Here is a 57,671-nt window from a genome sequence, read left to right as displayed (position 1 = left end):
GTTCGATCATATGATCTGTAGCGCTGGCTCCCTGTCTGGCGATAGCAGCGGCAAAGGCCGTGCGAAAATCATGCCAGCGATTCATTTTAACGGTGCCGCCACCGGCACCGGCATGCCCGCCGAATCCTTCCAGAAAATCACTGCACTGATTTAACAGCTCCCCAATATGAAAGCCCGAACGACCACGCAGGGAAACCCGGATATCACCCTCTGGCGTCACAAATCCGACAGCCGCCGGACGCCCGTGCTTGCGGGCCAGACGACCTGCTGCCAGACCGACCACGCCGGCATGCCAGCCTTCATCATAGATGGCCAGCACATCACTATCTTCAAGCTTTGCTTCCGCCTGCCTGAATACCTCCATCTCCACCTGCCGACGCTGCTTGTTGGTCGCATCCAGCTCTGCGGCCAACGCTGCGGCCTCCGCTGTATCTTCCGTCGACAGCATACGCATGGCAGCCTCACCATGCTGCATCCGCCCGGCTGCATTGATGCGGGGAGCAAGGTAAAATCCGATCGTTTCGACGGTGACGGCCTTCTTCACCCGGGCAACCTCCATCAGCGCGGCCATACCGACCGAAGGATGACTGTTCAATCGCTGCAAACCATGGAAGACCAGAATCCGGTTCACCCCGGTCAGATCCATCACATCAGCAACCGTGGCCACTGCCACCCGATCCAGCAAGGCGCGCAGATCAAAATCGGGCCGCCGTCCGCAATCGGCCAGTCGCTTCCATACCGCCATCAACAGAAAAAATGCCACACCGGTTCCACACAATACACGCCCGGCAAATCCGCAGTCGTGACGGGCCGGATTCAACAGGGCAAACGCCACCGGTAATGTCTCATCCGGCAGGTGGTGATCGGTGATAATCAGATCAAAACCGAGGCGGGTTGCTGCATCGCAGGCATCAAAACAGGTGGTGCCGGTATCCACACTGATACCCAGCCGGCAACCGGATTCGGCCACTCTGCAGACTGGTTCAACCCCGATACCATGACCATCATCAGCCCGGTGGGGAATGGAGAAGGTGACGTGCGCACCGGCTGCGCACAGTGCCGAAACAAGAATGGCCGTACCATTGACACCATCCGCATCAAAATCGCCGAATATGTGAATCGGCTCACCATCGATCAGCGCCGTCACCACCCGCCCGGCAGCACGCTTCATATCCTGCATGGCAAACGGATCAGGCAGATCGGCCAGTCGGGGGGAGAAAAAAGAATCGGACTCTGTCAGCCCGCGAGCATCAAGAAGGCCATACCAGGCATCGGCCGGGTCATTTGCATGCAGCGGTTTATTCCGCCATGCCAGTTGTCGCCCTTTTACCGTAAGCCTGTCGGCAGAAAAACTCATCGGCAGTGCAGGATCAGCGCATCATCGCAAGGAGTGAGCAGCCCCACTCCTACAGTAACCCGGCAATATGATTAAACAGCATCACCTCATCCTGCTCAAGGTCAGGCAACCAGGCATCATGGCCCCATGATGCCTTGCCAAATGCAGGCCACCACGATTTGGTCAAAAGCACCGCCTTGTTATCTCCTGCCAGCAGCAGATTGGCAGGCATTGATGCACCAGGCTGCAACAGCAAATCCAGCAGCGATGCCTCACTGATCATCAGCTTTGCATTCCGTCCATCCACCACCGACTGCAGGAACGGATTACGCGTCGCCACAGGCAACTGCCTGTGGGCAGGCGTCTGGGGTAACGATGAGCCACCCCACAACCATATACCGTTGATATCAGGCTCGTTACGCGCATGGCGCTCAAGCGAGGGGTGTTGAAACAGTAACATTTGAAGTTCGGAGAGCAGACGATCAAGCCTGCCACCATCCTCACCCTCGATCGGGGAGTTGGGGAGCTGATCACCGGATATCGCACCAAATCCGACAGGCCATGCATCCAGCGGATCGCGGCATGTCAGCAACATCGCAGCACCGATCGCATGCAGCTGCATATGCTCCTCGGCCAGTAGCGGGTTAAGCACGGCGGCAATGCGGCTGGCATCTTCAGCCGACCAGAGCAACTGCCCTTCCGGCAGCACCCGGACGGCATCACGCATCAACTGCGCATGATAGGGCGATGCCACCCAGCACTGGCGGGCCTCCGGTGCAATAGCTGTTGTACATCCTGCCAGCAACTGGGATGGCGGCACATCGAGTATGCTCGCATACCATGAGAGCGGATTTCGGTTGCTGCAACTGAACCACTGACGCCGGCGACCGGCGAACTTGTCCTGCCACGGCAGGACGGCGGGATGGCAGCGTACACCATCCCGCTCCTTCAGCAGCGCATCCGTGACGATCAGCAGTTCAGTAGCCACTCGAAAATCAGGACTCCAGTACCCTGCGTACCGATGACTCGTTGGCATCAATGGTGACAGGAGCCGGTACGTTCTGCATTGCTGTATCCGGATCCTTCAGCCCGTTACCGGTCAGGGTACAGACAATCTTCGCCCCCGGCGGGAAATAGCCAGCCTTGTTGAGCTTGATCACACCGGCAACAGAAGCTGCAGAGGCAGGCTCACAGAACACGCCCTCAAGACAGGCCAGCATATTATAGGCCTCGAGAATCTCCTCGTCGGTCACCGCATCAATACGCCCGCCGGACTCATCCCTCGCCGCTTCCGCCTGTTTCCAGGACGCCGGCTTGCCAATGCGAATCGCAGTGGCAATGGTCTCAGGGTTATCAATCGGGTGCCCCATCACGATAGGTGCCGAGCCGGCAGCCTGAAATCCGAGCATTTTTGGCAACGATTTGGAGATACGCTTGTCGTAATACTCCTTGTAGCCCATCCAGTAAGCGGTAATGTTACCGGCATTGCCGACTGGCAACGCATGAAAATCAGGTGCAAAGCCAAGCTCGTCGATAATCTCGAACGATGCAGTCTTCTGTCCCTGAATCCGGTAAGGGTTGACCGAGTTCACCAGAGAGATGGAGCCATCAGCCGAGATGGTCCGAACCAGTTCCAGCGCATCATCAAAGTTACCGCGAATCTGGATCACCTTGGCACCATAACGCATGCCCTGACTCAGCTTGCCCAGTGCAATCTTGCCATCCGGGATCAGCACAAACGCTTCCATGCCGCAGTTTGCTGCATAGGCGGCCGCAGAGGCGGAGGTATTACCGGTAGAGGCGCAAATCACCTTGCGTGAACCGGTATTATAGGCCTGGGTCACAGCCATGGTCATGCCGCGATCCTTGAATGATCCGGTCGGATTCAGTCCCTCGAACTTGAGAAAGATATTAAGTTCCGGATTAATGGCATTTCTCAGGTTCATCGACTCATGCAACGGCGTATCACCTTCGTAAAGCGTGATCACGGCGTCGTCCTTGCCGATGGGCAGGAAAGCCCGGTAGCGGTTTATAATCCCTTCATATCTTGGCATGTCTATTCCTTATACAACCGCTGATTCTTTACGCAGGATCAGGGCATCTTCTTGCACGGCATCAAGCGCGGTAATCCGACTGATAGCCGCCTGCATGTTTCCTTCTGTTGTTTCGTGGGTCAGCATCACAATCGGCACATTATGGCTGGCATGGCGCTCTTTTTGAATCAGCGCTTCCAGACTGATACGGTGATCGGCAAGAATGGATGTCACCGCTGCAATCACGCCCGGCTGATCCTGAACCATCAAACGGATATAATACTCACACAATGCATCCGCCATCGGCATCGTCGGCATTTCACGGCGGGAGGATTCTACAAAGCCCATCGGCGGTGCGAGATGGGTAATACCACCCGGGAAACCACTGGTGATATCCATAATATCGGCCACCACAGCAGAGGCCGTTGGCCGCTCACCCGCACCACGACCGAAGTACATGGTATGCTCAACAAAATCACCCGAAATCTGTACGGCATTGTACGAATCGGACACCTGAGCCATCTGCGATGAGAGTGATACCAGTGTCGGATGGACGCGCATTTCGACTGCATCAACCTGGCCATTTGCTCCGTGAGGCTTGGCGATACCGAGCAGTTTGATGCGGTAACCCATTTCATGGGCAGCCTGGATATCAGCAGCGGTAATACGGCTGATTCCCTCGGTAAAGACTTCTTCAAACCTGATCTTGGAACCAAACGCCATGGCCGCAAGGATCGACAGCTTCTGGGCTGTATCGATACCTTCGACATCGAAGGTCGGGTCGGCTTCGGCATAACCAAGTGCCTGTGCCTCTTTCAGCACATCCGCGTAATTGGCGCCCTCATTCTCCATCTTGGTCAGAATGAAGTTGCAGGTACCATTGAGAATGCCGTAAACAGAATCGATGGCGTTGGCAGCCAGCCCCTCACGCAAGGCTTTCATGCACGGGATACCGCCACCGACAGCAGCCTCAAAGCCTATCTGCAGCCCCTTTTCAGCTGCCAGCGGGAAAAGCTCCTCACCATGTTTGGCAATCAGCGCCTTGTTGGCGGTGACCACATGCTTGCCGCTCGCGAGTGCGGCAGCGACGAATGTACGCGCCGGCTCATATCCACCAATCAGCTCAACCACCAGATCAATATCATCTGCAGTGACAATCGCATTGGCATCATCGCAAAGACGGACACCGGTAAAATCAAGCCCGCGATCACGTGTCAGATCACGATCAGCCGCGGCAACCAGTGTCACCCGCTTGCCGAGTCGACGGCTGATCAACTCTTTCTGTTCAATCAGTATGCGCGCCACACCGGTGCCGATCGTACCAAGCCCGAGCAGCCCTACTCGCAATTCAACCATGTATAAACTCCAATTCTGTTAACCACAACGCGTCAAAAAAACGGTTAAGCGTTATACCGGTACCGGCACATGCGACTCAGGAGCCTGCATGCAGGAACTGACGCATGCCTCTCAAGGCCTGTCTGGTGCGGTGTTCATTTTCAATCAGGGCGATACGCACAAAGTGATCGCCGTAATCACCAAAGCCGATTCCAGGTGAAACTGCCACTCCCGCTTCAGAGAGCATCTTCTTGGAGAACTCCAGTGATCCCATATGTTTGAATTCATCCGGAATCTCTGCCCAGACAAACATCGTCGCTTTCGGCTTCTCGGCCATCCAGCCCATTTTATGCATGCCGTCGATCAGTACGTCACGGCGCTGCTGGTACATCATGCGGATTTCATCGACACAATCCTGCGGGCCGTTCAGAGCTGCGCAGGCAGCAATCTGCAGCGGCTGGAAGGTGCCGTAATCCAGGTATGATTTAATCTTGCCGAGTGCCGCAACAATCTCGCGATTACCGACCATGAAACCGATACGCCAGCCGGGCATATTATAGGTCTTGGACAACGAGTAGAATTCAACCGCCACATCTTTTGCACCGGGCACCTGCATAATCGACGGGCACTTGTAGCCGTCAAATGCGATCTCGGCATAGGCAATATCAGAAATCACAATCAGGTCATTCTCGCGGGCGAAATCGACCAGTTTGACATAAAAGTCGAGATCAACCACCTGCGCGGTCGGATTCGATGGAAAATTCACCACCAGAATCTTCGGACGTGGCCAGGAATCCTTCACTGCCTTTTCAACATCAGCAAAATAATCGCGATCCGGCCCCATCGGCACATGACGGATATCAGCACCGGCGATAATGAAACCATACGGGTGAATCGGATAGGCCGGATTCGGCGTCAGAATCAGATCGCCGGGTGAAGTGATGGCAACAGCAAGGTGAGCCAACCCCTCTTTGGAGCCGATGGTGGCAATAGCCTCGGTTTCAGGATCCAGATCAACATCAAACTTGGTTTTGTACCAGGCACAAATGGCACGGCGCAGACCCGGAATACCACGGGAAACCGAGTAACGGTGATTTCTCCCGTCCTGAACGGCCTCACACAGCTTATCCACAATATGCTGTGGTGTCGGCTGGTCTGGATTTCCCATGCCAAGATCGATGATGTCGTGACCCTGATGACGCAGGTCCATCTTCAGCTTGTTTACGACAGCAAACACATAGGGTGGCAATCGTTTGATCTTCTCAAATTCGCGCATGAATAAGGCATTTTCTCCGCTGGAAGCTAACCCGTTACAGGGTCGGTGAGACTACGAAGCAGGCTGATTCCGGTCAAGGAAGGCTTCATTCACCGGACTTTCAACCTCATAAAAAAAGGCCCGCCAGAGGCGGACCTTTTTTCTTCAGCCTGATCGTTAGGATCAGTGTTTTACATCTTTCCAGACTTCCACCTTCAGACGCCAGAGAACCAGCGACAGCAGGATCAGGAAGCCGACTACCCAGCAACCGATCACTCGGCGCTCGTTCTGGTGCGGATCAGAGATGAAGGCAAGGAATGCAGATACATCCTGCGCCTGTTTCTCAAGCTCTGCAGTCTCCGACTCATCATGACCAAGCCATGACAGCGGATCAGGCATCGCAATACGGTTACCCGGGAAATACTCGTTAAAGTTTCCGTCCGGTACCTTGCCAGCAGGATCATGCTCAAAGCCGGTCAGGATAGAGTAAACATAGTTTGCTCCACCACGACGGGCATTGGTGATAATGGACAGATCAGGTGGCACCTTGCCGTAGGAGACCTTGGCATCTTCAGGATTCAGATCACTGATCAGACCGTCGGTCAATGGATGCGAACCACGCAGCTCATCGACCTGTTCACGAGTCAGACCAATCTCCGGATAATCCATCAGACCTTTATATGTCACATACTTGGCTGAGTGGCAACCCATGCAGATGTTGGTGAATACGTCCAGACCACGACGAATCTGCGCCTGATCCGTGACATTAACCTCGGCGTGCTTAAGCGCAGGACCGTGGCCTTCATTGGCCACTGCCGCACCGGATGCGAGCAGAGAGACGGTGGCGGTGGCCGCCAGTACTAATTGCTTCAACTTCATTCGTCTTCTCCCTTAAATATGATCAGGCACAGGCTTGGTCTTTTCGAATTTCGGCAAGATCAAGAGTGCGAAGAAGAACAGGAAGTAGTAGGTCGTAGCAATCTGGCCAACCAGCTTCAGGGTAGGTGTCGGTGCGGAGTGGCCGCAATAGCCAAGTACGATGACACACACGAAGAAGAGGATCACCATCTGTTTGAAGACCGGGCGATAGCGGGCTGAACGCACCTTGCTGCGATCCAGGAACGGCAGCAGGAACAGAATAGCCAGCGAGGCACCCATCATCAGCACACCAAGCAGCTTGCTCTCAAATGAACGCAGAATGGTATACCATGGTGTCAGATACCAAACCGGAGCAATATGCGGAGGTGTCTGCAGATTGTTTGCAGGCACATAGTTATCCACTTCGATGAAGTAGCCACCCATCTGCGGGTTGAAGAAGATCACATAGCAGTAGAGGGTCAGGAAGATACCGACGCCGAACGCATCCTTGACGGTGTAGTACGGATGGAAGTTGATCCGCTCTGCATCGCTGTGTACATCGATACCTTCAGGGTTGTTGGAGTGAACCACATGCAGCGCATGTACGTGACCGCCAACAATGGCTGCCAGCAACAGCGGGAACAGGTAGTGCAGTGAGAAGAAGCGGTTCAGTGTCGGATCACCCACAGCAAAGCCACCACGCAGCAGCTGCTGCAGATACTCACCCAGTACCGGCAGCGCGCCGAACAGGTTGGTAATTACGGTTGCACCCCAGAAGGACATCTGTCCCCATGGCAGCAGATAACCGAAGAATGCCGCACCCTGCATAATCAGCAGAATGACCACACCGATAATCCACAGCAGCTCACGTGGCCCCTTGTAGGAACCGTAGTAGAGACCGCGGCCGATATGCATATAGACCACAACAAAGAATGCCGATGCACCCACTGCATGCATGTAGCGGATCAGCCAGCCGAAATTCACATCGCGCATGATGCGCTCCACCGAGTCAAACGCGACAGTGTAGCCGCCCATCGTCAATGCAGCACTTGGCTTGTAGTACATGGCAAGGAATACACCGGTCAGGATCTGCAGGACCAGCACAAGCAGAGCCAGTGAACCGAAGTTCCACATGTAGTTGAGATTCTTCGGAACCGGATACTCAGTCAGCTGTGATTTGATAATCGCTTCTGCACCGGTGCGCTCGTCTATCCAGGCGAACAGACGTGTTTTCATGATTTTATCTAACACTTTCCCCTCCCTGTGAATTAACCGATAACCACTTTGGTATCGGTGAGATATTTGTAAGGCATGACATGCAGATTATGTGGTGCAGGTGAACCATTGATCACGCGTGCCGAGATATCGTACAGCGAACCATGGCACGGGCAGTGCCAGCCACCTGGCCAATCTTCAGGAACGGACTCACCCCACTCCTTACGGCCTGCGGTTGGCTTGAACAGCGGAATACAGCCAAGATGGGTGCAGCTTGCCACCACAATCAGATACTCCGGCTTGATTGAACGATACTTGCGATTCTCCGGGGTCATCCATTCGGCAGTCACTGCCTCAATCGCCTCGGAATTAGGATCCTTGAGCATGGCATCATGGCCATCCACTTCTTTCAGGTATTCCTCTGTGCGGTTCACCACGAATACCGGTTTGCCCTGCCACTGGATTACTACCAGCTGCCCAGCTTCAACCGTCGCGACATCGAACTCAGTCTTGGCTGCCGCCAGCGTATCCGCCGCCGGAAACATACTTCCGATAAACGGAACCACTGTCGCACCTGCCGCAACTGCCCCCATGCCGCCAGCAGCGACATAGAGAAAATTACGACGGGACTGATCAGCTTGATCTGTCATGATTTCTCCTCCCTCAGTTTGAAAATAACAAGTGGCGATGACTAGCAGCAGCTTTACTGCTAGTCAAACGCCACTTGACCCTATTAATTCTGCGCGTTTACACCCAGTGCCCGCAACTCTGCGATCGCTGCCGCATAATCAGGTGTGTTGTAAACAGCAGAACCTGCCACCAGTGCATCTGCACCGGCACCAGCCACCTCTGCAATGGTCTTGACGTTCACGCCACCGTCAACTTCAAGCCACGCATCGCAACCGGCATCATCAAGCATCTTGCGCGCTTCACGAATCTTCGGAGTCACAGCATGGATATATGACTGCCCGCCGTATCCCGGGTTGACGCTCATCAGCAATACCAGATCGACACAGTGCAACACATGCTGAATGGTCGACACAGGGGTAGCAGGATTAAGACTGACACCCGCCTTCTTACCCAGCGAACGAATCAGCTGCAGGGTGCGCTCCAGATGGATGCATGCTTCCTGGTGTACCGTGATAATATCGGCACCGGCCCTGGCAAAAGCCTCAACCTGCGTATCCGGGTGATTCACCATCAGGTGCACGTCAATCGGCTTGTTGGTATAGCTGCGGATGGCTTTGCAGATGTTATCTCCGATGGTGATCGGAGGAACGAATGAACCATCCATCACATCAAAGTGAACCCAGTCGCATCCACCTTCATCAATCGCACGGATTTCCTCACCCAAACGGGCAAAATCCGCTGACAGAATGGATGGAGCAATGACAAGATCTTTCTTCATAGAGTAGTTACCCCTTATAATTTGGACTCGCATTTATAGCGGCGCCCCCCTCATTCGTCCAGCGTTGCAAGCCAGCGACTGAGCGCATCAATCTGGTCCGCCGTCAGCGGCCCTCCCTGTGCACGGGCAAATCCGGGCATATGACGACTACCCGTTCCGGCAGCAATCAGTGCAGCAAGCGCCCCGACATCCCTGAGACCAGCCAGCTTCGGAGCATAGGCCCCCTCTCCGCCCGCGCCATGACACATCAAGCAAACAGCCTGATAGATTGCCTGCCCATCCGATTTACCTGCAGCCGGGGCAAAATGGCAGGAGCCGCACTGGCCATCAAAGATCGAGCGCTTTGTGGCATCAAGATGCGGATTTGCCGTCACATTCAGCGTCACCCACGCGCGGCTGCGCCGTCCCTGGTCATCGGTCAGTTCAACCCATTTTTGCACATCGTCCTGCTTGGCAAAGGTATCGATCGTCAGCCGGATGCGGGTAAACCCTCCCGGCATCAGCAAGCGCTCCTCAGGCTCCGCCACCGTACAGCCGCACGAGGTCGTCACATCAACAATACTGGCCATCTGATCGCCGGCATTTCTGACACGCAGAAAGACCGTGGCCGAATCCCCTTCACGCGCCTCACCCGCATTCACATGATCCGGCTCGAACACCAGCTGCGATGCCGGCCGCACCGTTTCGCCAGCCGATGAACCTCCCGCATGGGCAGCCACCGGCTGATTGCCGACAGCAGGCGTACAGGCCGTCAGCAACAACATCAACATGACAATCAGCGGCATGCCAGCCACCCGGCCAGAGCTTCCGGCACCCTGACATCACCTTGCATCATCGCCTGCAAATGCGGTGGCTCACACTCGAGCAGCGACTCAATCGCCCCCACCGTATCGGCATCGTTAAAATCCGCCTGCAGCAACCGTGCAAGCCATGCATCCAGCTCCAGCATCCCCTGTCTGTTCAAACGGTAGCGAAGCCTGCGCACCCTGAGTTCCGATTCATTCATGCCCTACAGCCTACGAGACAGCCACAAAGCCTCAAGCACTTTCACCCTGCGTCTCCCGGTGCGCCGCCACCACCCGTCAATGCAACACACACGGACAGGACCGTTATGATTTACGGGCCAGAATCTTTCGCTTGATATTGTCGATGGCAGCCGTCGGATTCAGCTCCTTCGGACAGGCCTCCATGCAGTTCATAATCTGATGACAGCGATATAACCGGAACGCATCTTCGAGCTGATCCAGGCGCTCTCCCATCGCCTCATCACGGGAGTCGACAATCCAGCGGTTTGCCTGCAACAGGGCCGCAGGCCCCAGAAAGCGATCCCCGTTCCACCACCATGAAGGACATGCCGTGGTACAGCAGCCACACAGAATACACTCATACTGACCATCCAGAGCGGCGCGATCCTCAGGACTCTGCAAGCGCTCATGCTCAGGCAGCGGCGTAGTCGCCTTCATCCATGGCTGTATCTGCCGGTACTGATCAAAGAAGTGGTCCATATCCACCACCAGATCACGGATCACATGCATTCCCGGCAGCGGCCGCACATGCACCGGCTGTTTGAGCCCGGCAATGGGAGTGATACAGGCCAGTCCATTGACACCATTGATATTCAGCCCGTCGGAACCACAAACCCCTTCAGCACACGAACGACGATAGGTCAGCGTACCATCAAGCTCCCACTTGATGTAATTCAGTGCATCAAGCAACTTCATACCGGGCCTGAGGAACGGCACCTCATAGCTTTGCATCGAGGGCTTGCTGCCTGTCTCCGGATCGTAACGGAATACGGAAAGCCTGATCACATCTACCATCTCAATAGACCCTCTTCTTCGGCGGAAACGACTCGACCGTCATCGGCTGCAAACGCACCGGTTTGTAATCCAGTCCCACCCTGCCATCATGGATGGAGCCCAGCGTATGCTTCAGCCATAACACATCATCCCGCTCCGGATAATCATCACGGGCATGCGCCCCCCGCGACTCCCGGCGCGCCAGCGCACCGGCTGCGGTAATACGGGCAAGTGCCATCAGGTTTTCCAGTTCCAGCGCCTCAACCAGCTCGGTATTGAAAATGCGACAAGCATCGGAGAGTACTGCATGAGGCAATTCGGCGGCCAGCGCCTCCAGCAGCTGAATCCCCTCTTCCATCACCGCCTCTGTACGATAAACACTGAAATGATCCTGCATCACCGTCTGCATGCGGGTACGCAATTCAGCCACTCGCGGACCATCCTGACTGCCGGCCCGCTCCAGCCAGTGCTCAACCCGCTGCACACCACCCTGCCAGCACTCTCTGGCCAGTGGCGCATGGTACGGCTGCTGTTTCAGCTGTTTGATGATCTGATTTCCGCACGCCCGCCCGAATACGACAATCTCAAGCAGGGAGTTTCCACCCAGCCGGTTCGCCCCGTGCACGGACACACAGGCTCCCTCACCAATCGCATAGAGGCCGCCAAACGACTGCTCCTGGCCACCGGCACCTTTGACAACCACTTCACCGAAACGGTTGGTCGGCACCCCGCCCATCGTGTAGTGCATGGTGGGCTGCACAGGAATCGGCTCGTGAATACAGTCCACACCGGCAAAACGCAGTGCGAGCTCATGAATATTGGGCAGCTTCGAGAGGATCAGCTCCTCACCGAGGTGATCGAGCTTGAGCAGCACATGGTCCCGCTTCGGTCCACACCCCCGGCCTTCACGAATCTCCATGGCAATCGCACGGGAAACCACATCACGACTGGCGAGATCACGGGCCGTCGGGGCATAGCGCTCCATAAAGCGCTCTCCTTCACTATTGAGGAGATAGCCACCCTCCCCCCTGACACCCTCGGTAATCAGCGGTCCCACATCGGCAATACCGGTCGGGTGAAACTGGAAAAACTCCATATCCTCGATCGGCAGACCGGCCCTTACAGCCAGCGCACCGCCATCACCGGTACAGATATGGGCATTGGTCGTCACCTTGAATATACGACCGGCACCACCTGTAGCCAGCACCACAGCCTTGGCCTGAAACAGATGATAGGCTCCGGCAGCAATATCCCAGGCCATCACCCCCTGACACCCGCCACTGTCGGTGATCAGATCAAGGGCAAAATACTCCTGAAAGAACTGCGTCCCCGCTCTGAGATTCTGCTGGTAGAGGGTGTGAAGAATCGCATGCCCCGTCCGATCGGCAGCAGCACAGGTACGCGATGCCTGACCACCCTCACCCAGCTCGCGCGACTGCCCGCCAAAAGGACGCTGATAAATGGTACCATCATCGAGACGCGAAAAGGGAACCCCCTGATGCTCAAGCTCACGCACCAGCAGAGGCGCAGCCCGACACATGTATTCAATCGCATCCTGATCACCCAGATAATCGGAGCCCTTGACCGTATCATACATATGCCAGAGCCAGTGATCGGAGGTCACATTACCGAGCGCCGCATTTATACCACCCTGCGCAGCCACCGTATGCGACCGGGTTGGCAACACCTTGGTCACAACAGCAACCCGGAATCCGGCATCCGCCAACTGCAGAGCACAGCGCATACCGGCACCGCCAGAGCCGATAATCACCACATCATGAAAGTGGTGCTTCACCTTGTCGGTGGAGAGATATCCCATTACTGCACTCCCGTCATCAGCCGCCCCAGGCCCAGATGATTGCCAGCCACCAGATACCGAAGCCGGACATCAACACCAGCATGCCGCCAATCAGACTGACCCGCCAGCCGATTACCGGCACATAATCCTCAATCATTACTTTCAAACCCATATAGGCATGAACAATCAGCGCAATGATCAGAATGGTATGAAGCAGGCGGGAAACAAAGTTATCGACAATATCCAGCAATCCGAACTGATCCAGGTGGCCCGTATAAACCAGAATCAGCACCACAAACGACAGTGGCAACAACACCGCCAGCACCACTGCGGATAACCGCTGCAGATACCAGTCCCGAAATCCGCTACGGGCAGAGCCCGGCTCCTTGATCAGCTTCATAACGGCATATCCTGCACCCTCATCCCAGCAGCAACACGGCCAGCAGCAGTGCCGCCACACCGGCCATGGCGATCACCACACGTGCACTCAGCCGCATCATCATTCTGCTTTCACACCAGCCGGCATCAATCGAGAGAAAACGAAGACCATTACAAAAGTGATAAAAGAGCGCCACCCCCACAAACCACAACGATAGCCGCCCCAGTCCCGAGTGCAGCCACTGCTGCATCCGTTCAAAATCGTCGGTGCTGCCGGTCATGCCATGGAGAATCCACAGATAAAGAGGAACAAACAGAACAAGAATCAGGCCACTGACCCGATGTGCCAGACTGGCAATCATGGCCGGCTGCCAGCGATAGACTGACAGGCGAGGGGATAAAGACCTGCGGGTTAATCTGCCCGGATCATTCACAGCGTCACCTCTTCAGCTTGCCCCGGCAACAATAACACAGCATCGCCGCACAGCGGGCAAAGTCGAGGCCAGACTACGCCCTCCCTGTCACAACTGCCACCGTTTCTGTTCAATGCCTTTTCTCAATAGATTGCCGCATCGACGCCACCACTCCGGCAAGCTCACTGGCCAGATACCAGCCCGACCGCTCACCTGCTGATCCATGCAATGCCACGGCAGCAGCAATCATCGATCCGATATCCCCGCCCTGGCGCCGCCAGAATGCCAGTTGACGACCAAGCATGCCGGCCAGCACATCTCCGGATCCTGCGACCGCCAGTTGCGGAGAGCCAAACGGATTCAGCGTCAGATCCCCTGCCGGCGAGGAAATCAGCGTCTCATGCCCTTTCAGAACCACCCAGCTTGCATAGCAGCGTGCCAGCTTAAGCACGGATCGTTTGCGATCGGCCTGAACCTCATCCACGCTGCACCCCAGCATACGGGCAGCCTCGCCCGGATGCGGCGTCAATACGGTTACACCACTGCGCTCCCTGACAGACGCCTGCAAGCGGGCATCTGCGGCGATCATATTCAGTGCATCGGCATCAAGCAGAAGAGGACGCGAAGTGGCCAACAGGCCGGTCAACAACGACTGCTGACCAATTCCCCAACCGGGCCCCGCCACTACGGCGTCAGCCTGAGCCACCACCTCTTCCGCTTCATCACTCTGCCAGCATCGGGAGGAGTGACTGTGAACCATGGCTTCAAGACTGCCCGCAGCTACGACCGGCCACACCTCATCCGGACACACCACGCTGACCAGACCTGCACCGGAGGCAAGCGCCCCCAGAGCCGCAAGCTTCGGTGCCCCGGTAAAACCGGGAGAACCGCCAAAGACCCATACATGACCAAAACTGCCTTTATGCGACAGGCGCGAGCGTCTCGGCCAGCCACGCTCCATCGCCTCCACATCGATAAAATTTGCACTGTTTAGCGGCACCGTATATTCACAGGCGGAGGGATCAGCCACAGCAGACCAGGCTCTGCACAGCAGAGCATCTTCAATACCGATACAGGCAACAGGCAGCAGGGTGCCGGAGTACTCGGGACCATGCCCCATCCAGTATCCCCATTTACAGGCAGCAACCGGAAGTGTGTAGCCGGCATGGATCGCATCACCCATCACCTGACCGGTATCTGCATTAAGGCCACTGGCAATATCAATACTCAACACCGGACGACCGGAAAGATTGATCTGCGCAACAGCCTCTGCCACGCGCCCGGCAAGCACTCTGTTCACACCACTGCCAAGAATGGCATCCACCACAATAACAGCTCTTGCCAGCCAACGATTAAGTTCGGTAAAACTGACATCGCATACGGCCTCCCGAAGCTTGGCTCCGACATCTCTTGCAAGCTGTGCATGCAAGCGCACATTTTCAGGCAACTGGTCAAGCGGGGTCAGCATCACCAGCGTAACCGGCACCCCCCGCTGTCGCAAATAGCGGGCGGCAGCAAAACCATCGCCACCATTATTGCCCGAACCGGTCACAATCACGACCCGACCGAAGTCGGGCATATGTTCCAGCACAGCATCCGTCACGGCTTTGCCGGCACGATCCATCAGGTCAAACCCGGTCATACCGGCCGCCATGGCTGCTGCATCCGCCCAGCGCATCTGAGCCGCGCTTAATATGCGTACACTCATACACTCTCCCTCCCGTTCACGAAACCTTGCTTACATTAAGCTGCTTTCCCCTTTACCACCGCCCGGCTGTCAATCTATAAACAGAGAGTGCCCCCATCCCGAGCCGCGCCCCGAATAACCGGATACCCGGCCAGCATGGCACATATATGGGCCGGTATCAACGGGCCTGATACCGGAACGTCATCCGAAAAACTCTGAAATCCAACACAACGATCACATCCCCTGCCAGTATTCACGATCACCAGTCCGACACCGGCGCCTTTGATCTGTGAGCAATCAAGCGTCATACAGATTCCTATAAAGCCTTGCAGGGACAGCACTAAGAGAGATACCGCCCCGACCGCTGACACTAAAAATATACCTGGCATACATGATCATGGCAATGAAAGCCCTTACCGTTCGACCATTCTGATGCTACTCTGTGGCACGACTCTTGATACTTGTACGGGTGGTTACCTGAACCGGCGCAAACAGGGATAACCTGATACCGGCAGCAGCCGGTAACCAAATGAATCAATGCACGGACAGTCTGGTCCGCCCGTGCTACTGGATTGGATTGTATGAACGGAAACTCCCATCGCATTCTGGTCATCGAAGATCAAACCTCTATCCGTGAGGTCGTTGCAGACCTGCTGCGTGAGTTTGAACTTGCCGGACAGATTGAGCAGGCCAACTCCATTGAGGAGGCGCGGCAGGCGCTCAACCGCATGAGCTGGGATGCCATCATCACCGACATGAGTCTTTGTGATGGCAATATCCTCGACCTGATCGAGGTGATGCAACAGCAGGAACAATACAGGTTCCCCCCTATTCTGCTGATGAGCGGATTTCTGTTCGGTGAATCGGAAAAGCGCGCCAGGGCCCTTGGTATCAATCATATTCTCAGCAAACCTTTCGTCCCTCTGATTCTGATTGATTCAGTTCAGCACATGCTGACTACTGCGGCGAAATAATGACCCTGCTGTTCCGCTACAGCTGGTTGCTTGTGCTGATCGCCGGCCTGACGGTCAACATGGTGACCTACCATTATCAGCAAGGTATCAATGAACAACTGATCAACAATGAAATCAATCTGAGCAGCCAGGAGAAGCTGGGCGCCATACGCAACATGCTGCAGCGCCAGAGTGATGTATCAGGCACCCTTATCGCCTTCATGCACAGCCCGATACACCCGATAAGTGACGACGAGGCGCGCAGATTCATGCGCAGCCTGCTGGATCTTCACACCGACACCCTGGATGAAATCAGCATCATTTCTCCGGCCCTGACCGGCAACATCATCACTCTGCGACAGCACGACAGCACCACAACCTCCGCACTGCCCGACCCGGGCACCCTTTCACAGCTGCATGCGGGAAGTTATCACTGGCAACGGATTGATCGCGACCACGGCGACAGCGCATTGCGCATTACCCTTGCCGATGGAGAGGGCGATCAACGCATCTATGCAATATGTACCTGGAATGCCAGCATCATGGTTGAGCAGGCCATTGCTTCTGTTGGCGTAGCAGGACTGGATATCGATGTGGATATCCGCGCGGATGACCGCATCGAGCGCCTGTTCAGCCACTCATCCCGCCTGCGCAAGGATCACAGCCTGGTCACACCACAACAGCATTACAGCTGGCAGGCCCCCTTCGACGTTGCCGGTTCTCACTTCATGATCCACACACGGGCACTGCCCGAGCTGCACAGCCAGGCATTTGTGCATCACACCTACTGGATGCTGCTGACCGGATTGGTCATCACAGCACTGTTATCACTGCTGCTGTTCACCCGTACCCGCCTTAACACACGCCTGCAAAGCGAGGTGGAAATCCGCACCAGCGAACTGTCGGGAGAACGTCAAAAACTTGCTGCCGTCATCGATCATGCCCATGACTGTATTCTGGTCATTGATGAAGAGGGTAAAATTTTGCGGGCCAACCCTGCCGCCATCGCCCTGTTCGGCTATCCCGTCACCGAGTGGCAATACCTGACCATTCACGATCTTTTGCCGAACGATATCAGGGAGGCACACCGGCGCTGGTTCAAGGCTGAAATAGACGGTGAAAGCAACTGTGCCATTGGCAAGATCAGGGAGATACGCGGACAGCGACAGGATGGCTCCCAGTTCACCGGCGAAATTGCCATCCATGCCTTCACCAGCGGCAATGCCAGGCAGTTCTCCATCGTACTCGGCGATATCAGCCAGCAGAAAATCCATGCCTGGGTCCAGAGCACCCTGCTCAACCTGCGCGCAACCAGCCAGGCCCCCATCGCCCTGCACACACGACTGAAGGAGATGCTGGTCGCCATCCTCTCCAGCCCCTGGTCCATCACATCCGCCGCCATCTACACACTGCAGGGCGATCAGCTCTGGCTGTCGGCCAGCCATGGCTGGCAGCGTGATGTAAAAATGCGTCATCTCACCATCGCTGCCGACCAGTGCCTGTGCGGCCAGTCCATGGATACCGGCGATGCCGTCAGCTGTGACCATATGCAGTCGGTCACCGGCGAGGATATGTACTGTCTGCCGGTGATCCATGATGGCAAACGCACCGGCCTGCTACACCTGAGATTCTCCCATGGCACAGAGAGACCGCCCGAATTTCTGAACTTCTGCCAGCAGGTACAGGAAATTGTCTCGGAGCTGCTGCTGCGCGAGCAGGTACGGCAAACGCTGGAGGATAGTGAAACCAAGCACCGCCAACTGGTTGAAACCACACCGATGGGCATTGTGATCCAATGTGGCGACAAGGTACGTTTTGTCAATCCGGCCGCCTTGAAAATGCTGGCAGCATCAACCGCCGATGAACTGTACCCATACTCCATAGCCGACTGCGTTTATCCGGATGATCGTCCCCATGTTTCGGCACTGATGACCACCCTGCAGCAAGGGGGGCATATTGATCCGACCGAGCAGCGGATACAGCGGCTTGACGGCACCTATTTCTGGGCCGATTTGCGCGGCGTTCCGATTGTGTATGACGGCACGCCTGCCGTGCAGGTGCTGATACAGGATATCAGTGATCGCAAGCGGGCCGAGGAGCAGCTGACACTGCTCTCCTACTCGGATGAACTCACCGGGCTTCCCAACCGCCGTCTGTTTATCGATCGACTGGAACAGGCATGCAACCAGGCGCGCCGGAGAGACCGGCAACTGTGCATGCTGTTTCTTGATCTTGATCGATTCAAGGCCATTAACGACACCCAGGGACATGCGTGTGGCGATATGGTGCTGCAGGCGGTGGGAGAGCGCATCCGGCTCAACCTGCGATCATCCGACACAGCAGCCCGCATGGGAGGCGATGAGTTTGCCGTACTGCTTCCGGAAACCGACCAGACCAGCGCCCTGCATGTGGCCGGCAAACTGACCCAGGCGTTGCAACTGCCGATTATGCAGGGGGGGCACACCTTTAATATCGGCGTCAGTATCGGTCTCGCCTGCTTCCCGGACGATGCAAAAGAGAGCGATACGCTGCTCAAGTATGCCGACAATGCCATGTATTATGCCAAACAGAATCATCTGGATACCTACTGCTTCTCCAGCGAGCTGGCCCAGACAGCCAATCGTCGCATCCGGCTTGAGCAGGAACTCAAACTGGCCGCAGAACGCGGTCAGCTGCAACTTCATTACCAGAGCCAGTTCAGCCTGACACCACAGGGCAATATCATCACAGGCGTCGAGAGCCTGATTCGCTGGCACCATCCGGAGCTGGGTATGGTATCGCCGGCAGAGTTTATTCCCCTGGCCGAAGAAACGGGTCTGATCCGCCCGGTGACCGAGTGGGTCATCAGCGAAGCATCCAGGCAGGCCATCATCTGGGAACAGGAGTCCATCCGGCCGGCCAGGATCAGCATCAATATCTCTGCTGTCGAGTTGATGCAACAGGGGCTTGCCGAGCAGATTGTCACACATATTGTGAACGCCGGAGCCTCACCCGACTGGTTTGAGATCGAGGTCACCGAAACGGCTGCCATGAATCAGCCGGACACCGCCATTGACATTATGACCAGCCTGGCCGCTCAGGGTATTTATATCGCCATCGATGACTTCGGCACCGGCTACTCTTCGCTGGCCTACCTCAAGCGGTTACCCGCACAGCATCTGAAGATTGATATTGCCTTTATTCGCGACCTGCCCAACAACGCTGAAGACGCCGTCATTGTTCGAACCATTATTGCCATGGCCCACTCACTGGGGCTGAAGGTGGTCGCCGAAGGCGTTGAAACACATGAACAGCTGCAATTCCTGCGGCAGGAGGGCTGTGATATGATCCAGGGTTATCTGCTTGGCAAACCGCTGACTGCAGAGGCGACCAGCGCATTGCTGCGCTCCCGCACTACAGCCCCTTCACTTCTCTGATCAGGCCCGCTCAGCCACGGCAAATGCCATCGCCACACCATCATCATCGGTCAGTGATACGTGTACCGAAACAATCCCGGCCCGGGCAGCAGCAGCTTCGGCACCGGCATGCAAAATCACCTCCGGCTTTCCACTCGGCTGATGCACAATCTCGATAAAACGGGCGGCTACGCCCTGGTGAAAACCGGTTCCCAGCGCTTTTGATACCGCCTCCTTGGCGGCAAACAGCATGGCAAGACGCCTGGCCGGATTACCTTTGGCCTGAGCCTGAGCCACCTCGGTAGCGGTATAGACACGCTGGTGAAAACGCTCGCCGAAACGATCACGTGTATGGGCAATGCGAGAGATCACCACACGATCCACGCCAATGCCTGCGATCGCCATCAGCGGACCATCACTGCCTTAAAGTCGGCAACGGCCTGATGCAGACCCTTGAAAATAGCATCGGCAACAATGGCATGGCCGATATTCAGCTCTTCAATTTCAGGTATCGCACAAATGGCCGGCGTATTCTCAACCGTCAAACCATGCCCGGCATGCACAATCAGACCAAGATCACCGGCAAGACTGGCCCCGTCACGCAGTGCCGCCAGCTCATTTGATTGCATCTGACCACGATAGTTGGCGTAGTGACCGGTATGCAGCTCAATCACCGGCGCACCAATCGCCCGGCTGGCCCGAATCTGTTCAGGGACAGGATCAATAAACATCGATACGCGCACCCCGACTGCTGTCAGTCGCTCCACCACTGCTGCCAACCGGCTCTGGTGCGCCACCACATCCAGCCCGCCCTCGGTGGTCAGCTCTTCACGTTTCTCAGGCACCAGACAACAGGCGAATGGCCTGAGCCGCTCGCATATTGCCACCATCTCATCGGTCGCTCCCATCTCCATATTCAGATGCAGGCCGGGATAGGCCGCCAGCCGCTCAATATCGTGATCCTGAATATGGCGACGATCCTCGCGCAGATGGGCGGTAATGCTGCCTGCACCCGCAGCCAGACAGACCGGCACCGCCGCAAGCGGATCCGGATAAGGTGTGCCACGCGCCTGTCGCAATGTGGCAATATGATCAATATTCACACCCAGATTCATCTTTTCCCCTCTAATACTCTGTCATTATTTGGGTTGCGGGCTTAACTGCCGGAACCCCTCCGGCAATTTCATGCCATGCTCCCGCATCACCTGCCCGATCATCATACGCCAGTGCTGAAGGTCTCTGGCGGAAAGGCGAACATTGCCCTGTCTCATGACACCGGCAATCCCTTTTCGCATACCGGGAGAAACCGCCCCCCCCTCTCCACAGTCAGAACAGATCAGCTGCGCGCCTTTCCAGGCCATCAGCGCCGCATCAGCCACGGCCTCACCGCACTGCCAGCAGTGCAGAAGATCACCAAGCAATCCCGCCCGATCCAGCAGCAGCCAGAATGCGGCGCATAATCCCTCATCCTGATGGCGACTGGCAAGCAAGGTCATGGCATCTGACAACTCGGAAAATCCGTGCGGATCTCCTTCCTGAAACAGCTGACTGGCGATAGCCAGCAGCTGCAACCCATCGAGCATATATGCCTCATCCACCAGCATGCCCGCTCTCCCTGCATCCAGCAGCGTTCCCATGCCACTGCGCCCGGGGCGCCAGCGAATATGCAAACGATACAGCGGCGCCAGCGTGGCACGAAATGGACTTTTAGCCCCTCTCGCCCCTCTCGCCATCAATGTCACCCGACCATGAGCGGGAGTAAGAAAGTGGCAAATCAGGGATGTTTCGCTATAAGGTATGCGGCGAAGCAGTAACGCCTGATCCATGAGTTCAGCCATTGCGGTGAATCAGGCTACTCTGCACCCAGCCCCAGATCAGCCAGCTTGCCGGGGTGATTAAACCAGTCGGGATCCACTTTCACCCAAAGGTTCAGATGAATCCGGCAATCCAGCAGCTTTTCCAGACCGAGCCTGGCACGTGTACCGATCTCCTTCATACGGAAACCACCCTTACCAATCAGCATCGGCTTATGGCGCTCACTGCCCACCAGAATCACGGCATCAATCTCAACCGTACCGTCAGCACACTCATCGAATCGCTCCACTTCGACCGCCGTCTGGAACGGAATTTCCTGCTGCATGCCCAGAAACACCTGTTCACGCACATACTCTGCCGCCAGCTGCCTCTGACTCTGATCGGTAAACCAGTCCGGCTCATACATGGGTGGCTGCTCAGGTAACAGCCTGGCAATTTCATCCAGCAGCATATGAAGCTGCACCCCTTTACGGGCCGATACCGGGATAAATGCCGATGCCCCCGGATCCAGCTGTTGCATCTGTGCCAGTCGCGGCAGCAGCGCCTCCTTGTTGACCGCATCGACCTTGTTCAGCACATGAATGCGCGGCTGCTTCAGGCGTCCGTCAGCAAAGCGTTCAATCAGGGCACGCGTGGCGCTGTCCAGTGGCTGCGTCACATCCTGCATAATCGCCAGCACATCGGCCTCTTCGGCCGCAGCATAGGCAACGCGCACCATATTGCGGTTAAGCTGCTTGTCGCCCTTATGAATGCCCGGGGTATCAACAAATACAATCTGGCGATCATCATCGCTGTATATGCCGAGAATACGATGACGGGTTGTCTGCGGTTTCGGCGTCACAATCGCCACCTTGGCCCCGATCACATGGTTCATTAATGTCGATTTGCCGACGTTCGGCCGCCCCAGCAGGGCCACCGTGCCGCAATGAAAAGTAGTTTCACTCATAGATTCAGTTTGCTCCATGCCTGTTCGGCTGCGGCGATTTCCGCCAGTTTCTTGCGTTCGCCCTGTCCCTTTCCGGCCACTTGCCCCTGCACACTGCACACCGCATCAAAACGGGGATGGGCGTCAACACCCCGATCTGTCAGGGTATAAACAGGCAAGCCCCAGCCTTTCGCCTGAGTCAGCTCCTGCAAACGACTTTTGGCATCACGTGTATCGACCCGATCAATATCGGCCAGCAACTGTTTCCATGAACGCAGCACCACCTTGCGTGCCTGCTCCCAGCCACCATCCTCAAATACGGCTCCGATCACCGCTTCAACAGCATTGGCCGCAATGGATGGAGACTTGATACCATGCACACTGCGCTCGCCCTCACCAACGATCAGACAACGCTGCAATCGCCACTCTGCCTCAACATGCAGCAATCGCTCCCGGCATACCAGGTTGGCACGCATACGGGAAAGTTTGCCTTCCGCCTTGTCGGGGAAACAGTGATGCAGATGCTCGGCGATGACGAGACCAAGTACGGCATCCCCAAGAAATTCAAGACGCTCCATATGGCCGGCAGCACCACTGGCAAGGTCGGAACGATGGGTCACCGCCCGCTTCAGCAGTGCAATATCACTAAATGTATATGCAATGGTCTTCTGTAGCCGGAGCAACTCTTTTTCCAGACTCATGAAACCTCCGCATGCAGTAAAGAACAGAAGACCCGCCATGGCCGTCTGGCTGCATCTACGCAGCTTTGTCTCCCGACATGAAGTGCGCCCCGACCTTCACTCACAGTCCGGAACTGCAACGACGGGGTCGGATGCCAGCGGGCGGAAAGCAAATCAGTCAATCATCTTGCCCAGACGCTCCCAGCGTGGTGCGTTCTTCTCATGATCCCACGACCACCAGATTACGGCCGCACGACCGACCATGTAGGACTGCGGGATAAATCCCCAGAAACGGGAATCACGGGAGTTATTGCGATTATCGCCGAGTGCGAAATACATATCGGCCGGCACCGTCCACTCACCATCCCTGATGGAAAAGTGTTTGCGCAGCACATCATGCTTCACACCATCAAGATTCTCTTCATACAGCCCCGACACATCGGCACTGCCATCACCGAGAAAATAGGTGCGCATCCCCTTCTCTTCCAGGGGCATCTCCTTGCCATTGATAAACAGACGATTCTCGCGATAGGTAATCACATCACCGGGCAGACCGACAATACGTTTGATATAATCCTTGCTCTTGTCTTCGGGGAAAACAAAGACAGCCACATCGCCGCGATGCGCCTGACGGGGAAGCAGCTGGGTATCGGTAAACGGAATGCGGAAGCCGTAGGTATAACGCAGTACAAACAGGTAATCGCCCACCTCGAGCGTCGGCACCATACTGGAAGACGGAATCTTGAACGGGGCCACGATAAAGCTGCGAATCACCATAGCCAGCAGGGCAATGACAATCAGACTTTCCAGCCATTCACGCCATACCGGCTTGTTTGATACCTGACTCATGAGCCCTCTCCCAGCTTAAGCACTGCAAGGAACGCCTCCTGGGGCACCTCCACACTACCAATGGATTTCATCCGTTTTTTACCGGCCTTCTGCTTTTCGAGCAGCTTGCGCTTACGGGTTATATCGCCGCCATAACATTTGGCGGTCACGTTTTTACGAACGGCCTTCACCGTTTCACGTGCCAGAATGCGTCCGCCGATCGCAGCCTGCAGTGGCACATCAAACTGCTGGCGCGGGATCAGCTCACGCAGCTTTTTGACCAGATCACGCCCGCGGGACTCGGCAATGGAGCGGTGGACAATCAGTGACAACGCATCCACAGGCTCGCCATGCACAAGCACATCAAGCTTGACCACATCATCGGCAGAAAAGTCTGACAACTCGTAATCCATCGAGGCATAACCGCGTGACAGTGATTTCAGCTTGTCATAGAAATCAATCACCATTTCTGCCAGTGGCAGACGATAGGTGATCATCACCCTGCCCTGCCCGATGAACTTCATATCCTGCTGGGCACCGCGCCGCTCCTGACACAGCCGCATCATCGCACCGACAAACTCTTCCGGCATAAAAATATGGGCCAGTACGGTCGGCTCTTCCACACGATCAATCTCCTGCGGATCCGGAAACTCGCTCGGATTGGAGATTTCGATCATGCTGCCATCATTACTGAAAATGCGGTACACCACACTCGGCGCTGTAGTGATCAGATCCAGATCATACTCACGTTCAAGTCGCTCCTGCACAATTTCCATATGCAGCATACCGAGGTAGCCGCAGCGGAAACCAAGACCCAGGGCGGATGAAGTTTCCGGCTCAAAGGTAAAGGCCGGATCGTTCATATGCAGCTTCTCGAGCGAATCACGCAACTCATTGTAGTCGGCAGAATCCACCGGATAGAGGCCGGAGAATACCATGGGCTTCGGCTCCCGGTATCCGGGCAGCGGCTCGGTCGCACCATTCTTCAGGGTCGTGACGGTATCTCCAACCTTGAGGTCGGCGAGCTTTTTGATGCCTCCGATCAGAAATCCTACCGAACCGGAGGAGAGCTGCGGGGTTGAAAACGGGGTGGGAACGAAATAACCGACATCCTGCACCTCATAAGAGGCTGCCGTCGGCATCGACATCAGACGGAAGCGATCGCCCTTTTTAATCGTGCCATCGAATACACGAATCAGAGCCACCGCTCCCACATAGGAGTCAAACCACGAATCCACCACCAGCGCCCGCAACGGCTTGTCATCATTATTCTGAGGCGGGGGAACATGCTGCACGATCGCTTCAAGCACATCGGTAATACCCTGCCCTGTTTTGGCAGAAACAGGAATCGCATAAGAGGCATCCAGACCGATGACATCTTCAATCTGCCGTTTGGCCTCATCGATATCGGCACTGGGCAGATCAATCTTGTTAATGATCGGGATGATTTCGAGGTTATTTTCCATGGCCAGATAGACGTTGGCCAGCGTCTGGGCTTCCACGCCCTGTGCCGCATCGACAATCAGCAACGCCCCTTCACAGGCCTGCAGCGAGCGGGATACCTCATAGGTAAAATCGACATGGCCGGGGGTATCGATCAGATTCAACTGATAGACCTGCCCGTCACGGGCTGTATAGCTCAGCGTCGCCGTCTGAGCCTTGATGGTAATGCCGCGCTCCTGCTCCAGTTCCATGGAGTCGAGCACCTGCTTTTTCATCTCGCGCTCGGAGAGCGCACCTGTCACCTCAATCAAACGATCGGCGAGTGTGGACTTGCCGTGATCGATATGGGCGATAATAGAAAAGTTGCGTATAAACCGCTGATGGTTATGAGTCTGGGTCATGGGGGCGGCAGTGTATCGACGCAATCGCCCCGGCGCTAGGAGTCTTCTGCCATGACCTCACCCCCCATTCGTCTTCTTCCCCGCCGGCCTGCTGCGTGCAAAAGCACTGAATTACTTGCAAATTCGATACTGCGGCCGTAATTTGTGGGTTGCAATGCCCGTGACTGACGATCTGAACAGGCTGGATGCACCTTCGCTTTTCCACTTTGTTAATTCGTTCAGAAATCAGCCATGGCATCGGGGGATGAGGATTGCACATGGGCAAACATAAAGGCAGATCGTCAGGTCAGATTGAAACTGACCTGTTTGAAGCACAACAACCATCAAACAGTAATGATCCAATGATTGATGAGCTGCAGCGGCAGTATGATGAATTACTGGGCAATCCCGAGCATCAGGTGCGCCCACAGGTGAGCCTTGATGAGATGATGTTTCACCTTGACGGGCCGGAAGATGCATTTCAACATCTAAACGCCCACGATGGTGGTCCTGATCCTTTTCAATCTGAACCATTGCAGCCTGAGCCCCTGCAGCCTGAGCCCCTGCAGCCTGAGCCCCTGCAGCCTGAGCCCCTGCAACCTGAGTCCCTGCAGCAGTCCGAGCCGCTGCAATCCGGGCCGTTGCTGGCTGACAGTGAACAAACGGTCGTCCACACAACTGAAACCCCACCGCCGTTATCCGACAGCAACAGTAAAGCATCCGATTTTTCCGACACGACTTCCGGCACAACCGATCATAAAGACGCTCCTCTCCCCTCTCAATCTGACGAAGTTGATGGTTTTTTTGCCAGCTTCAGCGAGATGTCCAACAGTTCCGCCCCATCCGACGCTGCCGCCCCCTTTACCGGTCATGATGAAACACCGATCGAGCAGCGGACTGCCAGTCGCAGCAGTGAAAGACGGCGTGCCGGGCTGACCAGCAACATCGCACAACCCCAGTCCGATGCCGACTGGAGCGAATACAGCTTTGATGACGAATCACAGACACCTCACGAACACCTCGATACGATGGAGGAAACGTATACCGACCCGCCTGTACGCAATCGGGGCAATGGTCTGATTATCGCCGCGACAGCGCTTTCACTGATCGCCGCCATCAGCGGCACGATTTACTGGGCAACCAGCGGGCCGGCAACCCCATCCCCGACTGACCCGGCGGCACGTGCCGCAGCCAAGGAAAAATTACTGGCCGATGCCCGTGCCAGCCTGGCACAGCAAGGCACCATCACCCCTGCAACCACCGTGCCGGCTGTATCGACCGCTTTAGAAACGCCACCGCCAGCCGCTGCCAGCACGGCTGAACAGTTGCAACTGGCACAGGCTCAACTCGCTGAGGAGAAACAGCGGCTTGCTCAAGCCAAATCAGCCAGTGAGCAACAACGGCTGGCAGCTGAGAAAGCTGCTGCAGAGAAGGCACGGGCAGCGGCCGCTGCACAACAACTGGCTGCTGAAAAAGCCAGAGCAGAGGCTGAGCAACAGCGCCTGATTGCCGAAAAAGCTGCAGCAGAAAAAGCCAGGGCAGCGGCCGCCGCACAACAACTGGCCGCTGAAAAGGCCCGGGCGGAAGCCGAACAACAACGCCTGATTGCAGCAAAGGCCGCTGCTGAAAAGGCTCGGGCAATGGCCGCAGCACAAAAAACGACCACTGAAAAGACTACGACCAGGGCTGCATCCGGCCAGCAAGTGACTGTTGCCGCAACTCAACGTCCCCATACACAGAAGAGAGTCACCAGATCCGGTCCAACAGCCATACGTACCCACCGCCAGCAACAGGAGATCATCATTAACGATGATATTTTTGCTGCGGATGAACCCGTTCAGGCCGTACCGCCAGCCACCCCGACCCCGGCAGCCCCCACCATCATTGCAGCGGCTCCTGCTGCCGCTGAGCCAGCCAAATCCACGATCAACGTCAGCAACATGAAACAGGCCCCGGCAGCCAGGCCACACACCACCACTGGCTGGGCCATTATTCTCAGCTCGACCTCCTCCGCCAAATCAGCCAGGCAGTATATTGCCCGGATGAAAGCACTGGGCGTAGAAACCGAGGCGACCTCCGATATCGACCACGGAAGAGTTTATCATCGCATCCGCATGACCGGTTTCACGACACGCCAGCAGGCAGAGCAACAGCTGCAAAGCATCACCCGCAAGCTTGGAATTCAGGGCGCCAAAATCGAAAAAATCTGATGATTTTATCGCCGTCCCGAAACAGCGCCTTTGATTGACAGAATCGCGGGTGATTCCTAACGTCGCCCGAATTTTTTATAACCCAGGATATTTCATGTCAGATATTACCCGTTCCCAGAATGATTTTGACCAGGCCAGAAAACTGCTGCCGGGTGGTGTGAACTCGCCCGTACGTGCGTTTAAATCTGTAGGTGGAACACCCCGCTTTTTTGCCAGTGCCAATGGAGCTTATGTACACGACGTCGACGGCAACCGGTACATTGATTATGTCGGATCATGGGGACCCATGATTCTCGGACATGCCCATCCGGATGTCGTCAAAGGTGTACAGGAAACAGCTGCACTCGGCATGAGCTTCGGTGCCCCTTGCGAACTGGAGATCGAGCTGGCAAAACTTGTGATCGACATGGTACCATCGATTGATGTCATCCGCTTCGTCAACTCCGGCACCGAAGCCACCATGAGTGCCCTGCGCCTTGCACGCGGCTTTACCGGCCGTGATAAATTCATCAAGTTCGATGGTGGCTATCACGGTCACGCTGACGGATTTCTGGTCAAGGCCGGCTCGGGTGCTGCCACCTTCGGCGAACCGGATTCGGCCGGCGTACCGGTTGATTATGCCAAACTGACACTGACCGCTCCGTTTAATGATATCGAAGCCGTCAAAACCCTGTTTGCTGAAAACAAAGGTGAAATCGCCTGCATTATCGTTGAGCCGGTCCCGGGCAATACCGGTGTCATGCTGCTTCACGACAACGGCTTCCTGCAGGCACTGCGCGACATCTGTGATGCAGAGGGCGCACTGCTTATTTTTGATGAAGTCATGTGCGGCTTCCGCGTCGCTGCCGGTGGTGCACAGGAGCGCTTCGGCATTATGCCGGATCTGACCTGCCTGGGTAAAATTATCGGTGGCGGACTGCCGGTCGGCGCCTATGGCGGCCGTGAAGAAATTATGCGCAAAATATCTCCGGATGGACCGGTTTATCAGGCCGGCACCCTTTCAGGCAACCCGCTGGCCATGCGCGCCGGCCTTGAGACCCTCTCACGTCTGCGCACACCGGGCTTCTACGAAGAGCTGGAGCGCAAAACCAGCCGCCTTGTCGAAGGCCTGCTCGATGGCTGCAAGGCGGCTGGCATCCCTGCCGTCGCCAATCAGGTAGGAGGAATGTTCACCGTGTTTTTCACCGACCTTGCTGCCGTCACCTGCTGCTCCGATGTCAGCAGCCACTGCGACCTGGCATTTTTCGGACGCTTCTTCAACGCCATGCTCGAGGAAGGGGTCTACCTTGCCCCGTCACAGTATGAGGCCGCCTTTATGTCAGCAGCCCACACCGACGAGGATGTGGAAAACACCATTGCCGCAGCAAACCGTGCCCTGGCCAAGCTGACAGCATGAGTCTGTTAAACAGCATCACCTTCAACGAGGCGGGCCTTGTGCCCGCCATCGCACAGGATCAGACCACCGGTCGCGTACTGATGATGGCCTGGATGAATGCAGAAGCAGTTGAGCAGACACTGGCAACCGGCTATGCCCATTACTACTCCCGCTCACGCCAGAAGCAGTGGATGAAGGGGGAGTCTTCCGGTCATGTGCAAAAGGTCCTGGAGATCTACCTCGACTGCGATGGCGACACATTACTGTTGAAGATCGAGCAGACAGGCCCTGCCTGCCATACCAATCGCGCCTCCTGCTTCTATAAACAGCAGATCGAAAACGACTGGATTACTATTGAGGAGCCTCTGCAATGAACGGAACCAGTGATATTCTTAATCAGCTGGCGGCAGTGCTGGAGGCACGCAAAAGCCAGTCACCCGATGAGTCCTATGTTGCCGCTCTGTATGCAAAGCCTGACAAGATGCTCGAAAAGATCGGCGAAGAGGCTGTAGAGACCATTATTGCCGCCAAAAATGAGGATCGGGAACAGATCATTTACGAAACGGCCGACCTCTGGTTTCACTCGATGGTCATGCTGGCCCAGAAAGGGCTCTCGCCTGATGACGTTCTCAATGAGCTGGCCCGTCGTTTTGGCATTTCAGGGCACGATGAAAAAGCATCGCGAACAAGCTCAGCTGCCGGTCAATGAATAAACCAGGGCAGCAGCCTGCTGCTGCCCTGCAACCGGACACCGACATCCCCGCTGCATCTCCGGCACCATGGTTCATCTACCTGATCCGCTGCCGTGATGGTCAGCTCTACACAGGTATTACGACCGATGTGGAGCGGCGGCTATCGGAGCACAGGGCGGGAAAAGGGGCCAAATATCTGCGCGGCCGGACACCACTGTCACTCGCATTCAGCCAAAAGGTCGGCTCACACTCAGATGCCCTCAAAATGGAGCGCACCATAAAAAAACTGAGCAAAACAGAGAAGGAAAAACTTATCTGCAGCAGCGACTGCATTTCCGGCGGAGAGACATAGAACGACCGCCAGCAAACAACGCCGCCAGCAGTAAGCACGTGCTCCGGCAACCTTCAGGGAGCGGCAGTATACCGCCCCCTCACAGGATCATTCTGCTGCTTCCATGAGTTCAGACTGGCCTGACCGATTCGCGGCGAAGCCAATATTGCGTGCAGTGTGAACGCGCCCTAATGCAGCAAACGGGGATCAATCAATTTGACCCGATTTGAATCAGCATCGATCCTCATAATTGAGCACTGCTCTGCCAGCTTTGGATATTTTTTCGCGAACAGATAACGGGCAAAACGAGCATGCTTTTCGGATAAATAAGGGCCATAAAGTTCCATTTCAAAGTTCAGAGCATATTCAGACATGACACACCATCCTTGGCAACAAGCCTGCTGTTCATCAGCAGGTAACTGGTTTTATATATCGGCTGACACAAGCGCATGTTTAGGGAGATACTGATTTGGCGAGCCGTCCATGGCTCGCTCGGAAGCGCCGAATGAATCAGCGCTTCTTTAGGGAGATGCTGATTTCAATGCACCATCCACTCCCTTATTCCCCCATTCGCTATAAGAGCGCTCTTCCGCTAGCATTGCCATTCCTGCGCGGTGCAGCTGAGCTACCCGCATACATATGCGTGGGCCGATTCAACAGGATACCCATGCCCCCATTACGCGTTCGTTACCAGACCATGGAGTTTGGTGATACGGACATTCACATTCGAACCCTGCGCGACAATCAGGAATATTGCGATACCGATGGTGTTGCCGAGTCACTCGGCATCTCTTCTGCGACATGGCCACTATTCGGCATCATCTGGCCATCCGGGGAGGTGCTCGCCCACCTGATGCAGCACTATCAGGTCGAAGGCAAGCGTATTCTGGAGGTTGGCTGCGGCATCGCTCTCTCAAGCCTGATATTGAACCGGCGCATGGCAAATATTACAGCCACCGATTATCACCCTGAAGCCGGTACATTCCTGCGTCACAACACCGACCTGAACGATGACCGGGCTATTCCTTTTTTCCGTACCGGCTGGGGAGATCATGATAGCAGACTGGGCCGGTTCGATCTGATCATAGGCAGCGACCTTCTGTACGAAAGGGGGCACGCTGCAGAGCTATCCGCCTTTATTGATGAACATGCCAACCATCAGTGTGAAGTGATTATTGTCGACCCCGGTCGCGGCCACCTCAACGGGTTCAGCAGAATGATGGCTGTACTTGGCTATACACACAGCCAGAGCATACCGGCCAACACCGATTTTCTTGATACACCGTTTCATCGTGGTCGCATCATTCACTACCGCCGCTGAGTATCCATCACAGACCATCATCACGCCTTTGCCATGCTTCACAATTGACTTCAATGCAGAGTCACTCAAGCATATCCGCACTGATATCCCATTTTCAGCCACCGTTGCGGCGGCTGTATCCGAAGGAATAAATGATGAGCACAGAAAAAGAATTACATGCACGCAGTGAATCCAGATGCGAACTCTGCGGTGCCACCGACAGCCTGACCGTATATGAGATTCCGCCTGCATCCGATGGCAGTGCCGATCAGTGCGTGCTGACTTGCTCTACCTGTCGCGGACAGATTGAAAATCCCGACATAGTCGATGCAAACCACTGGCGCTGCCTGAACGACTCGATGTGGAGCCAGGTGCCTGCCGTCCAGATCATGGCCTGGCGCATGCTCAACCGTCTGCGTGCAGAAGGCTGGCCACAGGACCTGCTGGACATGATGTACCTCGATGAAGAGACACTTCACCGGGCTGAAGCCGAGCAGCGGGCGACTGCCAATGCCATTCAGCATATCGACAGCAACGGTGCCGTGCTGCAGGCTGGTGATACCGTCACCCTGATCAAGGACCTCGATGTCAAAGGATCCAGCCTGACAGCCAAACGTGGTACGGCTGTACGCAATATCCGTCTGGTACAGGATAACCCTGAACAGATCGAGGGACGTGTAGATGGCCAGCTGATCGTCATCCTTACCAAGTTTGTGAAAAAATAATCACCCGATTGTCTGAAACCGAGGAGTGGCATATGAGTAGCTGTCTGTTCTGTAAAATTGCAGCCGGAGATATTCCGTCCGGGAAGGTTTATGAGGATGATGATGTCTACGCATTCCGGGATATTCATCCAAAAGCACCGACCCATGTACTGGTGATTCCGAAAACACATATTGCCACTCTCTCGGAGGCAAATGATGCAGCCCTGCTCGGCACCCTGATGGAGCGGGTCCGTTTTATTGCGGATCAGGTGCTGGAACTTGCCGATGGCTACAGGGTTGTCATCAATGTACGTGAAGGAGGCGGGCAGGAAGTCTTCCATCTGCATGTGCATATTCTTGGTGGTAAAAAACTGCCATTTTGAGTCGCCATGGCCACCGCCCGCGCTCTGAGCTGACCGGACTGCAAAACAGCCTTGCTTCCATTTTTAGTGAGGCATCGCTGGAGCAGCTGGTCAGCATTGCCAGGCTCAGGCGCTCCTGGGCAAATATTGTCGGACCGATGATGGCAACCCGGACAGAGCCTGCAAACATTGAAACACTGGCCGACAGTGGCATCTGCCTGTGGATTGCAGTTGATCACCCCATCATGGCACAGCAGATTCGTTTCTTACGTGACGATATTCGCAAAGCCTGTTTTCGCCACGCCGGCATCACCAACCTGTTTCATATACGCACCAAAATTCAGGCAGGTGCAGGCATCAGGGCTGCTACCCCCCGAAAAGCCGTTGCAAAAAAAATCACCTTAAGTAGAAAGAAGGCTATCGCTCTCGAACTGACTGCCATCAGGGATAAGAACCTCAGAAAGGCAGCATTCAAGGCGAGAGTGGCTCAGCTTGCTTATGAAATGATACCCACCAAAGGAGTAAATGAATGAGAAAGTTTTTCATGCTGACCGTCCTGGCGATTTTCGGGCTCTCCATGCTCGGCCTGGCCGATGATGCAGACGCACGCCGCCTGGGTGGCGGAGCAAATATGGGGCAGCAACGCACGATGCATAATACCGCTCCGGCCAGCTCGCTATCGCAACAGAAAGCCATGCCACAAAATGGTCAGAAAGGCAGTGCACGCACCGGGCTGATGGGCATGCTCGGCGGACTCGCACTCGGTGGCCTGCTCGGCGCTCTCTTCTTCGGTGGTGCATTTGAAGGCATCAACTTCCTCGATATTGTGATCATCGGTGCCATTGCCGCGGCTCTGTTCTTCTTCCTGCGCAAACGTGCCGCACCTGCGGTTTCGCAACCGGCCTATGCCGGCGCCGGCGGATCAGCCATGCCAGGCTATGATGAACCATTCGGCCAGGAAAACAGCGGCACGCCGCTTGCCACTGCTGCCGGATCAGCCCTGCGCCCGGATATCGATGCCAAATTCTTTATTCCTGCTGCAAAAGAGATCTATGTACGCCTGCAGCATGCATGGGATCATGGTGACAGCGAAGATATTCGCACATTCTGTACCGCCGAAATGGCTGACCGCATTGCTCAGGACATGAAGCAGGGAACAAAAAATCAGACCGAGGTTGCCACGCTTCAGGCTGAAATTGCTGACAGCTGGATTGAATCCGACCTTGAGTGGGCGGCCGTCAATTTCACCGCCATGCTGCGCGAAAAAACGCTGGATAGCAGCGGCGTCACCATCGAAGATCAGACCTCAGAGGTCAATGAGATCTGGATTTTCCAGCACACACCGGACTCGGACGATCCGACCTGGTACCTGGCAGGTATTCAGCAGGTCGGCTGAAAATCACAGCCTGATGATTCGAGGCCGGCAGATCTATTCTGCCGGCCTTTCTTTTTACTATCGCCCGCCGCCAGAGTCCGGTGGCAACCATTTTACCTGCCTATGCCCCCGCCACTTCCATCCGACAGGCAGGCCGATTAATATTCACACACTTTTGATACTGAATAAGGCTATGCCTTGAATTATATAGCGCCTGCTGCGATAGTTGCTTTCTATTCGTTGAAACGGGGCTGGAGATAAATTATGAAGTTAAGCGATAAACTTGAGAGCCTGAGGCAGCAGCATGGCATGGAGTGCATCATCGTCATCAATGGCGAAGGTCAGCTGATTTCTCAGGTTGGTAATGCTCCGGAAGGTGAGGAGTTTGCCCTCTACTCACCTATGGTTATGGAAACAACCCGTCGAATGGCATTGTGTGGCGGTTTTGGCGAACCCATCTGTAACGGCGTTATCCTGCATCACGGCCGCATCCTGATCACCCATGAAACCGCAATTGGCGAGGAAGTCATTTATACAGCACTTCTTTGCCGCAACAAGGTTCCGAGCGGCCTGCTTTCCCTGTTGAACACCATCACCGCCTATCTGAAAGAAGAGATGTAAACCGTTTTTCAGGGCACTGGTTCAGGCTTCAAACAAGTCCTGCCAGTGCCCTGGCCACGCCTTCATGGCAAACAGATCCACCTCTGGTATTGACCCCCTGTGCAAGCGCACTGTCGCCGGCACACGCTGAAGCCACCCCTGCCGCCAGCTTGAGAACATACAATTGCGTAGCACTGGTCAGTGCCCGCGTACTGGTTCTGGGCACAGCCCCCGGCATATTGGGAAGACAGCAGTGCAGTACCCCCTCCTCGACATAGACAGGATCATCGTAGGTCGTAACACGACTGGTTTCAGCCATCCCCCCCTGATCAATCGCCACATCGACAAAAACCGACCCCGCCTCCATCAGACGCAGGTCTTCCCGGCCAAGCAACTCCGGCGCATGCTCACCCGGTACAAGCGCGGCTCCAACCAGCAGATCACAAGCAGGCAGCAACCGGCGCATTGCATCACGGGTAAACTCCAGCAAATGGATGCGCTCAAAAGAGCGTTGGGCAAGATGATCAATCAGCGTCCGGTTACTCTCCAGCACAGTAACCTCCACCCCCAGCCCGGCCAGTGCCATGGCTGCATTGAGACCCACATTGCCTGCTCCCAGTATCACCGCCCGGGCTGCTTCGCCACCTTCAATCGCACCGGCAAGAATTCCTTTACCCGGATAGCAGGTACCATTCTCCCGCTGCAGGAATCGCGCGCCCAGCTGCACCGCAACGCGACCGGCGACGCGACTCATCGGTGCCAGCAATGGCAATGAGCCATCCGGCAGTTGCACCGTTTCATAGCCAATCGCACATACCTGATGCGCAATCAGCTGGCGGGCCAGCGCCGGATCTGCGGCCAGATGCAGATAGGTAAAGAGCGTCAGTGACGGCCGCAAATAACGATATTCACAAGCGAGCGGCTCCTTGACCTTGACGACCAGATCAGCCGCCCATGCCTGCGCTGCTGTATCCACCACGGTGGCACCGGCGGAGGTGTAAGCGACATCATCAAAACCACTGTCCACACCAGCCGAGCACTGAACCCATACCTCGTGCCCCTCTTTTACCAGGCAGCCGGCGCCTTCAGGCGTCAGTGCAACTCTGTGTTCATGATTTTTAATCTCTTTGGGGACCCCGACTCTCATGACACCACCTCCTGCCGCGTCACAGGCCCCCTGAATGATTCAGAGAGCCTGAGACAGCATAGCACAAAGTGCATCTCCGGACATCACCGATCATAGCCGCCACGTCCGCTGGCAAATCGGGCATCACAGGGTTATTCGGATGCTGGCTGCCAGTGCCCCGGCACCAGTTCCCCCTGCGCATCGACATGCGCAGGTATATATTGACGCTTGTCAGTGGCGGTGGACTGCAGTGCCATAAAACCGGCCGCTGCAGCAATCAGGCCGAGTACAATGGCAAGGGCATAAAACCAGCGCGGAGCGGCAGTTTGCCGGACAGGCGTGACATCGATAATTTCCGGCTGCTGACGCCTGCTGCGCGCAGCCAGCCACAGGCGCAACAATATCAGGCCATTACGCAACATAAACATCACCAGTGCCGGCCCGAAGAAAAAGACAACAATAAGGAAAATATTTCGAATCACGATGCAAGCAGCTCTTTCAACCGGTATGCATAAGCAGCGACATCGGGTTCCCCACCAGCCCGCTGGGCATAAAAAACCGTTTCAGCAAGAATCTCGAGAATTTTATGTAAGGCGTCATGGCGCTCCATACGCTTGATCGTGATCAGATAATCAAGCGCACGCGCCATCTCCGGCGGGTGCTTTGTGGCCGCCTGCTCTTCCAGTGCCAGATGCAGGGAAAGGTGCAGGTATGGATTCATACCATCATCTACCTGAAAGTCCCGATCCAGAAATGACTCCATATCATCAAAGTAGTGGTGCATGTCCGGGTGCATTTCTATCACCCGCGCGATGCGCACTTCCAGCGCATTGAGCGGCAGCTTCGCCTGTGCCTTGTGCCATGCATCCCAGAATACCTGACGATGCGCCCGCAACTGTTCACGACTCGGCCTGTTTGATTCGTTCATTCAACCTCCATCTATGCCGACATAACGATCCGCTTATGCCAAATACAGCCAGGTGCAGCTGCCGGCAACTGCAATCATGGCCCTGAGATGGTTACAAATAAAGCATCTGGACTGGCTGCGGTGCAATATTTATATTCTACCGATGCAAACTCATGAGATAAAAGATGATAAACTCAGTCTCGATGCCACGATCGAAGCTGTCATCACCACACTGAAACAGAAGCACCCGAACATCACTGGTCATCACCTCGATATTGGCAGCGGCACTGGCAACCTGATTCGACGAGTCAGCCAGGAGTTCCGGGTTGAAAGCCGGGCCCTGGATTATACCGATGAGTTTATGGAGCTGCCCGATATCCAGGTCGATGTGGTCGACCTCAATGATGGTCGCCTGCCATACCCCGACCACAGCTTTGACCTGGTGACATTCACTGAAGTGGCAGAGCATCTTGAAAACTATCGGGCCATCGTGCGGGAGATTCACCGTATCCTGAAACCGGGTGGAGTGGTGGTGATCACCACCCCCAATGTACTGAATATGAAGTCACGCATGCGGTTTCTCACCACCGGTTTCTGGAGCATGTTCGGCCCGCTGCATGTGGGGGAAACATCCATTGAAAGTACCGGTGGCCATATCACCCCCATCCCTTACCCCTATCTTGCGCATGCGCTGATGAACAGCGGCTTTTCCCTGCCTGAACTGAGCACGGACAAGATGCAGTTTCCATCACTGTACTGGTTTATCCTGCTATTCATCCCGATCCGGATCATCGCCGCCATGACATGGAAAAAAGAGAGAAACAAATATAAAACGATCGATCAGTTCAATGCGCCCATCGTCCGGGAAATCAATACTCCGGCCATGCTGCTGGGCAGAAGCATTGTCGTCACCGCCATGAAACCGGCAGAGGAATGATCAACGGGCAGCGCATTGCCAGGGCCTCCGGACCAGTTGTTGCCCTGCTTTGCTTTATACTGGCTGATATACCGGATGCGCCGGCTGCAGGTGCGATGCTTGGCATTTCCCTGTGGATGGCCATCTGGTGGATTGGCGAGTGTGTGCCGCTTGCGCTGACGGCTCTGCTGCCGCTGGTCTGCTTTCCCTTTTTCGGCATCGCAACCGGCAAGCAGATTTCAGCCCAATACTTCAACAGCATCATTTTCCTGTTTATCGGCGGCTTTATGATTGCACAGGCCATGGAGAACAGTGGCCTGCATAAACGGATTGCCCTGAATATGCTGGCAAGACTGCACGCATCCCCGCTACAGCTTGCGCTCGGCTTTTCCATTGCAACAGCATTTCTTTCGATGTGGATCTCCAATACCGCAACCACGATGCTGATGGTCACCATCGCCCTTCCCCTGCTACAGCGTCTGATAGATGAGCACTCAGCCGATCAGATTGCCCCGCTGGCCGCCACTTTTCTGCTGATCATCGCCTACTCAGCCAATATAGGCGGCATGGGAACGCCCGTTGGCACGGCCCCCAACCTGGTTTTCCTTGAGAATATACGCATCACCAGCCCGGCTGCCGTCCCCTCCTTCCTGCAATGGATGATGATAGGTGTGCCGGTGGTCATCGCAGGCATCGCCGTACTCTTTGCCGTACTTGGCCCATCCATCGCTCGTCTGCCATGGAAGAAGAGCGATAGTGACTCGTTGCAACAGAGCCTGAAACAACTGGGCCCCGTATCAGCAGCCGAGAAAGCTGTTGCCTGGATTCTTGCCATCACGGCATTGCTATGGATGGGCCGCAAAGGCATTCATAGCGAGTCCTTCAATATACCGGGATGGGCATCACTGCTGCCATACAAGGGTGTGGATGATGGCACTGTCGCCGTTTTGATGGCCAGCCTGCTATTTTTGTTTAAAGGCAGTGATGGCACAGCCATACTGGGCAAACAAACGTTCTCTCGCCTGCCGTGGGATATCGTATTATTGCTGGGCGGAGGCTTTGCGCTTGCCTATGGCATGCTGCATTCAGGCCTCTCGGGCTGGATCGGTAGCCAGCTGGCATTTCTCAGAGCTGTTCCGCTACCCCTGATGCTCCTCGGCATCACGCTGACCATCATCTTCCTGACCGAAATCACCAGCAACACCGCCACCACTCAGGTCATGCTGCCGATACTGGCGGCGGCATGTCTGGCCAACACACTTGATCCGACAGCCTTGATGCTGGCGGCCACACTCGCTGCCTCGTGTGCTTTTATGCTACCGGTTGCAACCCCGCCGAACGCCATCATCTTCGGTTCAGGTCATGTAAGCATGCATGATATGGTCAGGGCAGGCCTACGGATGAATCTGATCATGGCACCGGTGATTGTCATGCTGATCTATTTTTTACGCCCGCTACTGCCTTGATCCGCGCCACAAATACAGGATCCAACCTGCCATTCGCCGCATCAAACGATATCGTACTGAAAAAGTTATTTGCTTTTTAACCAGCCGTTGACGCCTGCTCTGGCCGGGCCGGTCAGCCCCTCCATCAGCAGATCAACATCGAAATTACGATTCCTGTCCCATATTTCAGCAATGGCATTACCGCAACGCGCCAGCAGTCGCTCATGCTGACTCTTGTCAGATGCAACAAGGATCAGCGACGCCAGTACGGCACCGTCATCCATATGACCAAGGTAGCTGGCTGCATCTTCCCTTAACGTCAGTGATTCGCAGGGATCCACCAGCATCGAAAGAAGAAAATCAACATGCGCTTCAGGAGAATCAGCATCAGGCATTTATATCCCCGGGTTCGGAGGTCATCGGCCAGACATCAGCACGGGACAACCGGCTCTCGGTGAGCCGGTTGTCCCGCCTGCATGACTTACGCTGCCGACAAAGGAGTAATCGGTGTCAGTTTCCAGATTTCACGGTTGTAATCTTCCATTGTACGATCGGTAGAGAACTTTCCGCTGAAGGCAGTATTGTAAATACTCTTCTTCAGCCATGATGTCCGGTCCATGTATGCCGATGCAGCACGCTGCTGTGCATCAACATAGGAGCGGAAATCTGCCGCCACCAGCCATGGATCATTACCATTGCGAATAGCACCGCAAATGCCGGCAAACAGACCCGGCTCGAACTGGCTGAAGTGGCCGCACTCAAGCAGGTTCATCACACGACGCAGATCCTCATCGGCGGCAATAATGCCATTCGGATCATAGTGACCGCGAATTGAATCAACTTCCGCTGCCGTCAAACCAAACAGGAAGAAATTGTCATCTCCGACCTCTTCACGGATTTCGATATTGGCTCCGTCAAGCGTACCGATTGTCAGCGCACCATTCATCATGAACTTCATGTTACCGGTGCCGGAGGCCTCTTTACCGGCCGTTGAGATCTGCTCGGAGAGATCGGCTGCCGGACAGATGACTTCCATGGCGGATACACGGTAGTTCGGGAAGAATACCACCTTCAGCTTGTCACCAACGTCCGGATCATGGTTTACCACATCAGCCACATTGTTGATCAGCTTGATGATCTGTTTGGCCATGTAATAGCCCGGAGCAGCCTTGCCACCGATCAGAATACAACGCGGTGTCCAGTTCGCTGTATCGCCGCGCTTGATACGGTCATACAGATGAATGACATGCAGTACATTCAGCAACTGGCGCTTATATTCATGAATGCGTTTCACCTGGATATCAAACATCGCATCCGGATTGAATTCCACGTTACAGGTATCCTGTACCAGTTTTGCCAGACGCACCTTGTTTTCGCGCTTGCAAGCGTCCCACTTCTGACGGAATGCATCATCATCCGCATAGGGTGCAAGCTGACGCAGCTGTTGCAGGTCGGTGATCCAGCCGCTGCCGATCGTATCATTGATCAGACGAGTCATCGGCTTGTTGCACCATGCCATCCAGCGACGCTGGGTGACACCGTTGGTTTTATTATTGAACTTCTCAGGCCACATCTCGTAGAAGTCCTTGAACAGCCCCTCCACCAGCAGATCCGAGTGCAGCTGTGCCACACCATTGACGGAGAAACAGCCGACAATGGCCAGATAGGCCATACGAACCTGTTTGACATCACCCTCTTCAATAATCGACATGCGGCGCTGACGATCCACATCACCCGGCCACTTTTCCGCCACCTTGGTGAGGAACTGGGCATTAATGCCGTAAATGATATCGAGCAGTCGTGGCAACAAACGACCGAAGAGATGCACAGGCCAGCGCTCAAGTGCCTCAGGCAACAGCGTATGGTTGGTATACGCCATGGTTTTCGTTGTGATATCCCAGGCTTCTTCCCAGGAAAGACGATATTGATCGACAAGCAGGCGCATCAGCTCGGCAACAGAAACGGTTGGATGGGTATCATTCAGCTGGAAACAGTTTTTCTCGGCGAACTGACTGAAGTCATTGCCATGCGTTTCCGTCCACTGGCGCAGTACATCCTTGATGCTGGCAGACGCGAGGAAATACTGCTGGCGCAGACGCAGCACCTTGCCTGATTCACTGGCATCATTCGGGTACAACACCATCGAGATATGCTCGGCATTGTTCTTCGCAGCCACCGACTCAGGGTAACTGCCGGCATTGAATTCGCCCAGATCGAACTCATCCGTCGCAGCCGCTTTCCACAGGCGCAGTGTATTTACCGTGTTATTCTCAAAGCCCGGAATCGGGATATCGTAAGGAATGGCCAGCACGTCCTGAGTGTCAGCCCAACGACAACGCATCATGCCCTTATCATCGGTATAGCATTCACTGTGACCACCGAAATGAACACGCTGTGTATATTCAGGGCGGGTGATCTCCCATACGTTACCATAGTTCAGCCAGTGATCCGGCTCCTCAACCTGGTAGCCGTTCTGGATCAACTGACGGAACATACCGTACTCATAACGGATGCCATAACCTGTGACCGGCAGATTCAATGTCGCGCAGCTGTCCACAAAACAGGCAGCGAGGCGCCCCAGACCACCATTACCAAGGCCGGCATCGCGCTCCATCTCAATCTTTTCTTCGTAGTTCAAACCCAGCTGGTGCAACGCATCGGCAGTCTCGTCATCCAGTCCGAGATTGAGAATCGCATTGCCAAGTGCACGACCCATCAGAAACTCAAGCGACAGGTAGTAGGCCCGTTTACCATCCTGCTTGCTGCAGGCATCTTTTGTATTTTTCCAGTTTTCCATCAGGTGATCACGGATTGTGTAAGCCAGTGCCTGATATTTGTAGTGGTTGGAACGACTGCTTGTATGCTGCCCCAGCGTACGCAGATAGTGACGCTGAATACCCTTGATCAGGCCTGCTGCATCCCTGTCCAGCTGTGGTACGTCCATGATATCAATCCTGGCATGAGAGTTGTCCGACATAGATAGTTACCTTCCGGATGTGCGAAATTTGCGTCGCACCCTGTCCACCCATACCATTCAAGTCAATGTAACTGCCTGCTTTTACGCATTTGATGTTGTCATTTCTGCACGCAAAAATCAGGTCGCACAACAGGCCGGCCCGCCCCTTCAGGCCAAAAAGAGATCCCAGCTCTGCGGCCATCGTGCTTTCAACTCCATGTCATTGCCGCTGACCGGATGGGTAAAACGCAATCGCCAGGCGTGCAACATCAGCCCCCTGCCGCCAGCCGCCCGGTAGGCAGCAAGCTCCTCCTTGCCGCCATACTTGCCGTCGCCAAGGATGGCATGCCCCTCCCCCTGCAACTGGACACGCAACTGATGGGTGCGGCCGCTATGCGGCTTGAGGGCAACCATGGCATAGTCCACGCCATGCCTGTTGTAGTGCATCATCACCTGATAGTCGGTAATCGACTCCTTTCCCTCTTCTGCATCGACCACCATCCGCTCACCGCCCTGAACCACACCCTTGGCCAGATGTGAAATCATGCGACCGGCATGTGTAAACGGATGACCGCTGACCAGAGCAAAATATGTCTTCTGCATATCGCGTTGCCTGAATGACTCAGCCAGGCAACGAAGCGCTTCGAGATTTTTTGCCAGCAGCAACACCCCGGAGGTGTCGCGATCCAGCCGATGTGCGAGACGCAGATCCTCGAGGCCGCGCGCCTCCTTGAGAGCCTCGATCAACCCGGCTTCATGACCACTCCCCCCGTGCACCACCATCCCGGCAGGTTTATCTACCGCCAGCAACCACTGATCCTCATAAAGCACAGGCATGGCCATGGCCCGTTTTAACAGACTGTGAGGCACGGCACCTGTTTCAGCCGGGGCCTCCGGTTCACGCAAACTCGCAGGCAAAAACACCGTATCACCGGCCGCAACGCGGGCCTCCGGCTTCGTACGTTTTTTATTGACACGGACATTGCCCTTGCGGATCAGACGTAAAATCAGCGCCCTTTGCGAAGCCCCGAGCTGACGTATCAATACACGATCAAGTCTGCTGCCATCCTCATCCTCACCCACGATCAGGATGCCCTCTTCCGTAATAGCTCTTGCCAAACCAGTCTCCATACCTGTAGATTCAACGGCCAGCGTAGCGAGCTCCGTTTTGTTTCACCACACTACAATGCGCGTGCGCATCACCAGCCTTGCAATCTACGGTTTATTTTCCGGGAATCCCAGCCTTCGAATGTTTTTCACCTCAGGCCGGGTTATGCTTCTCCCGACCCGTTGCCCCTGGTGATACGCCCCTTGCAGTTTGACCGTGCGACAACACGTAGAGCCTGCGCCAATAAAATGCGTTTGAACGACTTGTGCTGACCGTTGCAACCCAAAGACAGCGGACAGCAAAAATATAGCTGAATATATATTGTCCAGGCATCCACAAGAGATGCCGAAACAGTATAATTTCGTGACAGCAACCTGATGGCTGGTCAGCTGCAACTGCAGGCTGACGCCATATGTCACACAGTGCCGTGCTTTAAAACAAGCCAGTCAAACGCCAAAAGGAACCGGGCGTGACAACAACAACACAAAAGCTCATGCTGATCAATGCATCGCATGAGGAAGAGAGCCGTGTGGCCATCGCAGAAGATGGCTATTTGCACGAGCTTGATATCGAATCAGCACATAAAACCCTCACCAAAAGCAATATTTACAGAGGTCGCATCACCAAAATTGAGCCCAGCCTGCAGGCTGCCTTTGTTGAGTACGGGGCTGCACGTCAGGGCTTTCTCTCGCTGAGCGAGATTCATCCCGACTACTGGAAGGAAGGGGTCGACAAGTCGACCAACGTACGCAATGTATCCATTCAGGATGTACTGGCTCCCAAGCAGGAGCTGCTTGTTCAGGTCGTCAAGGAGGAGCGAGGCAACAAGGGTGCCGCCCTCACCACCCAGATTTCTCTGGCTGGCCGCTACCTGGTACTGAGCCCGAACACCACACGCGGCGGCATCTCGCGCAAGCTGTCGGATGATGATCGTCGCTCCATGAAGGAGATTCTTTCCCAGCTTGAAGTCCCTGAAAATATGGGTTTGATCATCAGAACTGCCGGTAAGGACCAGACCCTGGAAGCACTGCAACGCGACTATCAGTACCTGCGCCGCCTGTGGGATGAGATCCGCATCAAGGGTGAAACCACCCCCTCGCCGGCACTGATCTACCTTGAGGGCGATCTCGCCACCCGTGCGATCCGCGACCATTTTTCTGACGATGTGGAAGAGATCTGGGTGGATAATCATGAAATCTATACCCACACAAAATCATTTGTTCATGCCGTTCTTCCCGGCAAGGAAAAGCTGGTAAAATTCTATCGCGGAAAGATTCCGTTGTTTCGCAAATATGGCATCGAATCACAGTGCGAGGAGATGCACGAGCGTGAGATCCGCCTGCCTTCCGGTGGCTCTATCGTACTCGATCCCACCGAGGCTCTGACTGCCATCGACGTCAACTCCGCCCGTGCCACCAAGGGCAAGCATATTGATGATACCGCACTGGCCATCAACCTTGAAGCAGCCGAAGAGATCGCCCGGCAGCTGCGCATACGCGACATCGGCGGCCTGATCGTCATCGACTTTATCGATATGGCCAGCCGCAAACACGGACAGCTGGTTGAAGAGACCCTGCGCGCCGCCTGCAAGGGCGATAAAGCGCGTATCCAGTTCGCACGCATTTCCCGCTTTGGTCTGCTTGAAATGTCGCGCCAGCGATTGCATCCATCTGTTCGTGAATCAACCACTGAGTCCTGCCCGCGCTGTCAGGGCCGTGGATTTATCCGCACAGTTGACTCCATGGCACTGCAGATGCTCACCCGCATGGAAGACTGGGCTGAAGCAGGCAAGACACCTACGCTTGTGGTACAGGTACCGTCCGATACAGGCGAATATCTGATGAACAACAAACGGGACAGCATTGCCCGTATCGAGGAAACCTACGGGCTGCAGATCACCCTGCAGATTCGTCCTGATCTTGATATCCCCCATTACCGCATCGAGCGTCAGTGGGTTGAAAATAATCAGCAACGTGTCGAGGTCCTTGAGGATACCAGCAAACGCGTCAAACCACCCCGGCCGGGCCGCAAGTTAAAGCCCGTCAAACCGGTTGTCGGCATTCCGACACCCCCACCGGAGCCGGAAAAGAAAGAGAAGAAGAAGGGCGCGCTGTCAGTCCTGATTGATCTTCTGACCGGTCAGAGCCGCAGGGAAAAGCAGCAGAAAGAGGCTGAAGAGAGAGCCGCTGCAGAAGCAGAGCAGCAGCGCCGTGATGAACAACGTGAGCAGCGCAAACGCTCATCCGGTAACAAGAGCCGCAACAGGAACAGCACGGACAGTGAGCAAGGCAAGCAGCCGGACGCAAATGCTGCGCCTGAAAATGCCCCTGAAGGCAAGAAAGAGAGGCGACAGAGACCACCTCGCAAACCTCGTCCGAAACCGGCCCCTGCACAGGCAACAGATGAGGCAGCACAGCCAGTGGCCGCAGAACTGCCGGCTGAACAGACTGCGGATGGCGAGGCTCCAAAAAGCCGGCGCAGACGCAGACGCAGACGTCCGTCAGGAAACCGTGGTGAGGGAGCAGCGAACACCGAGGCACAGACTTCTGACAACAGCCATGAAAACAGCACTCCTGCCTCAGAGCCACAGGCTCCCCGCCAACCTGCAGCACTGCCTGCACCTGTCACACCGACAGAAGGGGCGTAAGCGGAAGTGGACGACGACTCCTTTCTGAGCATCACGATCACTGCCGATACAGCCGGCAAACGCCTGGATGCAGTACTGGCCGCTGAAAGCGGACTCAGTCGCAGCAATATTCAGTCATTGCTTCGCGATGGACATATTGCCAACGCGGCCGGAGAGACTGATCTGCAGGCATCATGCAAGGTATGGGAGGGGGATTCCTTTGAAATCACCCTCCCTCCTGTGAAACAGATGAACCTTGAACCGGAAGCCATCAGCCTGGACATTCTTTTTGAGGATGAGCACCTGATCATTCTCAACAAGCCGGCCGGCATGGTTGTCCATCCTTCTCATGGTCATGATCATGGTACGCTGGTGCATGCGCTTCTGCACCATTGCAACTCGCTGCCAGGCATTAATGGCATTGAGCGCCCGGGCATTGTACACCGCCTGGACAGAGACACATCCGGCAGCCTTGTCATTGCAAAAACGGAGCTGACACACCGCAGGCTTTCGGAGATGTTCGCCGAACACAATCTGAACAGACAATACGTGGCATGGAGTCGCGGTACTCCCAACTGGCGTGAAAAGCGTATCGATCTCCCCATCGGGCGCCACCCCCGCCAGCGGCAAAAAATGGCTGTCAACGAAAGAGGCAAGGACTCTGTTACCGATGTTTCCATCGAACATGTATATGGTCCGTTCAGCCAGGTGCGGCTGACCCTTCATACCGGGCGCACCCATCAGATCAGGGTTCATTTAACCCATGAGAATCTTCCGATTCTGGGGGATGCAGTATATGCACGCAGTTACCATCCCGGTGCTGAAATCCGGCAGCCGGCCCGTCAGGCCATTGCGGACCTGACACGACAGGCACTGCATGCCGAACTGCTTGAGTTCGACCACCCCATTACCGGTCAATTGCTAAGTTTCCGGGCCCCCCTGCCTGCAGACCTGGCAAGATTGCGCGATGCACTGATCAGCAGCTACGGGCAGATGGAAGCAGCCATGATTCATCAGTGGTCCTAGGTTCACAGACTGCCGTCTTGTGATATGCCCATGACTGACTGCAAAAATGTCCTCATCATGATCAACAGGCGCAAATGACTGACATGACAGCATCAGCTGACAGGACGGCATGCGGACTGATCCGCTCACAACTGCTGCTTCGCCACGGTATTCTGGGCTTTTTCACCACCCGTGGCGGAGGGGTAAGCCCTCCCCCTTTTGACAGCCTGAACTTCGCCACCGATTCAGATGATGCGCCCGATCATATCCGGCAAAACATCGATATAATCAGTGCCAAGGCGCCGCTTCCCTGCCCGCCGCATCAGGCCAGGCAGGTCCATAAAAGCGACCTGATCTGGTGTGCTGGCAATGGCCACATGCACCAGATTGATGCGGATATTCTGCTTAGCAGAGACACTGATGCCCCCGTTGCTGTACGAACTGCAGATTGCCTGCCTGTTCTGCTTGCTGATCCGCAATCCCGTATCGTTGCCGCCGTTCACGCCGGCTGGAGAGGAACTGCGGATACTGTGGTCAGGGCAGCTGTTACAGCCATGGTTGAACAGGGTGCCAGGCCTGAACGCATACTGGCTTCACTCGGCCCCTGTATTGGTCCATGCTGCTTTGAAATCGGTGAAGATGCGGCTGACAAACTGGCTGCAAGCAGTCCGGGAGCGGAGAATCAAATTTTCACCCACCCACTGCGGGCTGACCTTGCTGCCATCAACCGGCTGCAACTGCTGGATTGCGGCATCATAGAGCCCCATATCGAATGCTCATTTCTGTGCACTGTTTGCCATCCGGATCAATTTTATTCTTTCAGACGTGACGGACACCACTCAGGACGCCAGCTGGCCGTTGTCGCCATTCCTTCATCGACGTAGTCTGTGCCGATGAACTCAAGATACTTCCGCATCATTTGCATCTGTCTCGCTCTGGCCGCAAGCGCCGGCTGTGCAGACAAGAAAAACGACTTCCTCAATGACGCCCAGCGTGAGTACGATGCTGCCAAAAAAGAGGTTCAGCACGGCCAGTATAACACCGCAGCCATGTCGCTTGAGCACTTCAGCAGTCGCTACCCTTACAGTAAACTCGCTATTCAGGCTGAATTATTGCGTATTTTTGCTGCCTACAAGGGTGAGGAAGAGGTTCTGGCCGAGGTCCTGAGTCAGCGCTTTATCGATCAGCATCCTACGCACGTCAATGTCGATTATGCCAAATATATGCTGGCCATGAGCCAGTATAAGCAACGCGCATCGGCAGAAAAAGATCCAACCCAGAACATAGCAGCAATCAAGTCTTTCAAGGCTCTGATCAAGGACCACCCTGACAGTCCTTACGCCAAACAGGCAAAGGCCAGGCTGCAGTCGCTTTATAACACACTGGCCACCCATGAACTTACGGTCGGCAAATTTTATTATAGCCGGGATCGTTTTGTTGCTGCCGCCAATCGCTTTCAGCAGGTCGTACAGCACTATCAAACCACACCGGCCATTGAAGAAGCATTATACTACCTTGCCTCATCCTATGACGAGATGGATATGAAAAAGGATGCCAGGCAGACAGCTCAATTATTGCAGCATAACTACCCCAAAAGCTCCTGGAGCTCAAAAGCCGATCGATTCATTCAGTAAGCGGGGCACCTTTCCATGCGCTGTTTCAACCGGCTTGTCAGACTGCTTGCTGCTTCGCTCATCCTTGCCTCACTGTTAAACAGCTGTGGCGATCATGATAAAAGTGACATCAACACCATCCTTGATGCCCGCGATCGCGCCGTCAGTGAGCATGATATTCTGGCCTACCACGAGTTGCTTGCACCTGGCTACCAGGATCGTGGTGAAACAGAGGCAGCCCTTGTCATTCGGATCAACAAACTCTTTGAACAGTTTGATGAGATCACCATGACATCAGACAATCGCATCATACGACTGCAGGATGAAAACCACGCACTGTGTGAACAGAATTATCGCCTGCGCGTCAGAGCAGATAAAAGCTGGCGGGAAATGTATCAGCGCGAACAAATTTCACTGACACGAACACCGGCCGGCTGGAGAATCAGCGGCGGCCTGTGAACCGCTCCTCCTTCCTTATCACCCTGAAGCAGTGCACCATCAGGAAAATAAAAAAAGGGCTCCGTGCAGGAGCCCTTTTTTTATTTTCGCTACACGGATCAGAAACGATAGGTAAACGAAGCGCCTGCCAGATGAATATTGGACTTATAGGTACCATTTCGCACCCAGTTACTCGGAGCCGGTGAAAGCGTCTGATTTCGATCTGCAAGCCAGACAAACATATAGGCCAGATCCAGGGTCACCTGTCCGGACAGGTCTACACCATAACCGACATGTACTGCCTGCCTGTCATTGCCGGGCAACAGTGGTGAAAAATCCACCGCCCTGATCGGCGTCGGGTCGTATGTATAACCGATACGGGCACGCATCGTATCGCTATAGGCCCATTCAGCACCGGCACGGAAGGCCCAGGTTGCTTTCCAGTTTTCCGGCACGGTCAGGTTGGGAATAGCGCCAAATGCCAGCGCCGGATTATAGGTAAATGCCAGCTTGTCGAACTTTTTCCAGTTCACCCAATCCGCATCGGCACTGATCGTCCAGCTGGAAGCCGGATGAAACGCGACACCGATATTGAGCATATCCGGCATGGTCACGGTAATTGCATTACTGCCGGTGGTCGCCGTAGCCGTATGGGTAGACTGACCTTTCGAGCTTATTTTCACACTGGAGCGATAACTGACACCGACATTCAGCATCTCGGTTTTATAAAGTCCGGCCACATTATAACCCCAGCCAGTCCCCTTGAAGTTCTGCTGCAATGCAGTTCCATTAAAATCAACGCGGTACATATCGACAAAATCAACACCGACAGCAACAGCAAAACCGTCATTTAATTTAAAGGCCACATTGCCATTGATATTTACTGCCTGCAAACGTCCGTACTGGGCACCGCCGGCAAACACGGCAGTCGTAGGCCATTTCACCTCAAGCCCGAATGGAGAGTTGATGCCGATTCCGGCAGTCAGGTTTGAATCGGTATTGATGGCCATATAAGCATGCGGAATAAATATCGCTTTGCGGTCAGCGCTGGCAACGGCCGGATGTAACGGATTACTGGTATTGGAGGTAAAATCGACTTTCGGCATCACTGCAACGGCACCTGCAGTCACGGCGGTCCCCTTTTGAAAGCCAAGGCCTGCCGGATTATACCAGTTTGCAGTCGGGTCATCGGCGATGGCAGTAAATGCATTACCCATGCCCATCGCTCTCACCCCCATTTCGGGTATCTGGAAGCCGCCTGCATAAGCACCCTGGCCACCGATACAAAACAATGTACACAAGACGGATAATCGTTTCATACAACCACCTCCTCTCTCTCAAAAGAAGTTAAAGATAATCGATATAACGCCTTTTGCAATCAGCATACGTGACGGGAGAAACAAATTCCCCACAGCACTCACACAGAGGCTTATTTACCCATGTCGATGAATGAATCACTTGAAAAGCCGTATGGGCTCACCTATATGAATGATACCGGACCATGAATCCGGAATCAGTGCAAGGAGGTGTATCATGACCCTGATGCGTTGGTCTCCCTGGCAGGAGCTGGAGTCGGTAAACAGCCAGCTGAGTCGCCTGCTTGAAAGCGGAACTACTTCCGCCTTTGGAGCTGACGACGGAAGGTGGGCACCATCAGTAGACATTCGGGAAACCGACGATGCACTGCTGGTGCAAGCTGAACTGCCGGGAATTGATAAAAAGGATGTGCATGTAGACGTGCACGATGGCGTATTAACAGTTTCCGGTGAGCGTCATTACGAAAAGGAGGAGAATGAAAAAAACGTCCATCGTATCGAACGCGCATATGGTAAATTCAGTCGCAGCTTTTCACTGCCAGCCAATGTTGAGACAGACAAGGTAGAGGCACACATGAGCAATGGCGTACTCGAGGTCAGGCTGCCAAAGTCCAGCGTTGCCAAACCGAGCTCGATTGAAATCCATTAGCTAACATGTTTCGGATAAATTTCCAGGCGGGGCCGCAGCTGCGGCCCCTTCTTATACCACCCGCTCCGACCGGAAAAATCTGCCTGGCATAAACGATCAGCCTGCACGAAGAGAGAGCCCGATGACATCGTCCCCGCCGATTACAGGATTGGTCCTTGGCAGCGGTTCTGCCCGCGGCTGGGGCCATATTGGTGCCATCCGCGCCCTGCAGGAACATAGCATTTCGCCCCGGATTATTTGCGGCTGCTCTATCGGTGCCCTTGTCGGTGCATCGCTGGCATGTCACCGGCTGGATGAGCTCGAACACTGGGCCAGACATCTGTCAACGCGTGATATCATTCGCCTGCTTGATTTCAGCTTGCATGGCGGAGGAGTCATTCAGGGAGATCGCCTGCTGGAGTCGTTTTGCCTCTACGTAAATGACGTATTGATCGAGCAACTCGACACCGGCTATGGCGCCATCGCAACCAACCTCGACAATGGCCACGAGTGCTGGCTGCAAAACGGGAGCCTCCTTGATGCGGTCCGGGCCTCCATTGCATTGCCCGGTCTCTTTTCCCCCTTTCGATATCAAGATCAGTGGCTGGTCGATGGCGGACTGGTCAATCCGCTTCCGGTTTCAATGTGCAGGGCGATGGGGGCCGATATTGTCATTGCCATCAACCTGAACAACGGCCTCGTCGGTAATCATGTGCGAGCCAAGGGGCGTGAAACAAGACTCGCGCTGGCCCTGCAGGAGAGTGAGTTTCTGCAAAAAATTGCCGCAGGCGTGGCTGAACGCGCAAAAACCATACTACCCTCTGCACGTTCACCCGAGCGGATACCGGGCATCATGGAGGTCATGACCGGTGCCATTGATATCATGCAGGATCGTATCACGCGCAGCTGCCTGATCACTGACCCACCCGATATCCTTGTCTCTCCACGCCTGGCTCATATGGGGTTGCTCGAGTTTGATCGTGCTGAAGAGGGCATCGAAGAGGGATATCAATCGGTATTGGCTGCAATCAGACAGGGCGACTTCAGATCCATTCTATGACAGCAACCAGACATGGATGCGCTGATGGGCGAGCCATGGACAGACGCCACAATCCGGCAGGATAGCCGGACAGGACGGCTTTGCCGCCGTGAGCTGCAGGATACAGCGAGTCAAATCAGACAGGTACGTGTTTGATTTGCAAGCAAAGGTAGAATGACTCGGGCAACATGCCCTCGCCCTGCGGGCGGTTTTGGCCGTCCAATCGATCCCTGCCTCTTTGTCACACTTTTGTCTTGGCGAACTGATTTTTGCCAGGGTGGCAATACATCAGCATTTCCTTATCAATCTCTGAGCAAAACTCTGCTGATAAGCTCCGCCACTGTTTGTGCCCCATCACCAGCCGGATCCGGATAGCTGCGCGGTGATTGCCGGCTTTTTTCCAGTGCATGTAACCACTCTCCGGCAGAAAATTCACGCCGTGACATACCGGCAGCCGGAAAGTGGCTCTCAAGCCACCCCTTCAGCATAGGAAACTCGGGGAAATCAGGCCGCTCCACCCAGACGATCGGCGTTGAGGTCGACCAGCACTCCGACAAAATTCCATAGCCCGGCTTGCAAACAACCGCATCAACATATGGCATCACATCCACCGCACGCAAACTGGCATCAAAACGAATCGCCGACACATTGGCCGGTGCATCAGCCGGAGCTTCCGGCATCAGAAAGTGCCATCCGCTGCATCTGGCAAGTGCCTGATAATCAAACGGGGGCTGTGCTGAACCACCGAATATTACAAGTGCGGTTTTGCTTGCAGCTACCGGAAGAGCATATGATACCGGCTGCGGCTTTGCTGCAATCAAAGGAACCTTCCGTTGTTCGGGAAACACCGGCATGACCATCGCCATGGGAGGTGTACATAACAGGTCGCAACACGCATAAGCTTTAGCCAGCACAGCCAGTGCCGGATCATCCGGCTCAAGCCACGATGAATAGATCGTATGCCAGTCAAGCGTGGCCAGTCCTATTGAGGGGACAGCAAGTGCCCTGGCCACCGGAAAAGCCAGCGGTGAAATATTGGAAAGTATCAAATCGGGCGAGAACTCCGCGAGCAATCTCTTTTCACGCTGCACACGCGCATCCATATCTGCCAGCCAGTGGCGCAACTGATCGATGGAGGCCTCTCTGTCTTCTTCAATCGCTGACTTCTGCACAACGCCGACATCAACAGACTCTCTATCCAGCTGGAAATCAAAGGTAAGACGTGCGCGAATTTCCTCTTCCGCCAAAGCACAACGAATCAGCACTGTGCAATTCGAGTATCTTCGCTGAAGCTCATTGAGTACAGGTGCGACCTGAGCCAGATGGCCAAATCCGTGACCTGAAATATATACAGCCAGTTTCATCCCATGCATGGTAGCCGATGTTATATCCGGGTCAATTTACAGGCCTTATGGCTCATACCCCGGCAGTAAAGCTTGAATCCTTGCGCCGCCATAAAAGTTTCACTGTCAGTTTTCCACTGGCGAATTTGATGATCGATGTCTTCGTCCACGTCAGCACGAATAGATGAAATCAAATAAAATACCACCTAACATGTTGTTTATAATAAACATTCACAGGAATTACTTCAAACCATGACAGACAGAATGATAGCCTGTCACATATTATAAACGTCTTTTACGCAGTTTATTCACAGAGTTATCCACAGGCATATATATACCGCCCCCCACAATACAGGGATTCATTCGGCCGGCTTCATTTTATATCATTGCCACATGTGGATACAAAAACAATTGACCCTGAAACCTCGTAGCCGGGGCTTTCATTTGATCACAGCAGAAATCCTGTCCCATCTTCCCGAGCTCAGGCAAATGCATATCGGCATGGCCCACCTCTTTATTCAGCACACCAGTGCCAGCCTGACTATCAATGAAAATGCCGACCCTTCTGTCCGCAGCGATATGGAGCAGCACTTTAATCAGCAAGCGCCTGAGCATCAGCCATTCTATACCCACACCGATGAAGGGCCGGATGACATGACAGCTCACCTGAAAGCAACCACCATTGGTAACGCTCTGATGATCCCCATCAGGAACGGGCAGCTGGCCCTTGGCACCTGGCAGGGCATTTATCTTGGCGAACACCGGAACCATGGTGGCTCGCGCAAGCTGATTGTTACGCTACAGGGAGAGTGAACTTCAGCTGTTTTCCCGGATCATGACTTGATCCGAATCCCGCAACTTTCTGCCCATCCTGAATAGTGAGCACACTTCAGAGCCAGGGAGCCCTGAATCAATCAGCGCTTCCGGGCGGACGCAACAATCCGGCAGGCTGACAATCAATCAGCATCTCGCTAACGCCGAGCCGGACACTCCAGATGCAATACATGCACCCACTGGCCACCATGTTTAATTTTCAGGCGCCGCTTTGCTGTCATCGCCAGTGCCCGCTCACAAGCCTGATCCGGCACAATCACCGCCATGCGCCAGCCGGAAAAATGCCGTTTGAATACCTTGCCAAGCATACCGTATAAAGCCTGTGTATCCGCTTCAATACGTCCGCCATAGGGAGGGTTAACCAACAGCAATCCCCCTGTAGCACCGGCAGGAGGAAGCAGCATAGCCATATCAAGTTCGGAAAATTCAATCAGATTCGATACTCCGGCATCTGCCGCATTCAGCTCTGCCTGTGCCAACATCTTGGCATCAAGATCACTGGCATGAATCTGCAGCAGGGGTGTCACAGCCATGGCTTCAGCCTTTTCCTTCACCCGCTGCCACCCCTTTTGCTTCAGGCTCGGCCAGTGCAAAAAGGCAAAATCATGCGTTAAACCCGGGGCCCGTTTTGTAGCCATCAGAGCGGCCTCAATCGCAAACGTTCCGGAACCGCACATCGGCGTCAGCAGCCATTCATCCGGCTGCCACTGCATCCATTGCAACAATGCAGCGGCAATCGTTTCGCGCAGTGGTGCCATACCACTATGCAAACGATATCCGCGCCGATCGAGCCGGTCACCGCTGCAATCGAGACTGATTGTGCATTGATCATGATCCATACGAATCAGAATCTGCTGCCCCTCCGCGTCACCTTCTGCGGACACCCCGATATGGCTATCACAGATCGCGTCGAATACAGCCTTTTCCACACGGCCTGAATGCAACAGCCGCGAACCCTGGCAGGAGGCACGCAGTGACAGCTTCACACCGTCAGCGAGATAGCGGGACCAGTCGATCCGTCTGCTTTTGTTGTAGAGCTCGGGAAATGACAACGCCTTGAACGAGGCCAGACGCAACAGTACACGGGTGATCGAGCGGGCACGAAGATTCACCCGCATCATCGTATCCGGTGAACCGGTGAACTCGATCCCCCCCTCTACCGTGGCAAGATCATGGGCTGAAAGTGCTGCCAGCTCGGCTGCTGCCACTGCTTCAAGTCCGGGAATGGTAATGGCGAAATAACGGGGAGCATCACTCATCCGAAAAAGCCGGTCAGGGGCATGGCGGAAAGTTTCATCGGCTTAACGCCAACCCTCGAGTATTTCCATGCAGGTACGATTCATCTCAACCACCCTCTCTTCACTGGCCGCCTCATTATAGCAGCGCAGCTCCGGCGCATTGCCACTTGGACGCAAATGGACCACTTCCTGGCTGGCAAAGGTAATACGGAGTCCATCCGTATCATTCACAGCCACCACCTCACCAAAGATGTTTCCCAGCAGCGCTGCAATCGCTTCCCGGTCGGCGACTTCATCACCACTATTCAGCCCCGCAATACGAGCCTGCGAAATTTCGGTCGGAAATGCTTTCAGCCGGTCACTGCAGGTAAAGCGCTGCGGCAATGTTGTCAGCAGACCGGAGACGGTGAGATTGCTTTCAGCCGCCAGCATCAGGATAGCAAGCGGTACAATCACAGCATCGCGAGTCGGCAGAGCTGCAAGCGTACGACCATTCAATTCGATATGGGTCGCAATCAAAAAGCCGCCATTGGCCTCATAACCGACGACCTTTTTTCCACCCTCTGCAACCGCATCATCCATGGCGGCAATCACATATGGAGAGCCGATACGGGTGCGGGCTACGTGCTCAAACCAGCCGCACTTCTCGGCAGCAGAGTTACTGCTTACCGGTGTCACCACATGGGTTGCTGCCAGATAACGGGCACAGAGTACGCCTGCCACATCACCACGCAGCCAGTTTCCATGCTCATCGCTGATCAATGGGCGGTCGCCATCACCATCAGCAGAAATGATACAATCAAAATCACCGCCCGCGGCCCATTCAGCGGCAAGGGCAACATCCTCAGGGCGAATCGCTTCAGTATCCACCGGGATAAAAGTCAGGGAACGACCAAGCGGAGTGACCTGAGCTCCCAGCCCCTCAAAGACGGCAACCATGATATCGCGGTCCACACTGGAGTGCTGATAAACACCAACACGGCGTCCCTTCAGACAATCGACCGGGAAGAAGTCCAGGTAGCGCTGAATATACTCCTTCTCGGCAGTATCCAGTGCCGGCGGCAATGCCGGTGCTGCCACTGAGAAGCCCTCTGCATCAAAGCTTGGTGGCAAGGTTACAGTACTTCGGCTCAGCACCTCTTCATCACTCTTGAGTACTTCACCGGCAGGTTTGTAGAACTTGATACCATTGCGATCGTCCGGAATATGGCTGCCGGTTACCATCACACTGGCAAGCCCACGTGTCATGGCATAACAGGCCACTGCCGGCGTCGGAATAAAGCCACAGTTAAGCGGAGTAAAACCGCCATCCACCACAGCCATAGCTACGGCATTCATAATGCGTGGGGAACTCGGCCGGAAGTCGCCGGCAATCGCAACGGCATCACCACAGTGAATCTCGCCTTTCGCTTCCAGATAGCTCAAAAACGCGATTGTATAGGCGTAGCAAACCCGGTCCGTCATATCGGTTGCAAGCCCGCGGGCACCGCTGGTACCAAACTTGACACCGCTCTTTTCCATCAAATCTGCAATCAATATTGTCTCATTTACTGCATTCATGCATCACCCCTTCCCTGCCTGAAATATAAACCTGTATTATGTGTAACCCTGATATGCCCGAAAAATCAGACAAGCCGTCAAAGATCCCTTCCGATCCATGCCCCTTCGAAAGCAGCCTCAGACTTGTGCTGATTTAAATATGCACGGGCACCATCATGATCAAAGCCGGCAACATACACCCTGTACCACTCCTGCCCGTTGACCAGCACCACCTTGATGGAACTGGTCACACCAAGCTGCTGCAATCCTTTCACCGCTTCTTCTGCCTTTTCACGCACAAGATGTGATGAGAGGTTAACTACCCAGTGATTTTCAGGCTGTGTCGCCGCGGCATCAACGGCAGGAGAAGCAGATGCTGACGCTGGTTGCTCATCAGCCGCCAGAGCTGCCGAAGCAACCATAACTTCCTGCTTGTAGGAGCGCACAACGGCTGTCTGCGTTGCCTGCGTTGCCTGCGTTGCCTGCGTTGCCTTTGCCTGCGTTGCCTGCGTTGCCTGCGTTGCCTGCGTTGCCTGCGTTGCCTGCGTTGCCTGCATTGCCTGCGTTGCCTGCGTTGCCTGCGTTGCCTGAGCTGCCTGAGCTGCCTGAGCTGCCTGAGCTGCCTGAGCTGCCTGAGCTGCCTGAGCTGCCTGAGCTGCCTGAGCTGCCTGAGCTGCCTGAGCTGCCTGAGCTGCCTGAGCTGCCTGAGCT

The 57,671-nt window shown here is 55.0% G+C and carries 58 protein-coding genes (1 of these 58 running past the window's edge); 23 read left to right on the top strand and 35 right to left on the bottom strand.

Going from position 1 to position 57,671, the window contains the following annotated elements:
* The 16 genes from recJ to FEF65_RS11660 form a co-directional block, all read right to left on the bottom strand.
* A protein-coding gene (recJ, locus tag FEF65_RS11735; RefSeq protein ID WP_138240013.1) for a single-stranded-DNA-specific exonuclease RecJ crosses the window boundary here: on the bottom strand, nucleotides 1–1,357 show its 5' portion. Its footprint begins 332 nt before the window's first position; only the first 1,357 of its 1,689 coding nucleotides appear in the window; the start codon lies at nucleotides 1,355–1,357; its stop codon lies off the left edge, out of view.
* 49 nt (nucleotides 1,358–1,406) lie between these two features.
* Nucleotides 1,407–2,324 carry a threonine synthase gene (locus FEF65_RS11730; RefSeq protein ID WP_138240012.1) on the bottom strand — a complete coding sequence of 306 codons (918 nt, stop codon included), beginning with the start codon at nucleotides 2,322–2,324 and terminating at the stop codon, nucleotides 1,407–1,409.
* Nucleotides 2,325–2,331: 7 nt separating this feature from the next.
* Nucleotides 2,332–3,390 (bottom strand): threonine synthase, encoded by a 1,059-nt coding sequence (gene thrC / locus FEF65_RS11725; RefSeq protein ID WP_138240011.1) that lies wholly within the window; start codon nucleotides 3,388–3,390, stop codon nucleotides 2,332–2,334.
* 9 nt (nucleotides 3,391–3,399) lie between these two features.
* Nucleotides 3,400–4,725, bottom strand: coding sequence for a homoserine dehydrogenase (locus tag FEF65_RS11720; RefSeq protein ID WP_138240010.1), 1,326 nt, complete (start codon nucleotides 4,723–4,725; stop codon nucleotides 3,400–3,402).
* Between the two features lie 76 nt (nucleotides 4,726–4,801).
* Nucleotides 4,802–5,980 (bottom strand): alanine transaminase, encoded by a 1,179-nt coding sequence (alaC, locus tag FEF65_RS11715; RefSeq protein ID WP_138240009.1) that lies wholly within the window; start codon nucleotides 5,978–5,980, stop codon nucleotides 4,802–4,804.
* A gap of 162 nt (nucleotides 5,981–6,142) precedes the next feature.
* On the bottom strand, nucleotides 6,143–6,838 hold the full coding sequence (locus FEF65_RS11710; RefSeq protein WP_138240008.1) for a cytochrome c1: 696 nt from the start codon (nucleotides 6,836–6,838) through the stop codon (nucleotides 6,143–6,145).
* A gap of 12 nt (nucleotides 6,839–6,850) precedes the next feature.
* A complete protein-coding gene (locus FEF65_RS11705) occupies nucleotides 6,851–8,053 on the bottom strand; it encodes a cytochrome b (RefSeq protein ID WP_138240043.1) in 1,203 nt (400 codons plus the stop codon).
* A gap of 32 nt (nucleotides 8,054–8,085) precedes the next feature.
* On the bottom strand, nucleotides 8,086–8,682 hold the full coding sequence (gene petA / locus FEF65_RS11700; RefSeq protein ID WP_170304448.1) for a ubiquinol-cytochrome c reductase iron-sulfur subunit: 597 nt from the start codon (nucleotides 8,680–8,682) through the stop codon (nucleotides 8,086–8,088).
* A gap of 83 nt (nucleotides 8,683–8,765) precedes the next feature.
* On the bottom strand, nucleotides 8,766–9,440 hold the full coding sequence (gene rpe, locus FEF65_RS11695; protein ID WP_138240006.1) for a ribulose-phosphate 3-epimerase: 675 nt from the start codon (nucleotides 9,438–9,440) through the stop codon (nucleotides 8,766–8,768).
* A gap of 50 nt (nucleotides 9,441–9,490) precedes the next feature.
* Complete coding sequence (locus FEF65_RS11690) at nucleotides 9,491–10,225, bottom strand: DUF1573 domain-containing protein (RefSeq protein WP_138240005.1); 735 nt, start codon at nucleotides 10,223–10,225, stop codon at nucleotides 9,491–9,493.
* Nucleotides 10,216–10,446, bottom strand: coding sequence for a succinate dehydrogenase assembly factor 2 (locus tag FEF65_RS11685; RefSeq protein WP_138240004.1), 231 nt, complete (start codon nucleotides 10,444–10,446; stop codon nucleotides 10,216–10,218). The genes FEF65_RS11690 and FEF65_RS11685 overlap by 10 nt, the downstream gene beginning before the upstream one ends.
* Before the next feature lie 103 nt (nucleotides 10,447–10,549).
* Complete coding sequence (locus FEF65_RS11680) at nucleotides 10,550–11,260, bottom strand: succinate dehydrogenase iron-sulfur subunit (protein WP_138240003.1); 711 nt, start codon at nucleotides 11,258–11,260, stop codon at nucleotides 10,550–10,552.
* Nucleotide 11,261: 1 nt separating this feature from the next.
* Nucleotides 11,262–13,058: a succinate dehydrogenase flavoprotein subunit gene (sdhA, locus tag FEF65_RS11675; protein WP_138240002.1), complete on the bottom strand. Its 1,797-nt coding sequence runs from the start codon at nucleotides 13,056–13,058 to the stop codon at nucleotides 11,262–11,264.
* 16 nt (nucleotides 13,059–13,074) lie between these two features.
* On the bottom strand, nucleotides 13,075–13,437 hold the full coding sequence (sdhD, locus tag FEF65_RS11670) for a succinate dehydrogenase, hydrophobic membrane anchor protein (RefSeq protein ID WP_138240001.1): 363 nt from the start codon (nucleotides 13,435–13,437) through the stop codon (nucleotides 13,075–13,077).
* Between the two features lie 19 nt (nucleotides 13,438–13,456).
* Nucleotides 13,457–13,849, bottom strand: coding sequence for a succinate dehydrogenase, cytochrome b556 subunit (gene sdhC, locus FEF65_RS11665; protein WP_138240000.1), 393 nt, complete (start codon nucleotides 13,847–13,849; stop codon nucleotides 13,457–13,459).
* Between the two features lie 109 nt (nucleotides 13,850–13,958).
* On the bottom strand, nucleotides 13,959–15,536 hold the full coding sequence (locus tag FEF65_RS11660; protein ID WP_138239999.1) for an NAD(P)H-hydrate dehydratase: 1,578 nt from the start codon (nucleotides 15,534–15,536) through the stop codon (nucleotides 13,959–13,961).
* A 560-nt stretch (nucleotides 15,537–16,096) separates the two neighbouring features.
* On the opposite strand from FEF65_RS11660, the gene FEF65_RS11655 reads away from it, so the two are divergent.
* Complete coding sequence (locus FEF65_RS11655; protein WP_138239998.1) at nucleotides 16,097–16,489, top strand: response regulator; 393 nt, start codon at nucleotides 16,097–16,099, stop codon at nucleotides 16,487–16,489.
* The gene (locus FEF65_RS11650; protein ID WP_138239997.1) at nucleotides 16,489–19,884 is read left to right on the top strand and encodes a sensor domain-containing protein; all 3,396 of its coding nucleotides are present in this window, start codon (nucleotides 16,489–16,491) and stop codon (nucleotides 19,882–19,884) included. Before FEF65_RS11655 ends, FEF65_RS11650 begins: the two co-directional genes overlap by 1 nt.
* On the opposite strand, the gene acpS is transcribed toward FEF65_RS11650, so the two are convergent.
* From acpS to lepA, 7 genes are all read right to left on the bottom strand, one after another.
* A complete protein-coding gene (gene acpS, locus FEF65_RS11645; RefSeq protein ID WP_138239996.1) occupies nucleotides 19,885–20,268 on the bottom strand; it encodes a holo-ACP synthase in 384 nt (127 codons plus the stop codon).
* Complete coding sequence (locus FEF65_RS11640; protein WP_138239995.1) at nucleotides 20,268–20,978, bottom strand: pyridoxine 5'-phosphate synthase; 711 nt, start codon at nucleotides 20,976–20,978, stop codon at nucleotides 20,268–20,270. Before FEF65_RS11640 ends, acpS begins: the two co-directional genes overlap by 1 nt.
* A 24-nt stretch (nucleotides 20,979–21,002) precedes the next feature.
* Nucleotides 21,003–21,701 carry a DNA repair protein RecO gene (recO, locus tag FEF65_RS11635; protein ID WP_138239994.1) on the bottom strand — a complete coding sequence of 233 codons (699 nt, stop codon included), beginning with the start codon at nucleotides 21,699–21,701 and terminating at the stop codon, nucleotides 21,003–21,005.
* Nucleotides 21,702–21,715: 14 nt separating this feature from the next.
* Nucleotides 21,716–22,624, bottom strand: coding sequence for a GTPase Era (era, locus tag FEF65_RS11630; protein WP_138239993.1), 909 nt, complete (start codon nucleotides 22,622–22,624; stop codon nucleotides 21,716–21,718).
* Nucleotides 22,621–23,304, bottom strand: a complete 684-nt coding sequence (rnc, locus tag FEF65_RS11625) for a ribonuclease III (RefSeq protein ID WP_138239992.1) — start codon at nucleotides 23,302–23,304, stop codon at nucleotides 22,621–22,623. Before rnc ends, era begins: the two co-directional genes overlap by 4 nt.
* A gap of 153 nt (nucleotides 23,305–23,457) precedes the next feature.
* On the bottom strand, nucleotides 23,458–24,132 hold the full coding sequence (gene lepB / locus FEF65_RS11620) for a signal peptidase I (RefSeq protein ID WP_138239991.1): 675 nt from the start codon (nucleotides 24,130–24,132) through the stop codon (nucleotides 23,458–23,460).
* Nucleotides 24,129–25,955, bottom strand: a complete 1,827-nt coding sequence (lepA, locus tag FEF65_RS11615; protein WP_138239990.1) for a translation elongation factor 4 — start codon at nucleotides 25,953–25,955, stop codon at nucleotides 24,129–24,131. Before lepA ends, lepB begins: the two co-directional genes overlap by 4 nt.
* A 257-nt stretch (nucleotides 25,956–26,212) precedes the next feature.
* On the opposite strand from lepA, the gene FEF65_RS11605 reads away from it, so the two are divergent.
* The 5 genes from FEF65_RS11605 (at nucleotide 26,213) to FEF65_RS11585 (ending at nucleotide 30,563) form a co-directional block, all read left to right on the top strand.
* On the top strand, nucleotides 26,213–28,144 hold the full coding sequence (locus FEF65_RS11605) for an SPOR domain-containing protein (protein WP_161595240.1): 1,932 nt from the start codon (nucleotides 26,213–26,215) through the stop codon (nucleotides 28,142–28,144).
* Between the two features lie 94 nt (nucleotides 28,145–28,238).
* Nucleotides 28,239–29,540, top strand: coding sequence for a glutamate-1-semialdehyde 2,1-aminomutase (gene hemL / locus FEF65_RS11600; RefSeq protein WP_138239988.1), 1,302 nt, complete (start codon nucleotides 28,239–28,241; stop codon nucleotides 29,538–29,540).
* On the top strand, nucleotides 29,537–29,893 hold the full coding sequence (gene hisI / locus FEF65_RS11595) for a phosphoribosyl-AMP cyclohydrolase (RefSeq protein WP_170304447.1): 357 nt from the start codon (nucleotides 29,537–29,539) through the stop codon (nucleotides 29,891–29,893). The genes hemL and hisI overlap by 4 nt, the downstream gene beginning before the upstream one ends.
* Entirely contained in the window at nucleotides 29,890–30,228 is a 339-nt protein-coding gene (locus FEF65_RS11590; protein WP_138239987.1) for a phosphoribosyl-ATP diphosphatase, read from the top strand. The genes hisI and FEF65_RS11590 overlap by 4 nt, the downstream gene beginning before the upstream one ends.
* Nucleotides 30,225–30,563, top strand: a complete 339-nt coding sequence (locus FEF65_RS11585; protein ID WP_138239986.1) for a GIY-YIG nuclease family protein — start codon at nucleotides 30,225–30,227, stop codon at nucleotides 30,561–30,563. Before FEF65_RS11590 ends, FEF65_RS11585 begins: the two co-directional genes overlap by 4 nt.
* Nucleotides 30,564–30,730: 167 nt before the next feature.
* Here the strand turns inward: FEF65_RS11585 and FEF65_RS11580 are convergent, their stop codons facing one another.
* Entirely contained in the window at nucleotides 30,731–30,916 is a 186-nt protein-coding gene (locus tag FEF65_RS11580; RefSeq protein ID WP_138239985.1) for a hypothetical protein, read from the bottom strand.
* Nucleotides 30,917–31,209: 293 nt separating this feature from the next.
* Here FEF65_RS11580 and FEF65_RS11575 point away from each other — a divergent pair, with 293 nt between their 5' ends.
* The 6 genes from FEF65_RS11575 (at nucleotide 31,210) to FEF65_RS11550 (ending at nucleotide 34,904) form a co-directional block, all read left to right on the top strand.
* Complete coding sequence (locus FEF65_RS11575; RefSeq protein ID WP_138239984.1) at nucleotides 31,210–31,863, top strand: class I SAM-dependent methyltransferase; 654 nt, start codon at nucleotides 31,210–31,212, stop codon at nucleotides 31,861–31,863.
* Between the two features lie 134 nt (nucleotides 31,864–31,997).
* Nucleotides 31,998–32,567 carry a PhnA domain-containing protein gene (locus FEF65_RS13670; protein ID WP_138239983.1) on the top strand — a complete coding sequence of 190 codons (570 nt, stop codon included), beginning with the start codon at nucleotides 31,998–32,000 and terminating at the stop codon, nucleotides 32,565–32,567.
* A gap of 32 nt (nucleotides 32,568–32,599) precedes the next feature.
* Entirely contained in the window at nucleotides 32,600–32,929 is a 330-nt protein-coding gene (locus FEF65_RS11565; RefSeq protein WP_138239982.1) for a histidine triad nucleotide-binding protein, read from the top strand.
* On the top strand, nucleotides 32,926–33,441 hold the full coding sequence (locus tag FEF65_RS11560; protein WP_138239981.1) for a DciA family protein: 516 nt from the start codon (nucleotides 32,926–32,928) through the stop codon (nucleotides 33,439–33,441). Before FEF65_RS11565 ends, FEF65_RS11560 begins: the two co-directional genes overlap by 4 nt.
* Nucleotides 33,438–34,304, top strand: coding sequence for a Tim44 domain-containing protein (locus FEF65_RS11555; RefSeq protein WP_138239980.1), 867 nt, complete (start codon nucleotides 33,438–33,440; stop codon nucleotides 34,302–34,304). The genes FEF65_RS11560 and FEF65_RS11555 overlap by 4 nt, the downstream gene beginning before the upstream one ends.
* 243 nt (nucleotides 34,305–34,547) lie before the next feature.
* A complete protein-coding gene (locus tag FEF65_RS11550) occupies nucleotides 34,548–34,904 on the top strand; it encodes a hypothetical protein (protein WP_138239979.1) in 357 nt (118 codons plus the stop codon).
* A gap of 28 nt (nucleotides 34,905–34,932) precedes the next feature.
* Here the strand turns inward: FEF65_RS11550 and ald are convergent, their stop codons facing one another.
* From ald to FEF65_RS11535, 3 genes are all read right to left on the bottom strand, one after another.
* A complete protein-coding gene (gene ald, locus FEF65_RS11545) occupies nucleotides 34,933–36,030 on the bottom strand; it encodes an alanine dehydrogenase (RefSeq protein ID WP_138239978.1) in 1,098 nt (365 codons plus the stop codon).
* Between the two features lie 131 nt (nucleotides 36,031–36,161).
* Nucleotides 36,162–36,491, bottom strand: coding sequence for a hypothetical protein (locus tag FEF65_RS11540; protein WP_138239977.1), 330 nt, complete (start codon nucleotides 36,489–36,491; stop codon nucleotides 36,162–36,164).
* The gene (locus tag FEF65_RS11535) at nucleotides 36,488–36,937 is read right to left on the bottom strand and encodes a DUF1841 family protein (protein ID WP_138239976.1); all 450 of its coding nucleotides are present in this window, start codon (nucleotides 36,935–36,937) and stop codon (nucleotides 36,488–36,490) included. The genes FEF65_RS11540 and FEF65_RS11535 overlap by 4 nt, the downstream gene beginning before the upstream one ends.
* Before the next feature lie 142 nt (nucleotides 36,938–37,079).
* Here FEF65_RS11535 and FEF65_RS11530 point away from each other — a divergent pair, with 142 nt between their 5' ends.
* A complete protein-coding gene (locus FEF65_RS11530; RefSeq protein ID WP_138239975.1) occupies nucleotides 37,080–37,853 on the top strand; it encodes a class I SAM-dependent methyltransferase in 774 nt (257 codons plus the stop codon).
* Nucleotides 37,850–39,298, top strand: a complete 1,449-nt coding sequence (locus FEF65_RS11525) for an SLC13 family permease (protein ID WP_138239974.1) — start codon at nucleotides 37,850–37,852, stop codon at nucleotides 39,296–39,298. Before FEF65_RS11530 ends, FEF65_RS11525 begins: the two co-directional genes overlap by 4 nt.
* 65 nt (nucleotides 39,299–39,363) lie before the next feature.
* Here FEF65_RS11525 and FEF65_RS11520 read toward each other — a convergent pair whose 3' ends face one another.
* The 3 genes from FEF65_RS11520 to FEF65_RS11510 form a co-directional block, all read right to left on the bottom strand.
* Entirely contained in the window at nucleotides 39,364–39,672 is a 309-nt protein-coding gene (locus FEF65_RS11520; protein ID WP_138239973.1) for a hypothetical protein, read from the bottom strand.
* A gap of 86 nt (nucleotides 39,673–39,758) precedes the next feature.
* Entirely contained in the window at nucleotides 39,759–42,221 is a 2,463-nt protein-coding gene (locus tag FEF65_RS11515) for a glycogen/starch/alpha-glucan phosphorylase (protein WP_238701373.1), read from the bottom strand.
* Nucleotides 42,222–42,401: 180 nt separating this feature from the next.
* Nucleotides 42,402–43,352, bottom strand: a complete 951-nt coding sequence (locus FEF65_RS11510) for an RluA family pseudouridine synthase (RefSeq protein WP_138239971.1) — start codon at nucleotides 43,350–43,352, stop codon at nucleotides 42,402–42,404.
* A 458-nt stretch (nucleotides 43,353–43,810) separates the two neighbouring features.
* Here FEF65_RS11510 and FEF65_RS11505 point away from each other — a divergent pair, with 458 nt between their 5' ends.
* From FEF65_RS11505 to FEF65_RS11485, 5 genes are all read left to right on the top strand, one after another.
* Nucleotides 43,811–45,988 carry an Rne/Rng family ribonuclease gene (locus tag FEF65_RS11505; protein ID WP_238701372.1) on the top strand — a complete coding sequence of 726 codons (2,178 nt, stop codon included), beginning with the start codon at nucleotides 43,811–43,813 and terminating at the stop codon, nucleotides 45,986–45,988.
* A gap of 6 nt (nucleotides 45,989–45,994) precedes the next feature.
* Nucleotides 45,995–46,993: an RluA family pseudouridine synthase gene (locus FEF65_RS11500; RefSeq protein WP_202978125.1), complete on the top strand. Its 999-nt coding sequence runs from the start codon at nucleotides 45,995–45,997 to the stop codon at nucleotides 46,991–46,993.
* Between the two features lie 74 nt (nucleotides 46,994–47,067).
* Entirely contained in the window at nucleotides 47,068–47,856 is a 789-nt protein-coding gene (gene pgeF, locus FEF65_RS11495; protein WP_238701371.1) for a peptidoglycan editing factor PgeF, read from the top strand.
* 9 nt (nucleotides 47,857–47,865) lie between these two features.
* Nucleotides 47,866–48,606: an outer membrane protein assembly factor BamD gene (locus FEF65_RS11490; RefSeq protein ID WP_138239969.1), complete on the top strand. Its 741-nt coding sequence runs from the start codon at nucleotides 47,866–47,868 to the stop codon at nucleotides 48,604–48,606.
* A 15-nt stretch (nucleotides 48,607–48,621) separates the two neighbouring features.
* Nucleotides 48,622–49,044 (top strand): hypothetical protein, encoded by a 423-nt coding sequence (locus tag FEF65_RS11485; protein WP_138239968.1) that lies wholly within the window; start codon nucleotides 48,622–48,624, stop codon nucleotides 49,042–49,044.
* 98 nt (nucleotides 49,045–49,142) lie between these two features.
* Here FEF65_RS11485 and FEF65_RS11480 read toward each other — a convergent pair whose 3' ends face one another.
* Nucleotides 49,143–50,342: an OmpP1/FadL family transporter gene (locus FEF65_RS11480; RefSeq protein WP_138239967.1), complete on the bottom strand. Its 1,200-nt coding sequence runs from the start codon at nucleotides 50,340–50,342 to the stop codon at nucleotides 49,143–49,145.
* Nucleotides 50,343–50,556: 214 nt separating this feature from the next.
* On the opposite strand from FEF65_RS11480, the gene FEF65_RS11475 reads away from it, so the two are divergent.
* Both FEF65_RS11475 and FEF65_RS11470 read left to right on the top strand, forming a co-directional pair.
* On the top strand, nucleotides 50,557–50,988 hold the full coding sequence (locus tag FEF65_RS11475) for an Hsp20/alpha crystallin family protein (protein ID WP_138239966.1): 432 nt from the start codon (nucleotides 50,557–50,559) through the stop codon (nucleotides 50,986–50,988).
* Nucleotides 50,989–51,109: 121 nt separating this feature from the next.
* Nucleotides 51,110–52,027 carry a patatin-like phospholipase family protein gene (locus tag FEF65_RS11470; RefSeq protein WP_138239965.1) on the top strand — a complete coding sequence of 306 codons (918 nt, stop codon included), beginning with the start codon at nucleotides 51,110–51,112 and terminating at the stop codon, nucleotides 52,025–52,027.
* Nucleotides 52,028–52,308: 281 nt separating this feature from the next.
* Here FEF65_RS11470 and FEF65_RS11465 read toward each other — a convergent pair whose 3' ends face one another.
* A complete protein-coding gene (locus FEF65_RS11465) occupies nucleotides 52,309–53,370 on the bottom strand; it encodes a hypothetical protein (protein WP_138239964.1) in 1,062 nt (353 codons plus the stop codon).
* Nucleotides 53,371–53,742: 372 nt separating this feature from the next.
* On the opposite strand from FEF65_RS11465, the gene FEF65_RS11460 reads away from it, so the two are divergent.
* Nucleotides 53,743–54,162, top strand: coding sequence for a secondary thiamine-phosphate synthase enzyme YjbQ (locus tag FEF65_RS11460; protein ID WP_138239963.1), 420 nt, complete (start codon nucleotides 53,743–53,745; stop codon nucleotides 54,160–54,162).
* A gap of 158 nt (nucleotides 54,163–54,320) precedes the next feature.
* Here FEF65_RS11460 and FEF65_RS11455 read toward each other — a convergent pair whose 3' ends face one another.
* The 3 genes from FEF65_RS11455 to FEF65_RS13665 form a co-directional block, all read right to left on the bottom strand.
* Nucleotides 54,321–55,442, bottom strand: a complete 1,122-nt coding sequence (locus tag FEF65_RS11455; protein ID WP_138239962.1) for a THUMP domain-containing class I SAM-dependent RNA methyltransferase — start codon at nucleotides 55,440–55,442, stop codon at nucleotides 54,321–54,323.
* A 42-nt stretch (nucleotides 55,443–55,484) separates the two neighbouring features.
* Nucleotides 55,485–56,981: a phosphomannomutase gene (locus FEF65_RS11450; protein ID WP_138239961.1), complete on the bottom strand. Its 1,497-nt coding sequence runs from the start codon at nucleotides 56,979–56,981 to the stop codon at nucleotides 55,485–55,487.
* 77 nt (nucleotides 56,982–57,058) lie between these two features.
* Nucleotides 57,059–57,671 (bottom strand): SPOR domain-containing protein (locus FEF65_RS13665; protein ID WP_238701370.1); only part of this gene is annotated, 613 nt, incomplete at its 5' end.

Origin of the sequence: Mariprofundus erugo (assembly GCF_005818865.1) — a bacterium.
GTDB lineage: Bacteria > Pseudomonadota > Zetaproteobacteria > Mariprofundales > Mariprofundaceae > Mariprofundus > Mariprofundus erugo.
Note: the sequence above shows the minus strand (reverse complement) of the source record. Positions and strands in the feature narration are given on the sequence as shown.

Coding starts and splice junctions, on each gene's coding strand:
- FEF65_RS11655 (WP_138239998.1), top strand. CDS start 16,097: ATGAACGGAAACTCCCATCGCATTCTGGTCATCGAAGATCAAACCTCT.
- FEF65_RS11685 (WP_138240004.1), bottom strand. CDS start 10,446: ATGAATGAATCGGAACTCAGGGTGCGCAGGCTTCGCTACCGTTTGAAC.
- FEF65_RS13670 (WP_138239983.1), top strand. CDS start 31,998: ATGAGCACAGAAAAAGAATTACATGCACGCAGTGAATCCAGATGCGAA.
- FEF65_RS11535 (WP_138239976.1), bottom strand. CDS start 36,937: ATGAACGAATCAAACAGGCCGAGTCGTGAACAGTTGCGGGCGCATCGT.
- FEF65_RS11465 (WP_138239964.1), bottom strand. CDS start 53,370: ATGAAACTGGCTGTATATATTTCAGGTCACGGATTTGGCCATCTGGCT.
- FEF65_RS11690 (WP_138240005.1), bottom strand. CDS start 10,225: ATGCCGCTGATTGTCATGTTGATGTTGTTGCTGACGGCCTGTACGCCT.
- FEF65_RS11565 (WP_138239982.1), top strand. CDS start 32,600: ATGAGTAGCTGTCTGTTCTGTAAAATTGCAGCCGGAGATATTCCGTCC.
- FEF65_RS11470 (WP_138239965.1), top strand. CDS start 51,110: ATGACATCGTCCCCGCCGATTACAGGATTGGTCCTTGGCAGCGGTTCT.
- FEF65_RS11475 (WP_138239966.1), top strand. CDS start 50,557: ATGACCCTGATGCGTTGGTCTCCCTGGCAGGAGCTGGAGTCGGTAAAC.
- sdhA (WP_138240002.1), bottom strand. CDS start 13,058: ATGGGATATCTCTCCACCGACAAGGTGAAGCACCACTTTCATGATGTG.
- FEF65_RS11555 (WP_138239980.1), top strand. CDS start 33,438: ATGAGAAAGTTTTTCATGCTGACCGTCCTGGCGATTTTCGGGCTCTCC.
- FEF65_RS11575 (WP_138239984.1), top strand. CDS start 31,210: ATGCCCCCATTACGCGTTCGTTACCAGACCATGGAGTTTGGTGATACG.
- pgeF (WP_238701371.1), top strand. CDS start 47,068: ATGACTGACATGACAGCATCAGCTGACAGGACGGCATGCGGACTGATC.
- FEF65_RS11460 (WP_138239963.1), top strand. CDS start 53,743: ATGTGGATACAAAAACAATTGACCCTGAAACCTCGTAGCCGGGGCTTT.
- petA (WP_170304448.1), bottom strand. CDS start 8,682: ATGACAGATCAAGCTGATCAGTCCCGTCGTAATTTTCTCTATGTCGCT.
- FEF65_RS11640 (WP_138239995.1), bottom strand. CDS start 20,978: ATGAATCTGGGTGTGAATATTGATCATATTGCCACATTGCGACAGGCG.
- thrC (WP_138240011.1), bottom strand. CDS start 3,390: ATGCCAAGATATGAAGGGATTATAAACCGCTACCGGGCTTTCCTGCCC.
- rnc (WP_138239992.1), bottom strand. CDS start 23,304: ATGAGTCTGGAAAAAGAGTTGCTCCGGCTACAGAAGACCATTGCATAT.
- FEF65_RS11680 (WP_138240003.1), bottom strand. CDS start 11,260: ATGGTAGATGTGATCAGGCTTTCCGTATTCCGTTACGATCCGGAGACA.
- hisI (WP_170304447.1), top strand. CDS start 29,537: ATGAGTCTGTTAAACAGCATCACCTTCAACGAGGCGGGCCTTGTGCCC.
- alaC (WP_138240009.1), bottom strand. CDS start 5,980: ATGCGCGAATTTGAGAAGATCAAACGATTGCCACCCTATGTGTTTGCT.
- sdhD (WP_138240001.1), bottom strand. CDS start 13,437: ATGAAGCTGATCAAGGAGCCGGGCTCTGCCCGTAGCGGATTTCGGGAC.
- FEF65_RS11605 (WP_161595240.1), top strand. CDS start 26,213: ATGGGCAAACATAAAGGCAGATCGTCAGGTCAGATTGAAACTGACCTG.
- FEF65_RS11530 (WP_138239975.1), top strand. CDS start 37,080: ATGCAAACTCATGAGATAAAAGATGATAAACTCAGTCTCGATGCCACG.
- FEF65_RS11525 (WP_138239974.1), top strand. CDS start 37,850: ATGATCAACGGGCAGCGCATTGCCAGGGCCTCCGGACCAGTTGTTGCC.
- FEF65_RS11490 (WP_138239969.1), top strand. CDS start 47,866: ATGAACTCAAGATACTTCCGCATCATTTGCATCTGTCTCGCTCTGGCC.
- FEF65_RS11650 (WP_138239997.1), top strand. CDS start 16,489: ATGACCCTGCTGTTCCGCTACAGCTGGTTGCTTGTGCTGATCGCCGGC.
- FEF65_RS11710 (WP_138240008.1), bottom strand. CDS start 6,838: ATGAAGTTGAAGCAATTAGTACTGGCGGCCACCGCCACCGTCTCTCTG.
- era (WP_138239993.1), bottom strand. CDS start 22,624: ATGAGTGAAACTACTTTTCATTGCGGCACGGTGGCCCTGCTGGGGCGG.
- lepA (WP_138239990.1), bottom strand. CDS start 25,955: ATGACCCAGACTCATAACCATCAGCGGTTTATACGCAACTTTTCTATT.
- recO (WP_138239994.1), bottom strand. CDS start 21,701: ATGGCTGAACTCATGGATCAGGCGTTACTGCTTCGCCGCATACCTTAT.
- rpe (WP_138240006.1), bottom strand. CDS start 9,440: ATGAAGAAAGATCTTGTCATTGCTCCATCCATTCTGTCAGCGGATTTT.
- FEF65_RS11590 (WP_138239987.1), top strand. CDS start 29,890: ATGAACGGAACCAGTGATATTCTTAATCAGCTGGCGGCAGTGCTGGAG.
- hemL (WP_138239988.1), top strand. CDS start 28,239: ATGTCAGATATTACCCGTTCCCAGAATGATTTTGACCAGGCCAGAAAA.
- lepB (WP_138239991.1), bottom strand. CDS start 24,132: ATGAGTCAGGTATCAAACAAGCCGGTATGGCGTGAATGGCTGGAAAGT.
- FEF65_RS11585 (WP_138239986.1), top strand. CDS start 30,225: ATGAATAAACCAGGGCAGCAGCCTGCTGCTGCCCTGCAACCGGACACC.
- FEF65_RS11515 (WP_238701373.1), bottom strand. CDS start 42,221: ATGGACGTACCACAGCTGGACAGGGATGCAGCAGGCCTGATCAAGGGT.
- FEF65_RS11450 (WP_138239961.1), bottom strand. CDS start 56,981: ATGAATGCAGTAAATGAGACAATATTGATTGCAGATTTGATGGAAAAG.
- FEF65_RS11660 (WP_138239999.1), bottom strand. CDS start 15,536: ATGAGTGTACGCATATTAAGCGCGGCTCAGATGCGCTGGGCGGATGCA.
- ald (WP_138239978.1), bottom strand. CDS start 36,030: ATGAGAGTCGGGGTCCCCAAAGAGATTAAAAATCATGAACACAGAGTT.
- FEF65_RS11485 (WP_138239968.1), top strand. CDS start 48,622: ATGCGCTGTTTCAACCGGCTTGTCAGACTGCTTGCTGCTTCGCTCATC.
- FEF65_RS11520 (WP_138239973.1), bottom strand. CDS start 39,672: ATGCCTGATGCTGATTCTCCTGAAGCGCATGTTGATTTTCTTCTTTCG.
- FEF65_RS11705 (WP_138240043.1), bottom strand. CDS start 8,053: ATGAAAACACGTCTGTTCGCCTGGATAGACGAGCGCACCGGTGCAGAA.
- FEF65_RS11580 (WP_138239985.1), bottom strand. CDS start 30,916: ATGTCTGAATATGCTCTGAACTTTGAAATGGAACTTTATGGCCCTTAT.
- FEF65_RS11550 (WP_138239979.1), top strand. CDS start 34,548: ATGAAGTTAAGCGATAAACTTGAGAGCCTGAGGCAGCAGCATGGCATG.
- FEF65_RS11720 (WP_138240010.1), bottom strand. CDS start 4,725: ATGGTTGAATTGCGAGTAGGGCTGCTCGGGCTTGGTACGATCGGCACC.
- acpS (WP_138239996.1), bottom strand. CDS start 20,268: ATGGCGATCGCAGGCATTGGCGTGGATCGTGTGGTGATCTCTCGCATT.
- FEF65_RS11480 (WP_138239967.1), bottom strand. CDS start 50,342: ATGAAACGATTATCCGTCTTGTGTACATTGTTTTGTATCGGTGGCCAG.
- FEF65_RS11455 (WP_138239962.1), bottom strand. CDS start 55,442: ATGAGTGATGCTCCCCGTTATTTCGCCATTACCATTCCCGGACTTGAA.